General features: G+C 28.3%; 54 protein-coding genes, 1 tRNA gene and 4 pseudogenes (2 of these 59 cut by a window edge). 24 read left to right on the top strand and 35 right to left on the bottom strand.

Features of this window, described 5'->3' with window-relative positions; genetic code table 11:
- From N5A56_RS06115 to N5A56_RS06125, 4 genes and pseudogenes are all read right to left on the bottom strand, one after another.
- Positions 1–716: pseudogene (locus N5A56_RS06115) on the bottom strand (flavin-containing monooxygenase) (it extends 327 nt beyond the left edge of the window).
- Between the two features lie 98 nt (positions 717–814).
- Positions 815–1,339 (bottom strand): thiamine phosphate synthase, encoded by a 525-nt coding sequence (locus tag N5A56_RS06120; RefSeq protein ID WP_337994829.1) that lies wholly within the window; start codon positions 1,337–1,339, stop codon positions 815–817.
- A complete protein-coding gene (locus N5A56_RS17380) occupies positions 1,321–1,455 on the bottom strand; it encodes a hypothetical protein (RefSeq protein ID WP_337994768.1) in 135 nt (44 codons plus the stop codon). The genes N5A56_RS06120 and N5A56_RS17380 overlap by 19 nt, the downstream gene beginning before the upstream one ends.
- A 7-nt stretch (positions 1,456–1,462) precedes the next feature.
- A complete protein-coding gene (locus N5A56_RS06125; protein ID WP_274270272.1) occupies positions 1,463–2,077 on the bottom strand; it encodes a DEAD/DEAH box helicase in 615 nt (204 codons plus the stop codon).
- Between the two features lie 339 nt (positions 2,078–2,416).
- Between N5A56_RS06125 and N5A56_RS06130 the strand changes: the two genes are divergently transcribed.
- Both N5A56_RS06130 and N5A56_RS06135 read left to right on the top strand, forming a co-directional pair.
- Complete coding sequence (locus N5A56_RS06130; RefSeq protein ID WP_265724697.1) at positions 2,417–2,869, top strand: hypothetical protein; 453 nt, start codon at positions 2,417–2,419, stop codon at positions 2,867–2,869.
- 90 nt (positions 2,870–2,959) lie between these two features.
- The gene (locus N5A56_RS06135) at positions 2,960–4,354 is read left to right on the top strand and encodes an alpha/beta hydrolase family protein (protein ID WP_265724698.1); all 1,395 of its coding nucleotides are present in this window, start codon (positions 2,960–2,962) and stop codon (positions 4,352–4,354) included.
- Positions 4,355–4,522: 168 nt separating this feature from the next.
- Here the strand turns inward: N5A56_RS06135 and N5A56_RS06140 are convergent, their stop codons facing one another.
- Positions 4,523–5,230: a LytR/AlgR family response regulator transcription factor gene (locus N5A56_RS06140; RefSeq protein ID WP_265726097.1), complete on the bottom strand. Its 708-nt coding sequence runs from the start codon at positions 5,228–5,230 to the stop codon at positions 4,523–4,525.
- A complete protein-coding gene (locus N5A56_RS06145) occupies positions 5,227–6,018 on the bottom strand; it encodes a sensor histidine kinase (RefSeq protein ID WP_265724699.1) in 792 nt (263 codons plus the stop codon). Before N5A56_RS06145 ends, N5A56_RS06140 begins: the two co-directional genes overlap by 4 nt.
- 232 nt (positions 6,019–6,250) lie before the next feature.
- On the opposite strand from N5A56_RS06145, the gene N5A56_RS06150 reads away from it, so the two are divergent.
- From N5A56_RS06150 to N5A56_RS06165, 4 genes are all read left to right on the top strand, one after another.
- On the top strand, positions 6,251–7,138 hold the full coding sequence (locus N5A56_RS06150) for an ABC transporter ATP-binding protein (protein ID WP_265724700.1): 888 nt from the start codon (positions 6,251–6,253) through the stop codon (positions 7,136–7,138).
- A gap of 2 nt (positions 7,139–7,140) precedes the next feature.
- Positions 7,141–7,296: a hypothetical protein gene (locus tag N5A56_RS06155; RefSeq protein WP_265724701.1), complete on the top strand. Its 156-nt coding sequence runs from the start codon at positions 7,141–7,143 to the stop codon at positions 7,294–7,296.
- A 14-nt stretch (positions 7,297–7,310) separates the two neighbouring features.
- Positions 7,311–10,430 (top strand): ABC transporter permease/M1 family aminopeptidase, encoded by a 3,120-nt coding sequence (locus N5A56_RS06160; RefSeq protein ID WP_265724702.1) that lies wholly within the window; start codon positions 7,311–7,313, stop codon positions 10,428–10,430.
- 296 nt (positions 10,431–10,726) lie between these two features.
- Positions 10,727–10,808 (top strand) — tRNA-Tyr (locus tag N5A56_RS06165).
- Positions 10,809–11,166: 358 nt separating this feature from the next.
- Here the strand turns inward: N5A56_RS06165 and N5A56_RS06170 are convergent.
- The 14 genes from N5A56_RS06170 to N5A56_RS06235 form a co-directional block, all read right to left on the bottom strand.
- A complete protein-coding gene (locus N5A56_RS06170; RefSeq protein WP_265724703.1) occupies positions 11,167–11,856 on the bottom strand; it encodes a LytR/AlgR family response regulator transcription factor in 690 nt (229 codons plus the stop codon).
- Positions 11,853–12,800, bottom strand: a complete 948-nt coding sequence (locus N5A56_RS06175; protein ID WP_265724704.1) for a sensor histidine kinase — start codon at positions 12,798–12,800, stop codon at positions 11,853–11,855. The genes N5A56_RS06170 and N5A56_RS06175 overlap by 4 nt, the downstream gene beginning before the upstream one ends.
- Before the next feature lie 146 nt (positions 12,801–12,946).
- Complete coding sequence (locus N5A56_RS06180; protein ID WP_265724705.1) at positions 12,947–13,594, bottom strand: hypothetical protein; 648 nt, start codon at positions 13,592–13,594, stop codon at positions 12,947–12,949.
- A gap of 48 nt (positions 13,595–13,642) precedes the next feature.
- Positions 13,643–15,991 (bottom strand): outer membrane beta-barrel protein, encoded by a 2,349-nt coding sequence (locus tag N5A56_RS06185; protein ID WP_265724706.1) that lies wholly within the window; start codon positions 15,989–15,991, stop codon positions 13,643–13,645.
- A 1,265-nt stretch (positions 15,992–17,256) separates the two neighbouring features.
- Positions 17,257–18,192, bottom strand: a complete 936-nt coding sequence (locus N5A56_RS06190; protein ID WP_265724707.1) for an L-histidine N(alpha)-methyltransferase — start codon at positions 18,190–18,192, stop codon at positions 17,257–17,259.
- Between the two features lie 2 nt (positions 18,193–18,194).
- On the bottom strand, positions 18,195–19,343 hold the full coding sequence (gene egtB / locus N5A56_RS06195) for an ergothioneine biosynthesis protein EgtB (RefSeq protein WP_265724708.1): 1,149 nt from the start codon (positions 19,341–19,343) through the stop codon (positions 18,195–18,197).
- Between the two features lie 74 nt (positions 19,344–19,417).
- Positions 19,418–20,188, bottom strand: a complete 771-nt coding sequence (locus N5A56_RS06200; protein ID WP_265724709.1) for a nuclear transport factor 2 family protein — start codon at positions 20,186–20,188, stop codon at positions 19,418–19,420.
- 24 nt (positions 20,189–20,212) lie between these two features.
- Positions 20,213–20,623, bottom strand: a complete 411-nt coding sequence (locus N5A56_RS06205) for a MoaF-related domain-containing protein (protein ID WP_265724710.1) — start codon at positions 20,621–20,623, stop codon at positions 20,213–20,215.
- A gap of 11 nt (positions 20,624–20,634) precedes the next feature.
- Positions 20,635–21,507, bottom strand: a complete 873-nt coding sequence (locus N5A56_RS06210) for an SPL family radical SAM protein (RefSeq protein WP_265724711.1) — start codon at positions 21,505–21,507, stop codon at positions 20,635–20,637.
- Positions 21,491–22,360, bottom strand: coding sequence for an NAD(P)H-binding protein (locus N5A56_RS06215; RefSeq protein ID WP_265724712.1), 870 nt, complete (start codon positions 22,358–22,360; stop codon positions 21,491–21,493). Before N5A56_RS06215 ends, N5A56_RS06210 begins: the two co-directional genes overlap by 17 nt.
- Positions 22,360–22,683: a DoxX family protein gene (locus N5A56_RS06220; RefSeq protein ID WP_265724713.1), complete on the bottom strand. Its 324-nt coding sequence runs from the start codon at positions 22,681–22,683 to the stop codon at positions 22,360–22,362. Before N5A56_RS06220 ends, N5A56_RS06215 begins: the two co-directional genes overlap by 1 nt.
- A gap of 120 nt (positions 22,684–22,803) precedes the next feature.
- Positions 22,804–23,682 carry a nuclear transport factor 2 family protein gene (locus N5A56_RS06225; protein ID WP_265724714.1) on the bottom strand — a complete coding sequence of 293 codons (879 nt, stop codon included), beginning with the start codon at positions 23,680–23,682 and terminating at the stop codon, positions 22,804–22,806.
- A 102-nt stretch (positions 23,683–23,784) separates the two neighbouring features.
- Entirely contained in the window at positions 23,785–24,660 is an 876-nt protein-coding gene (locus N5A56_RS06230; protein WP_265724715.1) for a helix-turn-helix transcriptional regulator, read from the bottom strand.
- 1,068 nt (positions 24,661–25,728) lie between these two features.
- The gene (locus tag N5A56_RS06235) at positions 25,729–26,541 is read right to left on the bottom strand and encodes an RDD family protein (RefSeq protein WP_265724716.1); all 813 of its coding nucleotides are present in this window, start codon (positions 26,539–26,541) and stop codon (positions 25,729–25,731) included.
- A gap of 22 nt (positions 26,542–26,563) precedes the next feature.
- Here N5A56_RS06235 and N5A56_RS06240 point away from each other — a divergent pair.
- The 8 genes and pseudogenes from N5A56_RS06240 (at position 26,564) to N5A56_RS06275 (ending at position 33,398) form a co-directional block, all read left to right on the top strand.
- Positions 26,564–27,527 (top strand): annotated as a pseudogene (locus N5A56_RS06240) (stage II sporulation protein M).
- Positions 27,528–28,238, top strand: coding sequence for a hypothetical protein (locus N5A56_RS06245; protein ID WP_265724717.1), 711 nt, complete (start codon positions 27,528–27,530; stop codon positions 28,236–28,238).
- Complete coding sequence (locus N5A56_RS06250) at positions 28,235–29,452, top strand: DUF4350 domain-containing protein (protein ID WP_265724718.1); 1,218 nt, start codon at positions 28,235–28,237, stop codon at positions 29,450–29,452. The genes N5A56_RS06245 and N5A56_RS06250 overlap by 4 nt, the downstream gene beginning before the upstream one ends.
- A gap of 3 nt (positions 29,453–29,455) precedes the next feature.
- Complete coding sequence (locus N5A56_RS06255; protein ID WP_265724719.1) at positions 29,456–30,460, top strand: AAA family ATPase; 1,005 nt, start codon at positions 29,456–29,458, stop codon at positions 30,458–30,460.
- 63 nt (positions 30,461–30,523) lie between these two features.
- A complete protein-coding gene (locus N5A56_RS06260) occupies positions 30,524–31,858 on the top strand; it encodes a DUF58 domain-containing protein (protein WP_265724720.1) in 1,335 nt (444 codons plus the stop codon).
- Between the two features lie 44 nt (positions 31,859–31,902).
- Positions 31,903–32,268 (top strand): DUF805 domain-containing protein, encoded by a 366-nt coding sequence (locus N5A56_RS06265; RefSeq protein WP_265724721.1) that lies wholly within the window; start codon positions 31,903–31,905, stop codon positions 32,266–32,268.
- Positions 32,269–32,291: 23 nt separating this feature from the next.
- Positions 32,292–32,681, top strand: a complete 390-nt coding sequence (locus N5A56_RS06270) for a DUF805 domain-containing protein (RefSeq protein WP_265724722.1) — start codon at positions 32,292–32,294, stop codon at positions 32,679–32,681.
- Between the two features lie 9 nt (positions 32,682–32,690).
- Positions 32,691–33,398, top strand: a complete 708-nt coding sequence (locus N5A56_RS06275) for a pseudouridine synthase (protein ID WP_265724723.1) — start codon at positions 32,691–32,693, stop codon at positions 33,396–33,398.
- 38 nt (positions 33,399–33,436) lie between these two features.
- On the opposite strand, the gene N5A56_RS06280 is transcribed toward N5A56_RS06275, so the two are convergent.
- From N5A56_RS06280 to N5A56_RS06300, 5 genes are all read right to left on the bottom strand, one after another.
- Positions 33,437–33,619, bottom strand: a complete 183-nt coding sequence (locus N5A56_RS06280; RefSeq protein WP_265726098.1) for a zinc ribbon domain-containing protein — start codon at positions 33,617–33,619, stop codon at positions 33,437–33,439.
- Positions 33,616–34,623, bottom strand: a complete 1,008-nt coding sequence (locus N5A56_RS06285; protein ID WP_265724724.1) for an NADP-dependent oxidoreductase — start codon at positions 34,621–34,623, stop codon at positions 33,616–33,618. The genes N5A56_RS06280 and N5A56_RS06285 overlap by 4 nt, the downstream gene beginning before the upstream one ends.
- An 82-nt stretch (positions 34,624–34,705) precedes the next feature.
- Positions 34,706–36,697, bottom strand: a complete 1,992-nt coding sequence (locus N5A56_RS06290) for an alpha-ketoacid dehydrogenase subunit alpha/beta (RefSeq protein ID WP_265724725.1) — start codon at positions 36,695–36,697, stop codon at positions 34,706–34,708.
- A 111-nt stretch (positions 36,698–36,808) separates the two neighbouring features.
- Positions 36,809–37,288 (bottom strand): Lrp/AsnC family transcriptional regulator, encoded by a 480-nt coding sequence (locus N5A56_RS06295; RefSeq protein ID WP_265724726.1) that lies wholly within the window; start codon positions 37,286–37,288, stop codon positions 36,809–36,811.
- A gap of 289 nt (positions 37,289–37,577) precedes the next feature.
- Complete coding sequence (locus tag N5A56_RS06300; RefSeq protein WP_274270273.1) at positions 37,578–38,423, bottom strand: M14 family zinc carboxypeptidase; 846 nt, start codon at positions 38,421–38,423, stop codon at positions 37,578–37,580.
- 345 nt (positions 38,424–38,768) lie between these two features.
- On the opposite strand from N5A56_RS06300, the gene N5A56_RS06305 reads away from it, so the two are divergent.
- From N5A56_RS06305 to N5A56_RS06315, 3 genes are all read left to right on the top strand, one after another.
- Positions 38,769–39,119 (top strand): helix-turn-helix domain-containing protein, encoded by a 351-nt coding sequence (locus tag N5A56_RS06305; protein WP_265724728.1) that lies wholly within the window; start codon positions 38,769–38,771, stop codon positions 39,117–39,119.
- A 72-nt stretch (positions 39,120–39,191) separates the two neighbouring features.
- Entirely contained in the window at positions 39,192–39,971 is a 780-nt protein-coding gene (locus N5A56_RS06310; protein ID WP_265724729.1) for a HipA family kinase, read from the top strand.
- A complete protein-coding gene (locus tag N5A56_RS06315; protein ID WP_265724730.1) occupies positions 39,961–40,344 on the top strand; it encodes a DUF3037 domain-containing protein in 384 nt (127 codons plus the stop codon). Before N5A56_RS06310 ends, N5A56_RS06315 begins: the two co-directional genes overlap by 11 nt.
- Positions 40,345–40,560: 216 nt before the next feature.
- Here N5A56_RS06315 and N5A56_RS06320 read toward each other — a convergent pair whose 3' ends face one another.
- Positions 40,561–42,420, bottom strand: coding sequence for a B12-binding domain-containing radical SAM protein (locus N5A56_RS06320; protein ID WP_265724731.1), 1,860 nt, complete (start codon positions 42,418–42,420; stop codon positions 40,561–40,563).
- A gap of 242 nt (positions 42,421–42,662) precedes the next feature.
- On the opposite strand from N5A56_RS06320, the gene N5A56_RS06325 reads away from it, so the two are divergent.
- Positions 42,663–43,433 carry a hypothetical protein gene (locus tag N5A56_RS06325; RefSeq protein WP_265724732.1) on the top strand — a complete coding sequence of 257 codons (771 nt, stop codon included), beginning with the start codon at positions 42,663–42,665 and terminating at the stop codon, positions 43,431–43,433.
- A 163-nt stretch (positions 43,434–43,596) separates the two neighbouring features.
- Here N5A56_RS06325 and N5A56_RS06330 read toward each other — a convergent pair whose 3' ends face one another.
- The 6 genes from N5A56_RS06330 to N5A56_RS06355 form a co-directional block, all read right to left on the bottom strand.
- On the bottom strand, positions 43,597–44,589 hold the full coding sequence (locus N5A56_RS06330; RefSeq protein WP_265724292.1) for an IS110 family RNA-guided transposase: 993 nt from the start codon (positions 44,587–44,589) through the stop codon (positions 43,597–43,599).
- Between the two features lie 215 nt (positions 44,590–44,804).
- Positions 44,805–47,249 carry a M1 family metallopeptidase gene (locus N5A56_RS06335; RefSeq protein WP_265724733.1) on the bottom strand — a complete coding sequence of 815 codons (2,445 nt, stop codon included), beginning with the start codon at positions 47,247–47,249 and terminating at the stop codon, positions 44,805–44,807.
- Between the two features lie 147 nt (positions 47,250–47,396).
- Positions 47,397–47,936: a DUF4252 domain-containing protein gene (locus N5A56_RS06340; protein WP_265724734.1), complete on the bottom strand. Its 540-nt coding sequence runs from the start codon at positions 47,934–47,936 to the stop codon at positions 47,397–47,399.
- Positions 47,937–47,999: 63 nt separating this feature from the next.
- Positions 48,000–48,518: a DUF4252 domain-containing protein gene (locus tag N5A56_RS06345; protein ID WP_265724735.1), complete on the bottom strand. Its 519-nt coding sequence runs from the start codon at positions 48,516–48,518 to the stop codon at positions 48,000–48,002.
- A 40-nt stretch (positions 48,519–48,558) separates the two neighbouring features.
- Positions 48,559–48,993, bottom strand: coding sequence for a hypothetical protein (locus N5A56_RS06350; protein ID WP_265724736.1), 435 nt, complete (start codon positions 48,991–48,993; stop codon positions 48,559–48,561).
- Positions 48,980–49,489 carry an RNA polymerase sigma factor gene (locus tag N5A56_RS06355; protein ID WP_265724737.1) on the bottom strand — a complete coding sequence of 170 codons (510 nt, stop codon included), beginning with the start codon at positions 49,487–49,489 and terminating at the stop codon, positions 48,980–48,982. Before N5A56_RS06355 ends, N5A56_RS06350 begins: the two co-directional genes overlap by 14 nt.
- Positions 49,490–49,736: 247 nt before the next feature.
- On the opposite strand from N5A56_RS06355, the pseudogene N5A56_RS17700 reads away from it, so the two are divergent.
- Together N5A56_RS17700 and N5A56_RS06360 are read left to right on the top strand one after the other, a co-directional pair.
- Positions 49,737–49,910: pseudogene (locus tag N5A56_RS17700) on the top strand (S41 family peptidase); the annotation flags it as partial.
- Between the two features lie 72 nt (positions 49,911–49,982).
- On the top strand, positions 49,983–51,113 hold the full coding sequence (locus N5A56_RS06360; protein WP_265724738.1) for a S41 family peptidase: 1,131 nt from the start codon (positions 49,983–49,985) through the stop codon (positions 51,111–51,113).
- On the opposite strand, the gene N5A56_RS06365 is transcribed toward N5A56_RS06360, so the two are convergent.
- Positions 51,108–52,076: a patatin-like phospholipase family protein gene (locus tag N5A56_RS06365; RefSeq protein WP_265724739.1), complete on the bottom strand. Its 969-nt coding sequence runs from the start codon at positions 52,074–52,076 to the stop codon at positions 51,108–51,110. The genes N5A56_RS06360 and N5A56_RS06365 overlap by 6 nt on opposite strands.
- 47 nt (positions 52,077–52,123) lie before the next feature.
- Between N5A56_RS06365 and N5A56_RS06370 the strand changes: the two genes are divergently transcribed.
- The 3 genes and pseudogenes from N5A56_RS06370 to pepT all read left to right on the top strand — a co-directional run bounded on the left by N5A56_RS06370 (position 52,124) and on the right by pepT (position 55,006).
- Positions 52,124–53,170: an oxidoreductase gene (locus N5A56_RS06370; RefSeq protein WP_265724740.1), complete on the top strand. Its 1,047-nt coding sequence runs from the start codon at positions 52,124–52,126 to the stop codon at positions 53,168–53,170.
- Positions 53,171–53,197: 27 nt separating this feature from the next.
- Entirely contained in the window at positions 53,198–53,761 is a 564-nt protein-coding gene (locus N5A56_RS06375; RefSeq protein WP_265724741.1) for a hypothetical protein, read from the top strand.
- A gap of 2 nt (positions 53,762–53,763) precedes the next feature.
- A pseudogene (gene pepT / locus N5A56_RS06380) lies at positions 53,764–55,006 on the top strand (peptidase T).
- Between the two features lie 151 nt (positions 55,007–55,157).
- Here the strand turns inward: pepT and N5A56_RS06385 are convergent.
- A complete protein-coding gene (locus tag N5A56_RS06385; protein WP_265724743.1) occupies positions 55,158–55,697 on the bottom strand; it encodes a 1-acyl-sn-glycerol-3-phosphate acyltransferase in 540 nt (179 codons plus the stop codon).
- Between the two features lie 44 nt (positions 55,698–55,741).
- Here N5A56_RS06385 and N5A56_RS06390 point away from each other — a divergent pair, with 44 nt between their 5' ends.
- Positions 55,742–57,082, top strand: coding sequence for a DNA recombination protein RmuC (locus N5A56_RS06390; RefSeq protein ID WP_265726099.1), 1,341 nt, complete (start codon positions 55,742–55,744; stop codon positions 57,080–57,082).
- 104 nt (positions 57,083–57,186) lie between these two features.
- On the opposite strand, the gene glyA is transcribed toward N5A56_RS06390, so the two are convergent.
- A protein-coding gene (gene glyA / locus N5A56_RS06395) for a serine hydroxymethyltransferase (protein ID WP_265724744.1) crosses the window boundary here: on the bottom strand, positions 57,187–57,671 show its final stretch. It continues 790 nt past the right edge of the window; only the last 485 of its 1,275 coding nucleotides appear in the window; the start codon falls outside the window, past its right edge — the gene reads right to left on this strand; it ends in the stop codon at positions 57,187–57,189.

A 57,671-nucleotide genomic window follows, 5' to 3' on the forward strand; every position in this document is an offset into this window, starting at 1 on the left:
AGTTCCAATAATTGGTTGTGGTAACGAACTTATTTTTTTCCAATCCAACTATATTTATTAAAACTTAAAAATCCAACTAAAGTAAACCACCACCAAAGTGTTTTTCCTAGAAATTGTTGCGGTATAGAATTTACTTTGGTTAAACCAGAAAAATAAACTTTTCTTGAAGCATCTTTAGAAATTTCGTTTAAAATTTGATAACCAGAATCTCCACCACCTACAACTAAAGCATCACCGTTTTGTAATTGGTTTACATTTTTATAGTAATTACTGTGCATTTGAAAAATTTCTTCAGAAATTTTAGTATGACAAGGTGGAGTATAGGGAATATGAAATGGACCCGTAGCTATAATAACGTTTAGTGCAAGTATTTCTCCATTCTTATAAGCAACGTTAAAACCTTTTTCTGTTTTTGTAACAGCAGTTACAAGCGTATTTAATTGAACTGGAATCTGAAACTTTTTAACGTAAGATTTAAAATAATTAGCAACCTCTATTTTTGTAGGATAATGCCCTTTTTTAGCTTTAAACTTTAATCCAGGTAAATGATTATATTCAGTTGGAGTAAATAGTTTTAATGAATCCCATCTATTTAACCAAGAAGCTCCTATTTCATTTTCGCTATCTATAATTAAAAATTTTTTATCTAATTTGGTTAAATGATAAGCCATAGATAAACCTGCTTGTGCTCCTCCAATTATAACATATTCTAACATTTGCTGATTTATTAAGAATAATACAAAGGTAGCTACAAAAAAATAGTTTTAATTAAGATATAGTTAATTAATTAAACTTCTCTGTGTATGATTTTAATTTAAAGAGTATAACGTTTCTCTTTCGTAGAAGAAGCATTTAATATAGTGTTAAATTCTTTTATACTATCAAAGTTTCTTGTAATTGAATTAGATACAGCAATACCAGAAATACCAGTCTCTAAAATAGAAGAAAGATTACTTATTGTAATACCTCCAGAGCCTATAATTGTTGTTTTGGTATTTAATACATCAATAATTGTAGTAAAACCATTTAAACCTAATTCAGTAATAGTATTATTACCTTTGTTTTCTTGGTCTTTAAAAGGATTTAAACAAATATAATCTACATTTTTACTTAGTAAGTTTTTACAATCTTGAATATTATTTGCTGATGCTCCAACAATTTGCCAAGAGTATAAGTTTTCAATAACATTTATAGTAGAAAAACCAGAATCTTCTATGTAAACACCATCAGCTTTTATTTCTTTAGCAATTTTAAAATACTCACATATTATTAATCTTGTTTGAAAATGAGCTGTAATTTCTCTGGCTTCTTTTGCAAATTTTAAATATTTTTTTCTGATATGTTTTTAATATTTAATTGAACCAATTCTGCTCCAGACGAACAAGCTTTCTGAATATTTTCTATATGCTCTTTAGGAGAGTTTCCTTGAGAAATATAATGTAGTTTCGGAATCATTTCGCTATTATTTTATAACTATTTTTTTTGCATATTGCATAAAATAAGATTCAAAACGTTTTAATAATGGATCAATTTTTTCTGAATAAATTACATACTGGCATTTATGAATACTTTGTGTAATAGCCATCAATGCAGTGTAAGAAGCGTTATCTGCCAAAAAAGAAGCATCATCTATACTAAATATTTTTAATTGAGTAGTGTTTACACCTTCTAATAAAAGTAACTTATTCATAGTTTTAGGTGTTAGGATAAGAATATCTACACCTTCAAAAATTTCTGATTTTAATAAATCTATATGCTGTTTATCATCACAAGCATAAACTCTTAAAGATGTATGTCTTGTAAATTTAAAAAAAGCGTCATTAAGTTCTGCAGCTCTTTCATTATTGGCAACTAAAACTACTGCTCTAGGGGCTGTACCTACTTCTTCACATTTTAATTTATGCATTGTTGTAAGTATTAAAGATGTAGATTTACCACTACCTAAAGGAGCTGCACAAAAAACATTAGCACCACTTTTTATTACTGGAATACTTTTAGTTTGAAATAGGGTAGGTGTACTTATTTCTAACTCTGCTAATTTTTCTTTTATTTCTGAATGTAATTTCTTAAAAGGCATAAAAAATAAACGTTTTTTAAAATCATAAAATGATGGCAAAGATACAACTAAAATGATGTAAACGTTTACGAAGTGCTTATTTGAATTATTTATTAAATAGTAATTAGGTTATAAATTATGAATAATAAACAACTTTAAATACCTAATAAATATACTAGCATCAAGAATTTGTATACTATTTAGATTAAAAACGATAAGACAAATTTTAATGGAACTTTAAACATCATTTATGAGTTTTTTTACCTCCTTAAATAAAGTACTTAACTTTAAAAATAAAAAAATAGAATTAGGGTGTAATATTTTAATCTTTTAAGCACTAAATAAGAAAGAGTTAAAAATATGACACTAAAAAATACAATCATCTTTTTTGAAAGTTTAAACAGGAAAGCAACAAAAAAATCTGAAATTAAGGTTTATAATAAGTTTATAGACATTCTATCAAAATTAGAAAACAGAACATTTAACGCAAATGAAATTAAATCTATAGAAATGGAATTGGATGATTTAAATTTAAAATCAAATCCTGATAATAAAAATAAATTCTATAAAAAAGCTCTTAGTAAATTTGAGGATTATTTAAAGGAAGTTTTCTCTTTAACAACAAAAGGACATTATATAAACGCAAGTGTAAGTTTAGGAATTTTATTTGGTGTTGTTCTAGGTGTTGTTATCGGTGAGCGTTTTGAAAAAGCAATAGGACTTTCTATTGGGATATCTATAGGAATGTTTATTGGCGTATTTATAGGAAAACGTTTAGACGCAAAAGCCAAAGCAACAGGAAATCTACTATAATTAGCAGTTAAATAAACTCATAAAAAACACTTTATTTATTTTAAAACTAAAATGCTGAATAATTTTCAGCACTAAAAAGAACAACCCAAAATGAAAAAAATATTAGCATTCGTAATTGTATTTACATTATCAAATATTAGTCTGTTTTCTCAAGATATTTCTGGAGATTGGAGCGGAATAGCAAAAAAAGGAAGCAAAGAAATTACCTTTGTTTTTAAAATTAAACATGAAAATTCTAAATACTTAAGTACAATGAGTGTACCAACTTTTAGAGTTTCTGGTATAAAACCAACAACAACAACTTTTGCAAACGGAAAGTTGATAATTGATGGTTCTAATGTTGGAATGAAATATGAAGGAAGTTTTAATAGTAAAGCCAATCAGTTTGAAGGGATTTATAAAGAAGGTGGTGTAGAATTACTATTAAATTTAAAAAAAGGTAGTATAAAAATAGACGAAGCTAAAAGACCACAAGAACCAATAAAGCCTTATCCTTATTATGAAGAAGAAGTGGTTTTTAAAAACAACGAAGCAAACATATCTTTAGCTGGTACTTTAACATTGCCTAATAAAAACGGGAAATTTCCAGTAGTAATTTTAATTAGCGGAAGTGGGCCACAAGATAGAGATGAGACTTTTATGGGACATAAACCATTTTTAGTGCTTTCGGATTATTTAACAAAACAAGGGATAGGAGTATTGCGTTTTGATGATCGTGGTCAAGGAGAATCTACAGGAGATTTTGGAAATGCCACTACAGAAGATTTTTCTAAAGATGTTTTAAGTGCTATTTCTTATTTAAAAACAAGAAAAGAAGTAGATGTAAAAAACATAGGTTTAGTTGGTCATAGTGAAGGTGGTATTATTGCGCCTTTAGTGGCAAACAATTCTAAAGATGTTGCTTTTATAGTGTTGCTTGCTTCTACAGGTATACTTGGTGAAGAATTATCTGTAATACAATCCAAAACATTTAGACAATTTCCTGTAAAAGATGAAGTTGCTTATGAAAAAAACACTAGAAAAGCAATTGCGATTGTAACTTCTAATAAAAGTGACGTTGAGATTGAAAATGAATTAACAGCACATTATAATAATTTTATTAGACCCATTTTAACGTCTTTAAATGTACCAGAAGATAAAATTAACTTATTTATAGAAGGGCAGTTAAAAACAAGTTTAAAACCTTGGTCTCGTTATTTTTTACAATACAATCCTGCAGATGAAATTGAAAAATTAAAAATTCCGGTATTGTCTTTAAATGGAAGTAAAGACACACAAGTAAATGCTAAAATGAATCAAGATGGTATTAGAAATGCATTAATTAAAGGAGGAAATAAAGATTATAAAATAGTAGAATTAGAAAATTTAAATCATTTTTTTCAAGAATGTAAAACAGGTAGAATGGATGAGTATAGAAAAATTGAGCAAACATTTTCGCCAACTGCTTTAAAAGAAATTTCTAGTTGGATTCTTCAAAAAATATAAACGTATTGCAGTTTGTTTTAAGATACTTACAATAGATATAAAACATAAAAAAGGACTAGAAGATGTTATTCTTTTCTTGTCCTTTTTTTTTGTATTTGTAATTACAAAATAACTAAATGTTTATTGTTTAAGTATTTTATCTATTCAATTGTGGTTCTTATCAATCATTTACTTTAAAATTATATTAAGATTCGCTTTAAACAATTTACCAATTGGTATTATGTGGTCGTTTAAATGAATTCGATTGCCTTCTATTTTTTTTATATATTTTATTGCAATCGCAAAAGATTTGTGCACTTGAATAAAATCATTATCTGGCAAAGATTCTAAAATATCAGATACTTTTTCTCGTATCATAATTGTATCTTCTTTAGAAACAATTTTAGTGTAATTTCTTGCAGCTTCTATATATATAATGGCATCTACTTCTAATTGTATATAAGATTTATTTTGGCGTAAAAAAATACGTTTTGAAGTGTTTTTTGTTTCTTCTTGTACAGCATTAGTTATTACTTTAGGTGTTTTTGCTACGTTTGTAACTTTGTTTACCGCTTTTAAAAAGCGTTCTAAACTATATGGTTTTAATAAATAATCTAAAACACTTAACTCAAAACCTTCAAGAGCAAACTCGCTATAAGCAGTAGTTACAATAACTTTTGGAGGAGAAGATAATGTTTTTAAAAAATCGAAGCCTTTTAATTTAGGCATGTTTAAATCTAAAAAAATTAAATCTACTGTATTTGTATTTAAATACTCAATAGCTTCTAAAGCATTATAACAGTTTTTTTGTAGCTTCATATGAGGAAGCATTTCGCAATATTCCATTATAATTTTATGTGCTATATGTTCGTCATCAATAATTAAATATCGCATTATTTTAATTTTAAAGATAGTTTTACTTTATAAATATTTGCATCTGTTTCAAAAGAAAGTGTATGGCTTTTAGGATAAACCAAAGCCAATCTTCTTTTTAAATTTACCAAACCAATACCTTTATTTACAGAGATTTGTGCTGCGTCAAAATTATTTTCTATTACAAAATTTACTTCATAATCATTTTCTATTAAACTCATATGAATATAAGCATTTTCTGCTAAGTTTTCTAAACCATGTTTAAAGGCATTTTCTAAAAGAATAATAAAAAGCAACGGCATAATTTTAGCTTGCGAGTTTACTATTTGATGGTTAAATTGAATATCAGATTTTTTATGGTAACGAATTTCTTGAAGCTCAATATAGTTTTGCAAATAATCTAATTCTTCGTTTATTGTTACCCAATCTTTTTGTCCTTTATAAATACTATATCGCATCATATCAGAAAGCTTTAAAACCATTTGTCTTTCTTTAGAATCTTTTTCCATTAAACCGTATAAATTGTTTAATGTATTAAAGAAAAAATGAGGATTTACCTGACTTTTTAAGTGCAATAATTCTGTTTTTTCTTTCTCGTTTCTTAATAAAATTACAGATTTAATTTGTGTAAATAACCAATGTACAATGGTAATAAATACAACAATAAAGTAAAAGGCAATTAACTCAGAAAACCCTTCAATTTTTCCAAAATAGTCATTAAAGATAATAATTATGACACCTATAATTATAAGTGATATTTTAAATAACCTTATTAAATTTTTCTTTTTATTCTCAGATATTTTCAACTTCATAGATCAATATTAATTAAATATAATGCTCTATACAAATTAGTTTACAAACAACAGTTTGCAGGGGACAAAACAATTTTAAACAAATACAAAGTGCGTTAATACCTTTTAATAATATTTGTGAAGCACTTATAAAGTTGTACATCCCATTTTGTTTTTTAGTACTGTAACACATTATAAGTTTGCTTAAAATTAACCATTCTGAAAATTATATTCAGAACAAAAAACGAATAATATGGAACTCATTATCGACAATTTATCAAAAACCTATGCTAATGGTGTACAAGCACTTCAAAATATTTCGCTAGAAATTCCTACAGGAATGTTTGGCTTATTAGGACCAAATGGCGCCGGAAAATCTACTTTAATGAGAACTATTGCAACTTTACAAGAAGCAGATAAAGGTTCTATTAAACTAGGAGAAATAGATGTTTTAAAACAAAAGAACGAGCTAAGACAAGTATTAGGGTATTTACCACAACAGTTTGGATTGTACCCTAAGTTATCAGCAGAATTTTTATTAAACCATTTTGCAATATTAAAAGGGATAAATAATAAAGGTGAGCGAAACGATTTAGTAAATGCACTTTTAATTAAAACCAATTTATATGAAGTAAGAAAACAAAACTTAAAAGGTTTTTCTGGCGGAATGAAACAACGTTTTGGAATTGCCCAAGCTTTACTTAGTAATCCTAAATTATTAATTGTAGATGAACCAACTGCAGGATTAGATCCTGTAGAGCGTAATCGTTTTTACAATGTATTAAGCGAAATAGGAGAAAAAACCGTAGTTATTTTATCTACTCATATTGTTGATGATGTGAAGGAGCTTTGTACAAACATGGCAATTATTAATAAAGGGCAAGTTTGTTTAAAAGGGAATCCGAAGAAAATAATTGAGGATATGAAAGGTAAAGTTTACAAAAAAACAATTCATAAGCAAGAGTTAAATAGCTACAAGCAAAATTACCAAGTAATTAGTGAAAGATTATTTTTAGGTAAACCAAACATTCATATTTTAAGTGATGTGAATCCTGGAGACGGATTTACGCAAATTAATGCAGAGTTAGAAGATGTGTATTTTTCTGAAATTTTTAATAATACAAACGCTAAATCTCATTAATTATGTGGTACGAAATTTTTAAATTCGAAATACAATATCGTTTAAAACGACCAGACACCTATGTGTTTTTTCTTTTCCTTTTTCTATTTTCAATTGTTGGAGTAGACTTTATTTTTCAAGGACCAGAATTAGGCGTAATGAAAAAAATTCGCCAATAATAATAGCAAAAACAATGGGAGCTATTTCTGGTTTATTCATGATTTTAGCTTCTATGATTATGGGAGTTTCTGTTTTAAGAGATTTTGAATACAATATTGAATCTTTAATGTTTTCTACACCAATTAGTAAAAAAGATTATTTACTAGGCCGGTTTTTAGGTGCTTTTACAGTGCTATTATTTGCTTTCTCAGGAATTTTATTTGGTATGATGTTGGGCGAATTGATGCCTTGGCACAATCCTGATGATTTATTAGCTTTTAATGCATTTGTATATGTAAAGACTTTTTTAATGATTACGTTGCCAACCTTATTTTTTGGAGCTGCGTTATTTTTTGTAACAGGAGCATTAACTAGAAACCTAGTTGTAGTGTACACACAAGGTATTTTCATATTTGTTATTTTTATGTTAACCAAAGCTATAACAAACGATTTTTGGCAAGCCATTTTAGATCCTTTTTCGTTAACAACAACAAGTTTAGCAATATCAACTTGGTCTATTGCAGAAAAAAGCACACAAGCCGTACCGTTTTTTGGAATTATAATGTATAACAAACTGTTTTGGATTTCTTTAGGTCTTTTAGCGTTAATATATGGTTATAAGAAATTCAGTTTTAATATTGTTAAAGAAAAGAAAGCTAAGAAAAATCAAAAACTAGTTCATAAAAATACTAATAAAGCGATTAATGTAGTAATACCTCAAGCTAAAAAAGAGTATGGTTTATTATCTAAATGGAATCAACTTAAACAATTTTCTTGGTTTTATTTTGTAAGTATTTGTAAACAATCATCTTTTTTGGGAATTGTTATTTGTGGTATGATTATCATCTTAATTAATTCTGTAAACTTAGGTACAGTTTATGATGTAGATAGTTTTCCTGCAACGTATTTTATTGTAGAAGAACTAAAAGAAACGTCTATGTTTTTCTTTATTGCCATTTTAGTCTTTTATTCTGGAGAATTGGTTTGGAAAGAACGAGGTGCAAAACTGGATTTAATTTATGATGCAACACCAATGTCTAGTTTTATAAAATTAGTAGGTAAGTATATTGGATTAAACTTAATTTACACAGTTTTAATGCTTGCATTAATAATATCTGGTGTTATTTTTCAAACAGTAAATGGTTATTATAAATACGAATTCAATGTTTATTTTACAGGTTTCTTTGTAGAGATTTTACCATTTTTAGCCTTGTATACTTGTATTGCTTTTTTTATACAATCTGTTGTAAACAATAAGTTTTTAGGTATTATGTTGGTTATTATATACTTCATTGTCAATGTAGCAATGGGTTTATTAGGATATAATCACGATTTATATTTGTTTGGAGGTAGTGCTTTAGGAACGTATTCAGATATGAATGGTTATGGTCATTTATTAACACCTTATTTAATTGTTAAATCCTATTGGTTTCTTTTTGCAATATTATTACTAATTATTGGCTCTTTGGTAATTGTAAGAGGTACAGAAACTAATTTGTTAAAAAGAATAAAAGCAAGCAGATTTAGACTAAGTAAGCCACTTTTTAAATTGGCAAGTATTGTTTTAATCGCATTTTTAACTCTTGGAAGTTTCATTTTTTACAATACAAACATTTTAAATAAATACTGGACAAATACTGAAAAGACAGCGTTTAAAGTTAATTATGAGAAAACATTAAAAAAGTTTGAATATTTGCCACAGCCAAAAATAACAGCTGTAAACTTAAAAGTAGAATTATATCCATCAACTAGAGATTATACTGCTAAAGGTTTTTATTTACTTAAAAATATGCACGATTCTCCTATTAGAGAAATTCATGTTCAAAAAAGGTTAGAAGAAAATATAGCAATTGAGGCAGTTACTTTCGATAGTGAAGTAACAATTGATAATCAATATGCAAAATTTGATTATCATATATACAAACTAAAACAGCCATTAGAGGTTGGAGATTCTATAAAAATGAGCTTTAGCCAAACCTTTACAACAAAAGGTTTTAAACAAGGTGGCTCTAATTCTAATATTGTATATAATGGTACATTTTTTAACGAAAAAACATTTCCATCTTTAGGATATAATAGAAGGTACGAACTACGAAATAATAAAGAACGTGCAGATTTTAATTTACCAAGCAGACAAGGTAAAGCTAAAAGAGAAGATACAAAAGAGTTGCTTTACACTAGAGACGGAGGTGATTCTGCAGGAATTCAGTTTGAAATGGTTGTAGGTACAGCTATAGATCAAACCGCAATTGCTCCTGGTAATTTATTAAAGAATTGGCAAGAAAACAACCGTAATTATTTTCATTATAAAATGGATACTCAAATGAATAATTTTTACGCCATTGTTTCTGCAAAATATGAAGTTAAAAAGGAAACTTGGTTGCAAACAATAGATTCTGTTAAAAAGCCTATAGATTTAGAAATTTTTTATCATAAAGAACACGATTATAACATAGACAGAATGATGAAATCTATGAAGGCTTCGTTTGATTATTACAGTACAAATTTTAGTCCTTATCAATTTAAACAAATGCGTATTTTAGAGTTTCCTCGTTATGTAGAATTTGCCCAATCTTTTCCAGGAACAGTTCCTTTTTCTGAAGCAATTGGTTTTGTGTTAGATATTGATGATGAAAAAGATGTAGACATGGCATTTTATGTAACTGCACACGAATTGGCACATCAATGGTTTTTAATGCAAGTAGAAGCGGCAAATGTACAAGGTCAGCATTTAATTTTAGAAAGCTTATCGCAATACGCTGCAATAATGGTTTTAAAAAAGCATTATTCAGAAGAAAAAGTGCAACAGTTTTTAAACACTCATAAAGGCAAATACTTAGCGGAAAAAAGTAGAGAAAGTGAGAAAGAACCTTCTTTAGCTTTAGTAGAAAATCAAAAATATATCTATTATTCTAAAGGTGTAATTAATATGTATGAGTTTCAAAAACAGATAGGAGAAGCAAATGTTAATCTTGCTATTAAAAACTTTATTAGAGATTGGAATACACAAGATGGTAAACTAAAAATAAACACAAATAGATATGCAACCTCTAAAGATTTATTGGGCTATTTTAGAGAAGTTGCACCAATAAATAAACAGTCTTTAGTTACAGATTTGTTTGAGAAAGTAATGCCAACAGCAAAAGAACAATAAATAAAAATAGCATTTAAAAGTTATCTAAAACTCATATGTAATTGAGTCTTAGGTAAAATGAATCTCCATATTCATAGTTTTTTCAAATGCAATTATCCGTTGGGTAATTGCATTTGTTTTTTTACAACTTTCGTTTTGTAAGAGTATTTGTTTCACATAAAATTTATTGAAATTTTCTTTAATAAAAAAAATACTTTTTTTTAGGACATTTATCAAAACTTTGTATATTCGCAACCTTTAAAAAAAACATTGCATTACAAATGTAATTAGCAAGTTCTTTAAAATAGTAAATAAAAGGGGAGATACTCAAGCGGCCAACGAGGACGGACTGTAACTCCGTTGACTACGTCTTCGCAGGTTCGAATCCTGCTCTCCCCACAATTTACTTTTTTCATTCTCCATAAGAACAACAACACAAAAAGCATAAAAGTGTCATTCGAGGCTTTTCGCCGAAGCAAACTCATGCAAATAATAGCCGGAAAAACGGCTATATTAAAAAAGAAGTTTTTAATTATGAATCATCCACTGGATAATCCCTAATTAAAAATGTACTATAATGTTCTGCGTTATGTTACTTTGCTTTGGTAAAAAGCGAAAGTTGTTACTTCAGTTTCTTTAAAAAAAATATTCTCAAAAGTTTCTTCTACAATGTTAATGGAACACTTTTTATTCGACGACGTAGGAGTGAAGCATAATGTGTGTGGAATGGATAGTTATATATGAAATTGTAAAAAGATTAGAAGTGATTATTCATTTTCTTATAAATTTCTCTACTTAACGGAATAGAAAAATCATTTTGTAATTGCAGACTGTATTTTCCACTTCCATGTTTTATAATTTTTTGTATTTTATTTGTGTCTAAAACAAAAGATCTATGCACTCTTTCATATTTTTCAGGTAAAATAGCAAGAAGCTTTTCTAGATTTTTATCATGTAAAAAACATTGCTTGTCTTTGGTGTAAATTTCTGAATAATTACCTGAAGCCTTTATATAAAATATTTTCTCTAAGGGGATTAATTGAATTGCACCTTTTGTTTTTACCGCCAATTGTTTTAATTGTTCTCTATAAGATGCGGTGTTATTTTGTAAACGATCAATAGCTACTTTAAATCGAGTTTCTAAAATTGGTTTGCTAATAAAATCAAAAACACCATAATCAAATGCATTGGCTGCTTGATCTCTATTTGCAGTAATAATAATTGTTTGAAAAGAGCTAGCCGCTGCTGTTTGTAATAGTTCAAAACCATCTTTTCCATTTAAATTTAAATCTAAAAGTAACAAGTCAAATGCTTTTTCTTGAATGTGTAGTTTTGCATCTTCTAAGGTATGAGAAATGGTAATTTTAGCTCCAGATACATAGGCTGTTGTTAAATCTGCAATGCGTTCTGCAATTAATGTGATGTCTTCTACAATTAAGGTATTCATATGCTTGTATGTATTTGAATAATCGCTTCCCAGCCATTTTCTACTGCTTTTGATGTCAATGTCCATTTCTTTGGATAACATTCTTCTAAACGAGCTTCTATGTATTTGATACCGCTACCTGTAGTTGGTTTTTTAGGCATTGACTGCTTTTTACTATCATTAAATAAGCGATATTGAATTCCGGTTACTATCTTTGTTTTTGTCAACTCAAAATGGGCATTGTCATTTCCAGAATAACCATGTGTAATTCCGTTTTCTACCAAGGTATGAATTACAGCTGGAGGAATGGTTTCATCACCGACAATTCCGTTTACTATTAATTGATAAGATGCTCTTTGCTGAATACTCATTATTTGTAAATGTGTTTTGCACATGTTGATTTCATCAGTAATTGGCACCAATTTTTTCTTTGTCATGGTGGTTAATAAGTGAAACTCTTCAGACAAAGCTTCAATCATTTCACTAGCGTTCTCAGTGTCTGTTGTAACCAATTGTTGTAAAGACATTAAGGAGTTCATTAAAAAATGAGGCTGAATATGTTTTTGTAAAAATTGATATTCTAGTTGTTCTAATTGTAATTTGGTAGCATTTAATTTTTGCGTCTCTATAAAGATCCCTTTAGCAGAGGTATAAATCATCATCACAGCAAACAATACCATTCCTAAAAGGTCAATCTTAAAAACGATAGAAGTAATGATGTAGTTTCTATATACAAAATCAAAATCTTCAATTAAATCATAATCATCTAAAAAGGTGAAAAAGAAAATCACGAATAACGAAAAGCGAATCAAGTTTTTAGTATCAATATCATTTTTAGATGGTAAACAACTAAACACAAAAGGAATTAAGCTTAAAGAAATTGCCATAGGCAACGAAAAGACATCGCCAAATAGTACAATCAAACCAAAAACAATAATTGCTAAAAAGAATTTCTTACGTTCCAATCCAAATTCGAAATAAACGATGCAAAGCAAGGTAAAGGAGCTAATATATTCTAGGCCCGCTTTCAGTGTTTTGCTATGTATAAATGAAATGCTTTCGGTCAACCCATTCCAATACAGGGTTTCATACATGCTCAATACAAAATTCATTAAAAACAAAAAACCCAATAACAGAAACGTTTTTTTCTATTGAGAGAAAAATACAAGGCGATATTAATTAAAATAGCAAATAGAAAGATTCCCGAAAATAATAAAGAAGCAGTATGAATTGTTCTTGCATGGTCTGTGAAACTTGTTAAGGAACCAATAGCTAGGTCTCTAAAAATAACACCTTCTTTGTTTTTATAGTTAGAAAAACGGACTTTCAATTCATTAACACCAACAACTAATACATTTCTAGAAATGTGTTTTCGAATCAAATTTAGTCCATTTTTCTCAGTGCTTATAGACATTCCAACCAGACCATTATTTAATAACAACTGTCCGTTAAAATAGACTTCTGCAGCATTGACATTGCTTCGTAATTGAAGCCAAATATCTTCTGCTTTTATAATGGAATCTTTTAATTCAAACTGATAGGTAAGTGTCCAAAGATTATGCTCTGTACTTGCAACAGCATGAATGTCTATAATATTCAAATATTGCCCAACCAATTTCTGGTCCACTCCTTTGTAAAGTGTGCCCGCTTTTAAGGTTCCAAAATCTATTTCAGTTCCCGAATACTCTACTACTTTCTGCTGTGCATTAGAAAATAATACACAGCAGGTTAAAGCAGTTAAAAACAAGACTTTTTTCAATTCTTTTTGTTTTAGTTGGATTCTATTTTTTAACAAAACTACAAAATATTACAGCCTTCTTCTGGCATCATTTTTAGAACGATTTCTTTTACTTGCGGTTTTGGCTTTCGAAGTAAAATTATAGGTCAATCCAACATACATTTTTTGAGTCATTGGCTTGTCTGCTTTTCTAGTTGTGTAATTTTCAAAGGTATTTACACTATTGTACTTTATGGTATTAAAAACATCGTCTATGGTAACTCTCAATTGCAATTTCTTCTGTAAAAACGATTTCTTAAAAACAAAGATAAAACTATGATACGCTTCATTCTCGTTAAAAGGAGCCGTAGTTGGTGAAATATATCTACCAATTACATCAAAATGTGTGGTATTATTTAATGTAAAATTTGTTGAGAAATTAGTATATAAACTAGTTTTTTCAAAGTTAGATTGTTGATTCCCATCTAAGAATTTTGAATGAAATAATGTTGCCGAATATTGTAAACTCCACCAATTGGTTAGTTTTTTAGAACTTCCATATTCTACACCATACTCAACATGTGTTCCAATATTTTGATTCTTTAAATAGGCAATGTCATTTTCTACAAAATACACCGCATTGATATTATCAATGGTTCTGTTGTAATATAGAGAAATCACATTCTTTTTTTGTTGATAGGTAATTTCAAAAGCATTTTTAAATTCGGGTGTTAAATCTGGATTACCCACAATAAAATTAAAATCATTGATCTTTTGTATTTCATTGTTCAACAACTGAAAAGAAGGTCTTTGAATACTTCTAGAATAACTGGCAGATATAGATTTTGTAGAAGCTAATTTTTTGGAGTAAAAAATAGAAGGAAACCAATTGGTATAGTTTTGAGTAACTTTTGCACCTGTATAGTTATTAATTCTATTTAGGCTGGTGTTTTCTACACGCAATCCTAACTTTAAAAAATTTGTAGCTGTAAAATTGCTACTAACAGACATATAAGCTGCACTAATTTGTTCTTTATAGTCTAATGAGGTTGTACGGTTTGGATCAATAATAAAAGTATTCTGCACTTCATATTCCGTTAATAAATCATTTCCTTTATCTATAAAACCATATTTAAAACCAGTCTCTAGTTTTGTTTTTTTAGATACTTGAGCTGCATAGTCAGTTTGCAATGCATAACTGATTGCAGAAGCATCAGCATCGTATTTTTCAAAAGTATCTTCAAAGTTCCCCATAGAATAAACTGACTTTGTAGTTCTTTTTGCAGCATTGTTTTGATTTAAATAATCTGCAAAAACTTTTAGTGCTTGGTTCTTGTCAATTTTCCAAGAATAGTTGACTACCGCTGTAAACAAGTTATTTTTAGGAGTGTTAGTTGTAGATATTTGCCCTTTATCTTCTAATACTTGATTTTTATAGAAACTCAAATCGGCAAGAATAGGGGAGTTTTTATTTACGATAGCACTAAAAACTTCAATTCCTAACTCGTGGTTTGTACCAAAACTACTTACAAAACCAAGTTGAGAATAATGTCGCTGATCATTGTAGTTTTCTGTGTTCAACGTTTCAATTTGACTTTGTTGCTGGCTAAAGTTAGAAAGGATGTTGATACGTCGTAAGCCAGTGTATTTAACATTGTTATAGTTTCCATACAGGTTCCAAGTTTCTGCACCATAATTAAAATTTGAAGAGGCATAGGTTTGATAATAGCCTTCTCTAGCAAATTTATAGGCAGTATGCACGCTTCCATTAAAGCCCAATCGTTTTTTTAACAATATAATATTAATGCTACCGCCTTTACTATTGGCATCTAACTTAGCAGATTTACTTGTCGTAATTTCTATACTTTTTATGTTTTCTGATTTTATTGTGCGAACATAATTCGTTAATTGGTCTCCAGATAAGTTTATTTTTTTGCCATTCACAAAAACAACAACTGCTTCGTTACGCATGCTAATACTGTTTTCTTCAACCCAAAGCAATGGCGTTTGCCTTAATACTTCCATTCCGTTAGCATTTATTTTTAACGGACTGTTCTGTACATTAAACACCAACTTGTCTTCGCGTCTGCTTAACATAGGTTTTGTAGCGGTGATAGTCACACTTTCTAATAAATTGCTATCTTCTTTTAAAATAAAAACACCTAAGTTGCTGTTTTTAGTAATGTGTAATTGTTTGGAAACGGAAGTATAACCAATAAAACTCAACTCCATAATAACCTTTTGTGAAGTTTTTAAAGAGATTTCAAATTCCCCTTGTGAATTGGTAATTACACCAGTAATTAATTGGTTTGTAGTAGCGTTTTTAAGAACAACATTTGCATATTCTAACGGATTTTTTTCTACGTCTGTAATGATGCCTGTTATGCGGTGTTGTGCGTTTAGGTTTGTTATAAAAAACAAAGCTAAAAAAAGCAACAATTGTAATACGATTTTATAAAATTCATGGTTTGTGTTTTTTAATTTGATACAAGTGTACAGCAGTTGTTGAATTTTATGAAAGACAAACATTTGAAATGCACAAGCGAAGGATGAAATGCATGTTTGCTGTAGAAACTCTAATGATAAAATAGTATTATGTAAAATAGAAACTCAATATTAACCTTGTCCTCATAAAATTTTGGTTAAACAATAGGAGAAAAGAGCGTGCGTATTTTAGGGTTTTAGTAATACAATATCTTAATAGTTTCAATTATACAAGGGATTTCAAAGCAATGTTAATCAGTTCCAATGTTTCCTAAAATATAGCGAATGAACCGTTAATTGTTTCCAAAATTATATGCAGCCTTGAATTTTTGTTTCAAGAAAAAAGATAATGAAAGATGAAAAAGAAGATTAATTGAAGTTCTAAATATAACAAGTTCATAGAATTTTATTTTTACTCACATATTTAATTATTTGCAGAAACTTCAAATGTGTTCGTGAATCTCCTAAAAAGTCGATTTCATAAAATTTATGCTCTTGTGGCAAGCTTACGAGAATCGTCTAAAATTTTTTATTACGTACATTTTATCGAATACGCGATTTTTAATAATAGCAAAAGGTTAGCTTTTATTTTGGCGCTGGCAAGCGTTGGATAATTGTGTTATAAATAAATTGCAATAAGCAATTTGATTTTATAAAAGCAATCGAGCGTTTGGTAGTGGCAATTTTACATAACGACTAATTATAGTATCAAATTTATAGTTCTGAAGTTTCTTGAGAATCGCGTATTTAAAAAAACTTGAACAATTGTACAGAATATTAAATTTATCGAAAAGCAAAAACGATAATGTTTAATGACCCAAGTACAAACGTTTATTATGAAAACTAAATACTGTGGGATATTTTACATAATATAGAATTATAGCTATCAAATAAACCTAGAAGTTAATTAGCCGTAATTTCTTTTAACATAATATCTATCGATATAAACCTAAAGGTGTTATATCTGATATTATTTGTAAATAGCCGGAAAAACGGCTATATTAAAAAAGAAGTTTTTAATTATGAATCATCCACTGGATAATCCCTAATTAAAAATGTACTATAATGTTCTGCGTTATGTTACTTTAATTTGGTAAAAAGCTTTTACCAGTTCTATTCTTCTTTGATTTTTTTCTTTCTAAAAGTTTCTTTAAAAATGTAATGGAACACGCTTTTTACGAAACGACGATAGGAGAGTAGTGGAATGTGTGTGGAATGGATTAAACACTCCATAGACTATCTATAAAGTAATGTTTGCAATCTAAAAAATTATGAGTCAATTTAAATTTTGAAGCTGTACAAAAACTCTCAATTTCAGTAAAAGAATACTTCTTTGATAGTTCTGTCCAAATGAGTTCATTGTAATCAAAAGAATAGCTCTTATCTAATGATTTAATATAAACATCTTGTTGCTTTAAACTCACTAAATAACTTCTAACTTCGCCATTAACAGGATTATAATGACAATAAAAATCAAATTTATCCAATCTGAAATCTGCTCCTAATTCATTATTAATACGATGCAATAAATTCATGTTAAATGCTTTTGTAATTCCATGAGGATCGTCATAAGCATTTTTTATAGTAATTGGATTTTTCTGCAAATCGAAACCAATTAATAATTTGTCATTAGGCTTTAGATGGTTTTGAATACTCTTTAAAAAATATTGTGCATCGTCTTTTTTGAAATTACCAATATTACTTCCTAAAAACAATACCAAACTAGGTATATCATTTGGCATCGTACTCAACAATTTAAAATAATCACCAACAAATGGCTTTACTTTTAAATCTGGAATTTCCTTTGCTACTTTTTCTAATAAAATATCAATTGCTTTTTTAGAAATATCAACTGGAATATAAGTGAATTCTAAACCAAGTTCGATGAAGTTCTTTAAAAGTTTGATTGTTTTATAGCCATCTCCTGCACCAAGTTCAATGATATTAAAAGTACCATAGAAATTTAATTTTTCAGCTATTTGTTTTGCTTGAAGCGATAGTATTTCAAATTCAGAATCGGTTAAATAATATTCTGGCATTGCCATAATTTTCTGAAAGATTTGACTACCAATATCATCATAAAAATATTTTGATGATAGATGCTTTGGTTGCGCAGATAATCCAGTATCTACGTCTTTTTTAAATTGTTCTATCATAATTATTTAACAAGTCTAATTCCTGTGAATTGCCATCTTTCTTGGGCATGAAAAAAGTTTCGATATGTATTTCGGCTGTGATTTTTTGAAGTTGCAACCGAAGCTCCACGTAGTACCATTTGATTCATCATAAATTTGCCATTGTATTCTCCAATTGCGCCTTCGGCTTTTTTAAAATTAGGATAAGGTAAATATGCACTATAAGTCCATTCCCAACGTTTTCCCCAATTTAATTTTTCCGAAGCAATTTCCCATTCAAATTCGGTTGTTAATCGCATTTGTTTCCATTCGGCAAATGCATTAGCTTCATAAAAATTGATATGACTTAAAATGGCTTTAGGATTCACTTTTTGTAATCCAGAAAGTGTAAAATAATGCCATTTGTTATTGATATTATGCCAATACATTGGTGCTTTAATGTTATTCTCTTGAACCCAAGACCAGCCTTCATCTAACCAAAGATTAAAGTTAGAATAACCTTCATCTTCTATGAACGCAATAAACTCTTCATTTGTTACCAAAGCTTTGCTTATTTCAAAATCATTGACATATACTTTATGCTTTCCTAATTCATTATCATAACAAAATCCATCTTCGTTATAACCAATTTCATAAACACCTTCATTTATTTTTACAAACCCGTTTTCAGTATTTGAATCATCAACAAAATTTGCTTCTTCTTTATAAACAGGAAAAATGGGATTGTTACCTAAAAGGCATTTAATATCTGTAGTTAATAATTCTTGGTGCTGTTGTTCGTGATTCATACCAAGAACTATTAAATCTTTTAATTCTTGAGATGAATTTTGCTTTATTAGTGCTTTAATATGCTCATCCACATACGTACGATATAAATACACTTCGTTTACATCAGGACGCGTAATATTACCTCTGTCTGCGCGAAAAATTCTATCTCCAGCATTATTATAATAACTATTAAAAAGAAAACTAAAATCCTTATCATAAACAGAATAATCTTCAATATACTTTTCAAGAATAAAGGCTTCAAAAAACCAAGTTGTATGTGCTAAATGCCATTTTGCTGGACTTGCAAAAATAGAAGGTTGTACTACATAGTCTTCAATTTTTAAAGGCTTGCAAATAGATTCTGTTTTAGCTCTAACAGTATTAAATAATTTAAGAATATTCATTTATTCATATTGATTTTAAAAGATTCCACAAGATATTAATCTCATGGAATCTTTTCTGCTATTAATCGGGGAATTTAAAATTTTCCAGTATTAGCCCATTCCGAACGTGGTGGAATAGGTTCCATATTATCCCAATGCTCAACGATTTTACCGTCTTCAATTCTAAAAATATCAAATACCGCTAATTCTGTTCCGTTAAAAGTTGCTTTAGAGTAAGTAACAACATGGTTTCCTTGTCCAAGTACTTTAAAGATAAAGTCGTAATTAAAATCTTGTGTTGTTAAAAATTGCTTAACAGTATCAATACCATTTGGTACATTTGGATTTCTGTTAATATATTCTTCAGTAGAAATATAATCTGCAATTTTATCATGCTTACCATTTTGAAAAACTTCTGTAATAAAACTTCTTACTAATGCTTTATTTTCTTGTGTTTTATCTAAATCTTTTATTTCAAAATCACCTAAAACTTGATCCGTTCCACCCACGTTTTTTTCTGGCTCTTGATAGGCTGCAATAACATCCCAATGTTCTACTAATTTATCGTTTTCATCTGTGTCAAACATATCAGTAGTAATCCATTTTGCGGCTCCGTTATCAATGTCTTGATATACGTGAACAAACACGAAACTGCCATCTTCAATAGTTCTAACTACACGAATATCTCTATCTTTTGTACGTTCTAAAAATCCTTTAAAAAAGTCTTTAAAACCTTGTGCTCCATCTGCAACACCAGTACTGTGTTGTGTATATCTATCTCCTGAATATTGTTCTACAACATCCATGTTTCCATCTTTAATTCCTTCTAAATAAAGGTTTTTTGCATTTTCTAATTTTTGACTCATAATTGTAATTTTTAATTGATTAGTTTATTTTTCTACTAAAGTTAAATCTTCGATAATTCCTCCATCAAAAACTGTAAATTGTTTATCTGATCCAAATCGCAATATGCCTGAAGAATACATTACATTTTCATTAAAATTAAATATTAATGTCATATAATCTGGATGCGATTCTTCTAACCAGCTTATCATATACATTTTGTTTCCAATTTTTCTTGACTTATATGCTAAATCTTTATTCCCTTTGCCTTTTCTTGGGCCAACAATCCATTCATACTTCAATTTTCCTTCATACAGCTCTAAGTGTATTGCCATTCCGGTTTGATAGTAATACTTCATTGAAGTACCATCTAATAAATGTTCTGCTTGTTTTTCTTGCGCTACTAATGAACCTAATGAGGTTATAAGTAATACTAAAAGAATCGTTAGTTTTTTCATTGTTTAGTGTTTTAATTTTCTACTAATTTTTGTTTACCAACATGATGAACAATTTCATCAAATTTTAATTTCAATCCATATTTTTCAAGTGAATCTCTTAAAATTGGTTCTATTTCTTCTCTGTATTTTTTTAATTGAGAAGTAGAATATATTTCTTGAATTTCTTCTGACTCTTCCTTTAGCAACTTATTCATTCTCGGTTTTACATGCTTCGGAAGATTCAAATATTCTATCTTAATATCTGTTGTTCCAGCTTTACGTATTTCAGAAAATAACTTATCGATTAATTCTGGTTTCAACTTCATATGAGGCAAAAAAGGACCAACAAACACATAGGTTTTTATTCCAGCATCATTCAATTTTTTTAAAGTCCTTAATCTCGCACTTGCCAATGGTGCTTGTACCTCTAAAAAACGACTTAATTTATCGTCTGTCGTTGTGATTGACATACCAACTTCAAGATTTGTAATTGTTTTTAAAAGCTCTAAATCATCGAGAATCATTGGCGATTTTGTTAATATACCAACACGTCCTTGATAATTATTTTTTGCAAAAGTCTCTAAAATACCTCTTGTAAGTCTATACTTTTTTTCAACACCTTGATAAGGATCAGTTACAGTACTTAACACCACTCTTGGATGTGGATTTTTCTTCATCAATCGAAGAATATCCTTTTCCATTAGTTCCACAGCATTGGTTTTTACATACACATAATTTCCCCAATTATTATTGGTTTCGCCAACAAAACGTCCCATAAAACTTGCAAAGCAATACATGCATGCAAATTGACATCCAGTATAAGGATTAATTACATAATCTGCCGAAGGAACTTGTGTGCTTCCAATAATAGATTTTGCTTGTATTTCTTTAATTTTTAACGCCATTAGTTTCTCTTTTATAGGTTTGAATTAATTCTAAAAGATTCTTGTGTTTTCTTCCTGTTACAGTTTCAAAATCAGACTTTAAATTAAAAGATCCGTTTTTAATATTCTCATAAATACTGCTAATTATTATTCCTAAAAATTCTCCTAAAGCCTTTGATCTATCATTTAAGAATTCTACAACTGAAATTGTTTGATAAGATATATTAGTTCCATATTCCTTATTTATAGAGTCTGCTAATTGTTGTTGCGTAACTGGTTCTCCTAATAGATTATAGATCTTGTTATTATATTTTTTATTAAGTAACATATTAGTGTAAGCAATAGCTAATTCATTTCTACTTGTGTAACCACATTTACCATTAGCAGCACTATTTACAATTACTCCTAATTTTTTATACGTTTCAACATACTCTAAATCTGGCTCTATATAAAGACTATTTCTGCCTATAGACCAATCCATTTTAGAGTTGATAATATCGGTTTCTGTTTGTCGATTACTTTGTAAAATAGGTTTAAAAGATGTGTTTTCTAGGTTTCCAATTACACTAGTAAAAACAATTTTTTTAACGTTATTTTTCTGAGCAGCTTTTATTATGTTTTGATGTTGCTTTGTTCTAGTATCTGGTTTATCAACTCCTGAAATAAGCAAAAGTGTATCTATATTTTGCAATACATTGCTAAAATCATCGAAGCTATTATAATCAGCCTTTCTGATTTCGACACCTAAATGTTCTGCTTTTTTAGGATTCCTTGCTATACCAACAACATTTTCTTTACCTATTTCTTTTATAAGCTGTTGTATAACTTTACTTCCTAATTGCCCACTAGCTAATGTAATCGCAACTTTTTTCATTAGTTTATCATTAGAAAAAGTAATATTGATGATAAAATTCCTAAAATAAGAGCTGGTGCTAATGTTTTAAAAGGATGTTTTGTTTTTAAATGATTAAATACTGCTCCAATCATTAAAATTATTAGACCAATTGTAGCATATAATGATAATGAAGGTACAAATAAACCTATAGCACCTAATACTTCTAAAGTACCAACTAATTGAACTCCAAAATTAGGCAAGCCAAATTCTTTAAACTGATCTACCATTGGTTTTGCTCTAAATATTTTAAAGCCACCTGCAACTACAAACGCAACTGCCAATACTATTTTTAATACAAACATTTTATATTTTTTTAAAAGTTAATTTTAATCAAGGGCTGAATTGGAAGTGATAATCAATTATTGTAAGGGGTTCACTGATTTACTATTAATCCAACCTTTGATTTATGAAATCAGTAAGTATTACCACTTACCGTTTGAATTTGCCCAATCTGCCTGTGCAGGAATTTCTTGAACAACGTCCCAATGTTCAACAATTTTCCCATCTTCTATTCGGAATAAATCATAATAAGCAGAAGCTAATCCTGATGTTGCATCAGGAAAACCTTGTGATTGCATTAATGCAAAATTACCTTCAACATGAATAAATTCAATAGACTGATAGAAAGGCGTTCCTTCTCCTAAAACATTTTGTACAAAACCTTTTAATCCAGTTATATCTGTTCCAGCATTTACACTATGTTGTACAAAATCAGTTTCGTTAAAAAACGTAGCAAAACTTGCATCACTATATTCTCCATTTAAGAAGAAGTTTTGCCCAAACAATGTAATCAATGCTCTGTTAGCTGATGTTTGACTTAAATCTGTTGTTGGTGTAAGTGTTCCATTTAATTGTGTTGTGCTATCACCATCATCTTGCACATTGTCTAAATTATCCCAATGTTCTACGATAAGCCCATTTTCAAAACGGAATACATCAAATACAGCTTGTGGTGTTCCACCATTCCAAGTTCCACCGTATTCAGAATGTAAAACAACAATATCATCATCTTCAAAAGAACGAACTGTATTAATTGTTGTTCCGCTAAAAGCACCAGATTGTGTTGCACCAATTACTGCTGCTGCTCCGTCTGGATACGATAAATTGTGTTGAATATAAGTTGTAGCACTTATATAGTCTTGCATTGCAGTTACATCACCACTTTGTATAGCTTGTAAAACAGCTATAGATTTTTCGGTATTTGTTGGTTGTACTGTTCCGTTATCATCATCATCGCTACAAGCAATAAATAGCATTGAAAAAATGATTATACCTGTTAAAATTAATTTTGATTGTTTCATTATTATTAAGTTTTTTATTTGATACAAATGTCCAATCAAATGGGTTTATACAAAAGGTGAATCCTTTTAAAAAAACTAATAATGGTAAATCTTTTAATTTAGCTATTTAATTAACCTGTCAGAAAATAATTTTGGCGGAATTCCTGTATGCTTTTTAAAGAATTTAGAAAAGTTTGTAGATTCTTCAAAACCAAGAGCATAAGACACTTCGTTAGCATTATTTGTAGGATCTGCCAACAAACGTTTTGCCTGTAGAATAACAAAATCATCAATAAATGCTTTTATTGTTTTGTTGGTTAATGTTTTAATTGTCTTGTTGAGTTGGTGATAAGACACATTAAGCATATTACAGTAATCTATAGCATTTCTTGTTAGCGATATGTTTTGGTCTAACTGTTTTTGAAATTCAACAAATAATGCTTCAGTTTCTTTTGAAGCATTATTTATAAGGGAAGGAGTGGAGTCTTGAATTTTAAGAATTAAAACACGAAGTAAACATTGTAATAATTCTTCTTGAATATTCTTAAATGAATGATTGTATTCATTGTACAAAAGTTTAATTAATTGTGTAAACACTTTAGTAATAATACCTTTTGTTTGAAGAACTGGACTGTATAAATTATAATTGTAAGGATAAGAATACGATAAGTCATTAAATTGAATTTGATTTTTATACAAAAATGCTTCTGTAAAAAAAATGATATAACCTCCAATTTTGTTCTTTTTTCCCCAAGCATGCACTTGGTTTTTACTCACAAATATTAAACTACCTTCTTTATATGAATGTGACGTAAAATCTATTATATGTGTATCTCTTCCTTTTGTTATGTATATAAGTGCATAAAATTTTAATCTATGAGGATTTGTTCTTTCTTCTATAGAATGCAGGCTGTAAAAGTATTCCAGTTTAATAATTTCGAAACCCAATTGTTCATATTCTTCTCTAAAATTGTATTCAGGAATTTCTTCACGACTCATGTTGTAAATATATTAGTTTATTTTTTACTCGACCTCATAAAACTTTGGCTAAAACAATAGGTGAGTAGAGCGTGTATATTTTAGGGGTTTAGTAACTAATATTCTTGGTTTTCTAAATATTAAAGTAAGTTATTTATAGTCTTGGTTTGTTATAATGTTTCCTAAAATATAGCGTAACGAGCCGTAATTGTTTCCAAAGTTTTGTGCAGTCTTGATTTTTTTGTTTCTTTTTTTATTAAGAAAAAAAGATAAGAATGAAAAGATTGAGAGTTTAAAAGTTCAAATTCTATTTTACATTATATTAATAGTTACAATTTAAAAAAGGTTTAAATAAAAGACGAAACGAGCAAGTGTATAGAAATTTTAAAGCATGGAAAATGTGGCTGGAAAATTTTATACTGTTGCGTGAAGCTAGCGAAATGTTAATAAGATTTTTTTACAACGAGAACTTGAATACAATTTCTGAATTTAATTAGAATCTAAAAGGTTTTGCTTTTTTTTGGCGTTGGCAAGCGATGGATAATTGTGTTTAAAAAAATTACTGCGACAGCATAATTATTTTTAAAAAGCAATCGAGCGTTTGCGAGCGGCAATTTTACATAACGTCTAATTATAGCTACAAATGACTTCCTTGTAAATCTAAAGTTCTAAATCCACGAGAATCGATTATTTGAAAAATGTTGAACCATTCTACAGAATATTCAATTTAAGCGAGAATTAAAAGCCAAATGTTTAATGACCCAAGTTCTACAGTTTACTGTGTGTACAGGACTTTATGGGATATTTAACATAATAGAGAATTATAGCTACACAACTAAATTATTCTAATGAACCCACAATTAGCTTAACATAATTACCATCGATATAAGTCTAAAGACATTACATCTGTAATTATGTTAAATATCGCACAAAAGCGCTATTTCGCCAATTGTTATAAATTGTACTATAATTTATATTATGTTAAATAGGTTTTTTATTCTTTAGAAATACCTCCTTAAAAAAATAGATATTCTCTTCTATTTAATTAATAAGAAGAATTAAATCGTTTTAAAACAAAGAAAAGGTTATTTACATTTTTTGTGTGTAAAAATTATAATCCTTTAAAACAATGTCTATAAATTCTTTATCACTTTTATGAATCGATTTAATCTCTGTAACTTCAAGAATTTTAGATCTAAGTTTTATTAAGGTTTTATAATCGTTAAACTTAATTGCTGTTTTATAGGTTTCTTTAATAATACGAGCATCATTATCAGATAATTTTATAACATTAGCATATGTTGGTTTATATCCTTCAGAAAGATTTTCTAAAATTGTATGAGAAAATTTAACATCATCTTTTAAATAAATTACAATGGTATTTGCAATAATATCTCCAAAACGTTGATTCTTATTTGTAAATAAAATTAGAAAAAAGCCAATCATTTTACCAAATATAAAAATAGCAACTACTAAAAAATATTGATCTTTTAAACCCAAAGAAGCTACATAAATATACAATAACATGAAAAGGTTAAAGTCTATAATACGCAATAACCAACGTATTATATAGTCTGTTATAGAAGGTTTAAAACCATCTACATTAATAACTTTTAATTTTAAAAGCTTTTTACCCAAAGTTTGTCCGTTCATTAAAATTTCTGAATACAATGAATAAAATGTAATTGGTAATAGAAATAGTACTTCTACCGCTTTAATAGTCCAACCATCTCCATTTAAAGTTTCATTTAATAAATTAAAATCGAATACTTTATTGGCAAAATAGAGATAAGAAAATTTTAAAACGTTGTCTACTAAAAAAGCTAAAAGCCTCTGAAATACAGTAGCCACAGTAAATTTTATATTTACATTTTGTGCCGTTTTTATTTGGAGTGTTTTCATGCAATGATTAAATTCGCTCTTAATGAGAGAGGTCGCTTTTATTAAGCAAAATAAAGAAAAATGGCTCGAATTTGAACAAGGATTTTCAAATAAAGAAAAAAAGTCCAGATGAAATAGCCAATTTGCATATTAAAATCATGAACGATTTGGTATATGCACAAACTTATTACCCAAAAAGCAAAGTTACTTCTTATCTTAATAAACTTGCAAAAACAAGTTTTGATAAGGTTTATGATTCTAAAAGAAGTGATAAAAATGCTTTTTTATATTTCTTTTTAGATAAAGTACCACTACTCGCCTACCAATATAGAAAATACTTATACTTATCTTTTATTTTCTTTTTTATCTGTTTTTTTATAGGCTTACTTTCAACTTTTAATGATGAATCTTTTGCGCGTCAAATATTAGGAAACTCTTATGTAGATCAAACTATAGAGAATATAGAAAGTGGCGATGCAATGGCAATTTATAAAAGTGGTAGTAATTGGGGTACTTTTATTGGTATTTACGATAACAACCAAAGAGTTGGTTTAAATATGTTTTTATCGGGTTTGTTTTTAGGAATTGGAACCGGTTTTTATATTGTTTACAATGCAATTATGGTAGCTGTTTTTCAAGCATTTTTTTATCAATATAATAGTTTTTTTGATAGTTTAAAAGGTATTTGGATTCATGGAACTTATGAGATATTTGGTATAATTATACAAGCTGCGGCTGGTTATATTATAGGAGCAAGTATTTTATTTCCTGGTACATTAAAACGTTTTGAATCTTTTAAAATTGGTATTAGAGATGCTTTTTATATATTTATAAGCACCATTCCGTTTACTATTACCGCTGCTTTTTTAGAAGGTTATGTAACGCGTTATTCTAATGTTATGCCAACATTTTTTTGTTTTGCAATTATTTTTTTTAGTTTAATTTCTATTAGTTACTATTATTTGGTTTTCCCTTTTTTTGTTGCTAAAAAACATGGTTTAAGGTAAATGAGAAATAGATTAACTTCCCTCCTTTTATTGGTTTGTTTTTTTGTGTACTCACAAGAGGATTTAAATATTGATTTAGAAACTGAAAAAGATACTATTGAATATATTAAAAACACTGAAATTAGTGAAGTAAGAAATTTTTCATCAGATTTACAGGAAAAATATGCTGGTAAAGATTTTGTTTACAAAGAAGACACTTCTAATAAAGAAGAAGACTCCGCTCCTATTAGTTCTGGTTTTATACAGTTTTTAGTTTTTTTTATGAGTAAGATATTTCCTTTTCTTTTAGGCGGATTTATCATTTTTGTAATTCTAAAAGCTTTAGTAGGTTTTGATATTCGTTTTTGGAAATCTCAAAAATCAACAAATAAAACTACAGAAAAACTGATTTATGAAGATGAAGATATACACGAAGTAGATTTAGATACTTTATTACAAAAAGCAATTGTTAACAAAAATTATAGACTAGCAATAAGATATTATTATCTAACATCTTTAAAAGGTTTATCAAACAAAAAAATTATTGAATATCATAAAGATAAAACCAATTCTGAATATATAAATGAAATTGAAAATTCTGAATTGAAAACCAATTTTTCTTACCTTTCATATATTTACAGCTATGTTTGGTATGGAGATTTCCCAATAAATGAAGATAACTTTAGTTCTGTACAGAATAAATATCAAACTTTTTTAAATAGTATGCTGTGAAATTAACTACAAACTTATTTAAATTTCCTGTTTTTATTTTGATGGTTTTTCAGCTAACAAGTTGTAAAAAAACCAACTGGAATGAAAATTATAGAGAAAAAGAAAAAAGTCCGTTTGGTACTTATATTGTTTATAATGAAGCTAAAACATTATTTAAAAACCAGGAAATTGTATATTTAAAACAAAACATTTACGATTATCTATTTGACAATTACAATACTACTTCTGCAAATTTTGGCACGTATATTTGTATTAAAAACAATGCATTTAGGCTTAGTAAAGATGGTGTAAAAGACTTGTTATCTTTTGTAAATGATGGTAATAACGCATTTATATCGCTAAACGAATTTAATGATGATTTAAAAGAACAGTTAGAATTTACAACCAATAATTTAGATAAGAATATAAATAATGTTAAGGCTTTAAAAACACTAAAAGGTGAATATACACTAACACATAAAGATTTTGATAATGAGGTTTTTACATTAGATAGAAACAGTAAAAGACATTACTTTATTTCTTACAATAAAAACAAAACAATTGTTTTAGGTACCACAAAAATTGATGAAGAGAAATTACCAAATTTCTTAAAAATCTATCATGGTAAAGGTGCTATTTATGTACATTCAAATCCAATTGCTTTTACCAATTATTACTTGTTAAAAAATAAAGAAAGCTATACAGAAAAAGTGTTTTCTTACTTGCCTAATAAAACAGTTTTTTGGGATCCGCATATAAAAAAGAGTCTATATTCTAACAAAAAAGACGAAGACAATACTTCTGTTTTTAATTACTTTTTACAGCACAAAACCTTAACCTGGTTTTTAATTGTTTCTTCTGCAGGTATTTTGTTATTTATGTTGTTTAATGCTAGAAGGAAACAACGTGCAATTCCTATAATAAAACCCCTAGAGAATACAACAGTTGCATTTACACAAACAATATCTAGTTTGTATTTAAAGGAAGAAGATCATAAGAATTTAGCTGATAAAAAAATAGCTTACTTTTTAGAAAAAACAAGAACAAAGTACTTATTAAATACAAGCAATTTAAACCAAAAATTTATACAGGTTTTAGCTTCTAAATCTGGTAATAAAATACAGAATACAAAGTATTTAATAAATACAATTATTACTTTAAATAACAAGTCAGAATGTTCTAAAGAAGAGCTACTTGTATTACATAAAATGATTGAAAAATTCTTTAATAAATAAGATATGGAAACGCCAAATAACGAAACAAATAAAGAGCAATTAGAATTTGAAAATAGAATTGATTTATCTGAATTGCAAACCTCTGTTTTTAATATAAAAAATCAATTGCAAAAGATAATTGTTGGTCAAAAAGAAATGCTTAATTTACTACTAGTTTCTTTACTTGCAGATGGTCATGTTTTAATAGAAGGAGTTCCTGGAGTTGCAAAAACGATTACCGCAAAACTACTTTCTAAGACTATAAATGTACCTTTTAGTAGAATTCAATTTACACCAGATTTAATGCCTTCAGATATTTTAGGAACCTCTGTTTTTAATGTAAAAACTTCTGAATTTGAATTTAAAAAAGGTCCTATTTTTTCTAGTATGATTTTAATTGATGAAATAAATAGAGCACCAGCAAAAACACAAGCTGCTTTGTTTGAAGTAATGGAAGAAAAACAAGTAACGATGGATGGTAAAACCTATAAAATGGAAGAGCCTTTTATTGTTTTAGCAACTCAAAACCCAATAGAACAAGAAGGAACTTATAGATTACCCGAAGCGCAATTTGATCGTTTTTTATTTAAAGTAATTGTAGAATATCCTAATGCAGATGAAGAATTAGAAATTATTATAAGAGAACAAGCTTTATTAAATACTACAAAATCAAGTAAAATTGAAACGATTATTGAAGGGAGTAAAATTGTAGCTTTTAGAAGTTTGGTAAAACAGATTAAAATTGAAGAAAATTTATTAAAATACATTGCAGATATTGTTGTTAACACACGTTCTAATTCTTATTTGTATTTAGGTGCATCGCCAAGAGCAAGTATAGCAATATTAGCGGCTTCAAAAGCATTTGCAGCTATCGAAGGACGAGATTTTGTAACTCCAGAAGATATTAAAAGAGCTACAACACCAGTTTTACAACACCGAGTTATTGTAACCCCAGAAAGAGAAATGGAAGGTTTAACAAGTAAACAAATTATAGAGCAAATTATAGAATCTGTAGAAATTCCTAGATAAAAATAAATTTTAGAGAATAATTTAAAAACAGAATATACTAATAAGTAATTAGACAAAAACATAGTGAAGAAACTGTATAACACTTTATTTTTAAATAATAGATTTTTCTATTCATTAGCAGCAATATCATTATTGCTTGTTGTAGGTTTCTTTGCTCCTATATTTTTTGAAATTTCAAAAGTGTTACTATTTATTCTATCTACGTTAACAATTATAGATGTAATTATTCTTTATAAGACAAATGATGCTATTAAAGTTAAACGATTTTTACCAGAAAGATTATCAAATGGAGATGAAAATAAAATTAGCTTAGAATTAAGTAACCGTTTTCCTTTTGTGGCATATTTATCTTTAATTGAAGAATTACCTTTTCAATTTCAAAAAAGAGATTTTTTCTTTAATCAAATATTGCAAAAAAATGAGGTAAAAACAATTCATTACAACTTAACACCAAAACAAAGAGGTGTTTATCTTTTTGGTCGTATTAATGTTTATGCGAATTCAGGTTTAAAATTGGCAACCAAGAAGTTTATTTTAGGAGCAGAAAAAGAATTAAAATGTTACCCTTCTTTTTTAAAACTAAAAGAATTTAATATTAAGGTATTTAATAATTCAACTACATCATACGGAACAAAGAAAGTAAGAAGAATTGGGCATTCTTTAGAGTTTGAACAAATTAAAGAATATGTTTCTGGCGATGATATTAGAACCCTAAACTGGAAAGCAACTGCAAAGCGAAATCAATTAATGGTAAATCAATATATAGAAGAAAAATCACAATCGGTTTATACCATTATTGATAAAGGTAGAGCAATGCAAATGCAGTTTAATGGATTAAGTTTATTAGATTATGCTATAAATGCAACTTTGGCTATAAGTAATATCATCTTAACAAAACAAGATAAAGCTGGTATGTTGTCTTTTTCAACAAAATTAGAAGATATAGTTGTTGCAGAAAGAAGACACTCTCAAATTAGTCTTATTTCTGAAGCTTTACATAATATTAAAACCGATTTTTCAGAATCGGATTTTAGCACATTATATTCAGTAGTAAAAAGAAAAATTACACAAAGAAGTTTATTAATTTTATTTACAAATTTCGAAACTATAGATGGATTAAATAGACAACTACCCTATTTACGTGCTTTAGCAAAAAATCATCTTGTATTAGTTGTGTTTTTTAAAAATACTGAACTTAATACTTTAATTAATTCTAAAGCGATAACTATACAAGAAGTCTATGACTCTGTAATAGCCGAAAAATTTATGTATGAAAAAAAACAAATTGTAAATGAGTTAAAAAAATACGGTATTCATACTGTATTAACATCACCAAAAAGTTTGACAGGAGAAAGCATAAATAAATATTTACAGTTAAAATCTAGAGGACTTTTTTAAATTTTTCTTATTTTTATAAAAAAAGAAATCTCCCCCAAGAAAATATGAAATGGTACTTTAAAGTTATTTGGCAGTATTTTGATTTTACCGGAAGAGCTAGACGTAAGGAATTCTGGGTTTTTACCTTGTGCAATATATTTATTTTATGGGCACTCTCTTCTATAGATACTTATACTGAAAATGAATATTTTTCCATAGCTGCCTATATTTTCTTTGCACTAATTTTTATACCTAGTATAACAGTTTCTCTTAGAAGACTTCACGATGTTGGTAAAACTGGCTGGAACTTATTATTAATTTTAATTCCCATAATTGGTTGGTTATGGTTATTAATGTTGTTATGGTTTGTAGGAGAACCTAGAGCTAACAAATGGGGAGCTTACCCAAAAGGAATTGAAGTTTCAGAATAATTTGTTAAAAAGAGAATATATTTATGAGTTGGTATTTAAAGGTTTTAAATCAATATTTTGATTTTACAGGTAGAGCTAGAAGAAAAGAATATTGGATGTTTACACTTTTTAGTTTATTTATTTCGTGGGCACTTGCTGTTTTAGATTTAATTTTTCAAACATATATTTTTACAATTATCTCTTCTGTGTATTCACTTTTAGTAATTATACCTACTGTTGCGGTTTTAATAAGAAGGTTACATGATATTGGAAAAAGTGGATGGCATATATTTCTTATTTTTTTACCTTTTATTGGTTGGATTTGGTTACTAGTTTTACTTTGTATGGAAGGAGAAACTAAACCTAATAAATGGGGAGAAAACCCTAAAGGAAAAGGTAATGATTTGTTAATAAGCCAGATAGGGGTAGAATAATTATAATTAATGAGTTTAGAAATCATTTTTGAAGACGATTATCTTTTATGCGTAAACAAACCAAATAATGTTTTGGTACATCACGCATTTCATTCTAGAAATGTTTCTGAAGAAGCCTCTTTATTACAAATTATTAAAAATGAAACTGGCTTAAAAGTATATCCAATTCATCGGTTAGACAGAAAAACTTCAGGAATTATTTTACTTGCAAAAGAAACTAATTTTGTGTCAAAATTTCAAGAATTATTTACTAACAACGAAATTCAGAAAACCTATTTTGGAATTGTAAGAGGTTATTCACCAGATGAAAAGAAAATAGATTCCCCTGTAAAAGGAAGAGATGCAAACGTACACAAAGAAGCATTAACCTATCTAAAAACATTAGAAAAGATAACATTAGAAATCCCTGTAAAACCTTATGATTCTTCTCGATATAGCTTAGTGGAATTATTACCAAAAACAGGAAGAATGCATCAGTTAAGAGTGCATACCAATAAAATAAGTCATCCCTTAATTGGAGATCCTAAATATGGTGATAAAAACCATAATATTATGTTTGAAATAAATTTTGGCTGTAGTAAAATGTTTCTGCATGCTGGAAAATTAAATCTCAAACACCCTTTTACATTTGAAGAACTTATTTTAAATGCAAAATTTCCTATAGATTGGCTTAACAGGTTTGAGGAATTTAATTGGAAAAACCCACTTACTAAATAATGCAAATATAAAAACCTGTTAAGAAACAGGTTTTTTATTTATTGTTCTAATGAATTAGTTTCAAAAAATATTAATTCACCATTATCAAATTTTAAAGAAATTTCTAGAGGGTTACAACAGACTTCACAATCTTCTATATAAGTTTCATTAGTAATACTAGTATCTAAAATCATAGATATTTCTTCCCAACAATAAGAACATTGAAAAAAATGCTCCACTATTCCTCTATTACCTTTAAAACAAGCTTTCCTTTTTTATCTCCAGAAAATAATCTGTTATACGTTTCATGAAAATTTTCGATACCTTCATAAATATCTTCTTTAGATTTCAATTTACCTTCTTGTAACCAAATTCCCATTTGTTTTGCTGCTTCACCAAACTTTTTAGTATAATCCATCACTACCATTCCCTGCATAGTAGAACGTGTAACTAAAAGAGATAAATAATTACTTGGACCATCTATTTTTGATTTATTATTATATTGAGAAATTGCACCACAGATAACAACTCTAGCATGCATTCTTAATTTACTTAAAGCAGCATCTAAAATTAAACCACCAACGTTATCGAAAAATACGTCAACTCCTTTTGGACATTTTTCTTTTAATGCAGTATATATATTTTCAGATTTATAATCTATAGCTGCATCAAAACCAAGTTCATTAACCACATAATCACATTTCTCTTTTCCTCCTGCAATACCAATTACCTTACAACCTTTAATTTTAGCTATTTGGCCAACAATACTTCCAACTGCACCAGCTGCACCAGAAACCAATACAATATCCCCTTCTTTAATTTTACCTACTTCAGTAATTCCAAAATAAGCTGTCATTCCAGGCATACCTAAAGTACCTATATACATTGGCATTGGTGCTAAACGTGTATCTACTTTATACCAACTCTCACCAGTTGTAATTGCATATTGTTGCACTCCGCCCCAACTTGTAACTACATCTCCAATTTCAAATTTAGGGTTTCCGTTATTTTTAATAACTACCCCAATAGAACCAGATCTCATAACATCATCAATTGCAACTGGAGGTATATAGGATTTAGAATCATTCATCCAACCGCGCATTGCTGGGTCTAAAGAAATATAATGCTGTTGCACTAAAATTTCTCCTTCTTGTAATTCTGGAATTGGGTTAGATTCTAATTGCCAAGTATCTGCAGTTGGCACTCCTATTGGTCGTTTTTTAAAGATGATTTGTTTGTTATTCATTGAATACTATTTTTTTTCGATGCTAAATATAATTAAAAATAATTTGAATAAATATTTTAAAAAATATAGAGAGCACATTTTTTTAATAATGATGTAAATTAACTATGGCTTCACTTAATTTATCTTTACCAAGATACTGCTGTTCTAAATCTGATTGAAATGGAATTGGAGTTTCTAAACTTGCTACTCGTTTTACTGGAGCATCTAAGAATTTGAAACAATTTTCAGTAATCAAAGCAGAAACATCACTTGCTATTCCTCCAAACAAAGAATCTTCTTGTACAATTATTGCTTTACCTGTTTTCTTTACTGATTGATAAATAGTTGCTGTGTCTAATGGCTGTAAAGTTCTTAAATCAATTACATCTGCTTTAATTTCTGGTAAGTTTTCTAAAGCATCTAAAACCCAATGCACTGCAGCTCCATAACTAATAATCGTTAAATGAATTCCATCTTTTAATAAAGTAGCTTTACCAATTTCTGTAGTAAAATACCCTTCAGAAACATCTTGATAAACAGACCTATACAAACCTTTATGCTCAAAAAACAAAACAGGGTTTGGATCTTCAATAGCACTTGCTAAAAGACCTTTTGCATCTTGTGGAAATGCTGGGTAAACTACTTTTAAACCCGGTGTTTTGGTAAACCAAGCTTCGTTAGTTTGGCTATGAAAAGGACCAGCACCAACACCAGCTCCACAAGGCATTCTTACAACAATATCTGCATTTTGACCCCATCTATAATGAGATTTTGCCAATAAGTTTACTATTGGGTTAAAACCAGAAGAAACAAAATCTGCAAACTGCATTTCCATAACAGATTTTACACCATTAATAGATAAACCATAAGCTGCAGAAACTATAGCAGATTCACAAATAGGTGTGTTCCTAACACGATCTTTACCAAAACCCTCAACAAAACCATCTGTTATTTTAAAAACACCTCCATATTCAGCAACATCTTGCCCCATAATAACTAAATCATTATGTTTTTCCATAGATAATTTTAATCCATCGGAAATAGCATCTACAAAACGAATTTTATTTTTATTAATTGATGGATTTACTGCCTCGTATTCGAAATCTTTATAAACATCTTTTAATTCAGTTTCTAAATTAGGTGTAATTTTTTCCTCATCAAAAGCTAGTTTTAGGTGTTCATTAATTTCTTTTATAATTTCTTTTCTGTAAGTAGTTTCAATATCATTCGTTAAAATTTTTTCTTTGATTAAATACTCTTTAAAATTCTCTAAAGGGTCTTTAGCTCCCCAATATTCCATTAAGTCTTCTGGAACATATTTTGTTCCACTTGCTTCTTCATGACCGCGCATTCTAAAGGTTTTAAACTCTAAAAGTATAGGTCTAGGTTTTTTACGAACACTTTTAGCTAATTCATCTATTTTAGTATAAACTTCAAGAATATTATTCCCATCAACTATATGGCTTTCCATTCCGTAGCCAATTCCTTTATCAGCAATATTTTTACAATTAAACTGTTCTGTTGTTGGTGTAGATAAACCATAACCATTATTCTCAACACAAAACAAAACGGGTAAACTCCATACAGATGCTACGTTTAGAGCTTCATGAAAATCTCCTTCACTAGTTCCTCCTTCTCCTGTAAAAACAGCGCAAACTTTATGGTTTCCTTTTATCTTATTTGCTAATGCAATTCCGTCTGCTATACCTAATTGTGGTCCAAGATGAGAAATCATACCAACAATATTAAACTCTTGTGTTCCAAAATGAAAACTACGATCTCTCCCTTTAGTAAACCCATTCATTTTACCTTGCCATTGAGAAAACAATCTATATAAAGGAATTTCTCTAGTGGTAAAAACACCTAAATTTCTATGCATTGGTAAAATGTATTCGTCATCCTCTAAAGCAGAAGCAACTCCAACTGAAATAGCCTCTTGTCCAATACCAGAAAACCACTTCGAAATTTTACCTTGTCTAAGTAAAATCAACATTTTTTCCTCAACTAATCGAGGTTTTAACATTTTTCTATATAAACTAAGTAATACTTTACTACTTAGTGCAGATTTTAAATTATATTCAATTTTAGTACTCATAAAATATGTATATCATAATTATAACAAACATAATGATAAAGAATATCATTGCATAAAAAAAACCTTATCAATTCTGATAAGGTTTTTTTTATAATTCAAATTATTTAAACACTACAATTCTTTAAAAATTGCATGCATCATTCTTTTCTTGTCATTAATACTTTCTTCTAAAGCAATCATAGTTTCTGTTCTATTTACTCCAGGTATATCATCTATCTGATAAATAATATCTTTTGCATCATTTGTTCCTTTTGCTCTTACTTTACAAAATATATTATATTTACCTGCTGTAACATAAGCTACTGTTACGTTTGGTATTCTTCTTAGGTTCTCAATAACAGATTGAGTCATAGAAGTTTTTTCTAAATAAACACCAACATGCGCTATAAAAGAATAGCCCATTTTTTCGTAATTTAAAGTTAGAGTTGATCCCTGAATAATACCTTCATCTTCCATTTTTTTAACACGAACATGAATTGTTCCTGCAGATACTAAAAGCTGTTTTGCAATATCTGTAAATGGAGTTCTAGCGTTTTCTATTAAGATGTCTAAGATTTGATGATCTATTTCGTCTAAGATAAATTTTTTCATTTTTTTATGTATTATTCAAATTATACGGCAAATTTATGAATTTAATTTAACTAAACGTCATTTAAAGTGAGAAATATTTAAGATTTTTACTCTTCGAAAACGATTTCGTTGTGTCCAATTTGGTTTTTAAAGTCAATTTTATCCACAATATTTAATTTTGAAACCAATTGATTGTTTAAAATTAAGTCGCTATATTGATAAGCAATATCTTTCTCAGAATTTTTATATCTATGTATTACATCATAGAAAGTTTTTGCATTGTTAGGAATATTAAAATAAGGTTCATATTCTAAAAAAGAGCTTGATATAGCAATATGATAAATTCCTTGTAAGATCGAAAAAAAGTATATTCTCTAGAAATTTCTCTTTGATAATCATTTGTATAATGACCAGATTCAATTAAAATTGTATTGTAGCCTAATTTTTGAAAATTGTCTCCAGTTGCAGTTGGATAAAACTCATCTGTATACCTACCAACAAAATTCGGAATCATATTTTGTAGCATAGCATTCATAACTACAATTACATTCATGGTTTCTTTTCGTCCTTTAGTTAATGCTCTTGTAATTTCTTCTGAGGGCGCTAAAAAAGAAATCGTAGCAGGATTTTTAGTACCTTCTACACCAAAAATAGTTCTTTGATCATGTAAGTTAAAACAAAATTTCGGGTTAAATTCTTCTAGAACATCTCTTAAAAGGTTACTTTCTTTAGCCACTCTATCTACAGCATCTCTATTTAAATCAATTTTATTTGCGTTTACTCTAGTGTACGCCTGTGAACCATCAGGATTTAACATCGGGATAAAAACCAATGTACATTCATTTAAAATGGTTTTAAAGACTTCGTTATTTGAATTAGAAAAACAATTAAATAAGTCGAAAAGAGCTTTTGTTCCCGTACTTTCATTACCATGCATTTGAGACCAAAGTAAAATTTTCTTTTTTCCAGTTCCTATTTTAAGTTTATAGATAGGTCTTTGCTCTTCTGAAAATCCAAGTTGATTAATTTCAAAAACATCATTGTGTTTTTGAAATAAAATTTCAATATCCTCAAGGGTAATCCACTTACCATTTAAACTAGTTTCTTTTTGATTTTTAAAATACTCTCTTAATAATTCTGATGATAAAATATTCACGGTTCTAACTTTATTGAAATACAAATTTACAGTATTGAAAATAAGCATCCTATTAAAATGTTACAATTGTAAATTAATAAAATGTTACAAATGTAAAGTTAAATTAGGGACAATATATTTACTTTTGTAAACCGCAATATTAAAAAATAGTTCTGTGGAATGTAAATGTAAAATTAAAATCAAAAATGGTTTATATTTAAAATTTAATTATTTAATAACCAAGTTAATACAAGCATCAATTAAAGCTTTAGTTTATGCTTGAATTTTGATTTAAAAAATCTAAAACCATATTACTTTGTAATAACAAAAGAATAATTTACATTTGTAATTAAGCAAAACGTTACAATGATAAACAGTTTAGAATTTACAAATCGTATTAAAAATATCATGGATCATCATCAATTATCAGCCTCTTTATTTGCTGATAAAATTGGTGTACAGCGCTCTAGTATTTCACATATCTTATCAGGAAGAAACAAACCTAGTTTAGATTTTATTCTAAAAATTACAACAGTTTTTAATGACGTAGATATACATTGGTTATTAAACGGAAAAGGAGCTTTTCCTAAAAATACAGTACCAAATTTAACTTCTTCTACTCCATCATTTTTAGAAGCAAACCCTAATGATGGAAAGAGAATTCAACGAATAGTAGTTTTTTATGCAGATGGAACTTTTGATGAATATCAGAAATAATATAAATTTACTTTAGTTCTCGAATTAATATACTTTAGAAAATCTTAATCAACTAAATAATCTCTACATAAATTGAATAAAATTGATATTAGAACTGTAAATGTTGTTCAATATTTACAACCTTTAAGAGAAGGTGGCTCTTTACCTGCAATTGTTAAAGCAGATGATGGTTTTTTATATGTGATAAAATTTAGAGGTGCAGGCCAAGGTAAGAAAGCATTAATCTCTGAGTTTATTGGAGGTGAGCTTGCGAGAGCAATAGGTTTGAATGTTCCTGAATTGGTTTTTATGAATTTAGACGATTCCTTTAGTAAAACTGAACCCGATGAAGAAATTCAAGATTTATTAAAATTTAGTGTTGGTTTAAATTTAGGATTGCATTTTTTATCTAGCGTAATTACGTATGACCCTTTGGTTTCTAATGTTGATGCTTTAACAGCTTCTAAAGTGGTAATTTTAGATAGTTTGATAAGCAATATAGATAGAACTGCTAAAAACACAAATCTATTAAATTGGAATAACGAGTTATGGATTATTGATAATGGTGCTAGTTTTTATTTTCATCATAATTGGAAAACTTGGAAAAACCACATAACAAAGACTTTTCCGTTAATTAAAGACCATGTTTTGCTCCCTCAAGCTACAGTACTGCAAGAAGCTAAAGAGGAAGTTATAAAAAGAATTGATAAAAATGTAATTACAGAAATTGTAAATAGTATTCCTGAAGACTGGTTGCTAAACGAAGGTGATTTTCTATCTCCAAACCAAATGAGAGCTGCATATATTGAGTTTCTATGCGCAAATATATCTATGATTGATAAACTTGTAAAAGAAGCTGAAGATGCAAGATAGAGTTACATTTGAATATGCAATTATAAGATTAGTACCAAAAGTTGAACGAGAAGAGTTTTTTAATGTTGGTGTTATTTTGTTTTCGAAGCGTAAAAAATATTTAGGAATAAAATATGAGATCAATACTAGTAAACTAAAAGCATTTGCTCCAGAAATAGAAATACAACTTTTAAATGATTATTTAAATGCATGGAAACTAATTTGCGAAGGAAATGCTGCTGGCGGTAAAATTGGTGAATTTGAAATTTCTGATCGTTTTAGATGGTTAGCTGCTTGCAGAAGTACAATTATTCAGAGTTCTAAAACGCATCCTGGTTTATGTATAAATCCCGAAAAAGAATTACAAGACATTTTTGATAAATATGTTTTGTAAAGTTATTTTGAAGTAACAAATTTCTTAACTTATAAACCTTAATTAAATATTAGTTTTTTAAATAAAACATTTGCCAGCAAACAAGTTTAGCCCAGATTGAAATGACATCCTTTTTTCTGGCAGTTCGAGTGAATTTGCTTTTTAGCAAATTTGTATCGAGAACAGAAGAAAAAAGATATAGTGGAAAGCTGGAAATAGCTTTAAAAAAATAAAAGTTTAAACGTTTAAATAATCAGCAATTAGATTATTTTTTAATGTTTTTCTTGGCACTTTAAAATTAAAATAGTCTTCTAAAGGAATCTCAAAACCTTTGTAGTTTAAATAATTATTTAGCGCAATATTTAAACCTTCGCTAAATAAATGATGTTCTGCTCCTATTGGATCTTCATGATACAAATCGTTTTCTGCAAAGCCTTTAAATTCTGGTCCAATTATGTTAATTTGAAATTCATCCGGATTTTTACCTACAGGACTATGACTTGTGCATGCAAATTGATGCCAAAAAGCAGATTGAATACAGTTATTTTGGAATAATTGACGTACAACTTCTAAAGAATCAATGGTTTCTTGCTCAGTTTCTGTAGGAAAACCAAACATTAAATAAGCGTGTACCATAATGTTTTGATCAGAAAAAGCTTTGGTAACTCTAGCAACCTGACCAATATCTACTCCTTTTTTCATTTTTTCTAATAACCTATCAGAAGCAACTTCCAAACCTCCAGTTACAGCAATACAACCAGATTTAGATAACAGAGCACATAATTCTGGTGTAAATGTTTTTTCGAAACGAATGTTTGTCCACCAAGTGATATACACTTTACGTTCTAAGAGTTTGTTTGCTAATGCTCTTAACATTTTTGGCGGTGCAGCTTCATCAACAAAATGAAAACCTGTAATACCCGTTTCTGAAATTATTTTCTCAATTTTATCAACTAAATCGTCTGCAGTTGTATTTTGATAATTACCAATATAATCTAATGTAACATCGCAAAAAGAGCACTTTTTCCAATAACAACCATGAGAAATGGTGAGTTTATTCCATTTACCATCAGACCACATTCTGTGCATTGGATTCATCACATCTAAAAAAGACAAATACTTTTCTGTTGGCAAACCAATATAACTTGGCGCAGGTAAGTTTTTATGATGAAAAATTGTATTTGGTAATTTATCCTTATAAATAACAGTATTATTTTTACAGATATATGTTCTTTCTAAAGACTCCTCTCCTATTTTTTCGTCTAAAAATTCGGTAATTCTTAGTAAAGGTCCTTCTCCATCATCTAAGGTTATAAAGTCTACAAAATCAAAAATTCTTGGATCTGATAATCGCCTTAATTCCGTGTTGCAATAACCACCACCAAAACCAATTTTAATATCTGAGTAGTTTTGTTTTATAAATTGTGCACATCTTAAAGCAGAGAAAAGATTACCTGGAAACGGAATTGTAAAACAAACTAAATCAAAACTTTCTTTTTTTAATTTCTCATCTAACAAGTATAACATTTCATCTTCAATCAATGTGGTTTCGAATTGCAAACACTTGTCTAATTCATCAAAACTAGAAGCTGCTCTGGCAATTTGCTCTGCATAACGTGTAAAAGAGAAAAATTCATCTACGTTTGTATTGATGAAATCGCCTAATTCTTCTACAAATAGGGTTGCAATATGTTTTGCTTTGTCTAAAATACCTAATTTACCAAATTCGGTAGTTAAATCTTTTTCTAATTTTATACGTCTATGACCAAATGGTAAAAAATCTTTATGTACTATTTGATATGCAGCAGTAACTTCTTGCACGCGTAAATAGTTCATTACAGAATCTACTTTATTAATATAATCTTCTCTTTGTTCCCAAACCAAAGGCAGCTCTTTATTTCCAAGCATTGCTGCTTGCTTAAAAATTGCATCTATAAATTCTTTGGTAAACACAGCTGTAAACAACTCTATACTTAGATCCATTTGAGTTGTTTTTACATTTTTAGACTCTAAAAAACCTTTAATGTATGCAGTTGCAGGATACGAAGTGTTTAACTGTGTAAATGGAGGTGTTATTAAAAGCGTGTTTACAGACATCTATTTTAAGTAAAGTGCAAAGATACTATCTGAATTAAGAATAACTTTAAAAACTTTGGTTGGTTTTTTAAAGCTTAATTTTAAATGTCTTTATTTTTTACAAAAAGAGGGTTTTCCCTCTTGATTTTTTTCTCTAAAAAATATAACTTCGCTAACTACGTTTATAAAACATTAAAACGTTACATAAACGTGTTAACGTTGGCAATAATTAAAGAAAAACCGAAACTACATTTAAAAATTTGATGACTAAAAGCAAAGCAAAAAAAGAAATTGAAAGACAATATAGCTTATTTTGGAATGGTTCTTTCAATGCTTTTTCATTAAATAGTGATTTAGAAGGTTCTCTGAAATATCTTAAATTAGAAAATGAAATTGCTATCAAAAGACATATTTCTAATTCAGGTTTGACAGAAAAACAAATTATTGCAAGTGAAGGTTATTTGAGAGATGAATTAAAAAAAATTGACCAATATCCGAAAACCATTACACCAATGATTTTAGTTTATTTAACGTCAACTTTTGAAATTTTTCTGAAAAGTATAATTAGAATATTATTAAAATTCAATCCTGAACCGATTAAGAATAACGACAAAAAAATTCCTCTTCAAACGATATTAGCAAGTTCTGATTTAGATGAATTATTGGATTTAATTTTGGAGCAAATTACTCACGATTTAGGATACAAGAATATTTCTGAACAAATATCATATCTGAATACCAAAATAAATATAAATCTATCTTTTAAAAAACTGAAAGGTTTAATAGCAAATCGAAGATTTATCAACATCGAAGAAATTCAAGAGATTTTTTTAATTAGAAATTTAGTTCTTCATAATGGAGGAATAGTAAACAAACAGTATCTAAATCTCACGAATAGACAAGAATATAAAGAAGGAGAAAAAATTGAAGTTACGAAAGACGATATACAAAATTATTTTACGACTATTTTTCACGGAACTTCAGCAATTTCTAGACAAAGTAAATTATATATAAAGGAATTTAAAACAAAATAACTATTGCCAACAACGTGTATAATTCATTGCTAGTTATAGCCTACTTACGAAAGTCCTCGCGGACTTTCTATCTGTGATTTATTTGCTAACTTTAGTGCTGAAACACGCAACGAAATCATACACGTATTCCAAGATCAAATCCTAATAAAATTTAGTTTTTATTTTAAGCAGCATAATTTTGAAGAACAACATACGGTGTTCCTCTTTTAACTACTGCAAAAGCTCTCGCTATTAGTTTGTTTCTAACATTATTTATTGCTAACATTTTATCTTTTCCTTCTGCTAACTTTTTTTGATAATACAATTTTAGTTCGCTATCATGTTGTATTGCAGAAACACTTGCCATACTTAGTAAACTTTTCATCTTTCTATCTCCTAAATAATGACATTGTTTTCGTCTATGAATACTTGTACCAGAGCGATGCTCAAAAGGTGCAGTTCCACAATAACTGGAGAAAGCACGCCAACTTTTAAAACGTGTAAAGTTACCTGTATGATAAATTAATTGACAAGCAACCACAAGACCAATCCCTTTCATACTTTTTAATAATTCGTAGTTTTTACTCATAGAAATATCATCAAAAATTATTTCTTCAATTCTAATTTCTATTGCCTTTACTTGCTTAGATAAATAGTCAATACTTCGCTTTAAACTGATACAACCTAAATCTGTTGTAGAGCTTGTTAAAAGCTCTTTCATCTCTTTTAAAGTACCTTTTAAACCCGCGTTATTTCTAACTAACTGATCTCTTAAAGCTAACAATCTACCTAACTCTAAATGAGAGCTACTTTTAACAGTACTTGGAGTTAACTCTTCTCTGTAAAGCCAACCATATCTTGCTATTACTTGAGCATCTAGTTTATCTGTTTTCTCTTTTACAATCCCTGAAGAACGCTTAATTTTTAACGGACTTTCCTCAACATAAACTACTTTCTTACTATGCAAATAAAGCGCAAGTTTTAAGGAATAATAACCTGTATTCTCAAAACAATAAAAAACAGCACTTTCTTTTGTTGCTTGTAAAACCCATTTTAAGAGGCTTTTGTAACCAACTAAATCGTTCTTAAACTCTTTATGAACTTGGGCATGATAACAATAAGCATCAATCGTCTTTTTTGATACATCAATTCCTACTACTTCTCTGTAATTTTTCATATTTTTACAATTAGAGTGAATAAATATGTTGCAAAAACTACTTCCTTTATCGGGATTTTTTAAACCTGGTATTCCAAATGGTTCTTTGCAACTTTATAACAACAGAGGACTCGTACGTGTAAGGGAACTACAATTCTAAAACACGTTATAGTTCTCCTCTGTTATTACATAAAGATATTTATTACAAACTAAAGAAACACGTTAGCGAAAAATAACTACAACAACTTCGCCATTGCAGTTTTAATAATTTCTATATTTTTTTCTCTGTTAGGTTGTTCAGCTTTCTTTTGATCTTGAATCATGTTTCTCATTAAGTTGATAACAACTTTATCAAAATTAAAACCTTTAAACTGCTTACCCTTTACAACCATATCGTCCACAACATTTTGTATAGCTACAGAGTTATTACTTTCAGAAATTTGTTTAAATGCTTTTTGAAATAAGACCTTATTTACATCATCTCCTGTTAAAAACATACCTTCTAAAACATTTTTTGCAATAAATGGCAACTCTGTTGTATCTTTTTCTTCAATAAATATTCTTGTTAAAGGTGTTGCTAAAATTTTTCTAACTTCATCTGGTAATTCTTTAGATTTAACAAAAGCTGCTTGCTTATCTACATAATACAAAGAAACCAAAGATTTGCCTAGAACAGAATAGGATTTACTTTGTAAGCCTTTTTCAAAAATAGGTTTTAATTCGGGGTCTGTTAATTTACCAAGTGTATGTATTGCTTCTGCTTGCACAAGTGTTTTTACATCAGAATTTGCCATTTTCATAATTTTTCTAATCGCATTTTTTTTAGAAGACTTATTTATTAAATCAATTTTTTGTAAAGCTAAAATTCTAATTTTATAAGAAACATCATCTAGCGCATTTACGACTGCTTCAAAAGCAACTTTATCTGTTTGCCTTATTGCAACTTCCAACAAAGCTTCTCTTCTATGCGCATAGTTATCTGCATTTTCTAATTGAAAAATATAATCACTTAAAACCTTATTTTCATTAATTTCACAAATTAAAGATCCGTCTGCATTTACTTGAATTAAAGTTGGTTGTTTTGTGTACGAAAAGGTAAAAGAAGTATCACTTGCATCTACAAAAACTTGATGCCTTGTTCTTTTTTTACCCTCAAAAACATCTATTGCAAAAGGAAATTTAAAAGTTTTTGATTGTAACTGAATAACATTTACAGTAACAGTTTTACGTAAAGTATTATAATCATAAGAGATTTCTATATTTGGATGCCCGTTATTAAAATACCATTGATTAAAAAACCAATTTAAATCCTTACCAGTTACCTCTTCAAAAACTAATCTTAATTGGTGTACTTCTGCCGTTTTATATTTATACTTAGTTAAATATTCTTTTAAACCTAAGAAAAAAGCATCGTCTCCCAAATAGATTCTTAGCATGTGTAAAATTGCACCTCCTTTATTATAACTTACTAAATCGAACATTTCTTCCTTGTCGTCATAATTATAACGAACTAAATGTTTATCACTATCATTTTCACCATTTAAATACGCTTTAACTTCATCATATAAATGCATTTCTGCATTTACTTTTCCGTATTTATGTTCTCTCCATAAGAACTCACTATAATTAGCAAAAGACTCATTTAAAGTTAGGTTAGACCAACTTTCTGAAGTTACTAAATTCCCAAACCAATGATGAAAAATTTCGTGGGCAATTGTGTTTTCTTGTACATTTTCATCTATTAATTGCCCTGGTTTTTGATATGCTTTTTCTCCATGAATTACAGCAGTAGTATTTTCCATTGCTCCAGAAACATAGTCTCTACCAACAATTTGGCTGTATTTATTCCAAGGATATTCTACACCCAATTTATCAGAAAAAAAACCAATTATTTCTGGAGTTAAACCAAAAATAGCTTTTGCATAAGGGGCAAATTCTTTTTCTACATAATAATTAACAGGAATGTTTTTATAGGAGTCTTTGATAATTTCATATTCACCAATTCCCATAAAAAATAAATATGGAGCGTGTTTTTTATCAAACTTCCAATAATCTGTTCTATTAGTACCATTTTTGGTTTTACTAACCAATTCTCCATTAGAGAGCGTTGTATATTTATTTGGAACAGTTATATAAATTTCTTGTGAAGTTTTTTGGTTTGGAGCATCTATGGTAGGAAACCAACAACTACTAGCCTCTGTTTCTCCTTGTGTCCAAATTTGTGTTGGTTTATTTTTATCAGATCCATCTGCATTTATAAAATACAATCCTTTAGCTTCTTTAATTGCAACACTACCTTTTTGATACACTTTTTCTGGTTGCGCAGTATATTTTATATAAATAGTAAACTCTTCGTCTTTTTTATATGTTTTAGGTAAGTCGATAATCAATTTTACTTTGTCATCATAAAAATAATTTAAAGCAATATTGTTTATAGAAATTTGATGGATCAACATTGCTTTAGCATCTAAAGTAATAGCGTTTGAACTGTAAAAATGTGGTTTTGCAGTTACCCAAGCTTCACCATTCATCGTTTTGTTTTCAAAATTAAAATCAACCTTTAATTTTGTATGTACTAAATCATGTGTTTTTTCTCTTTCAGGCTGATAAGTTGTACTCTGTGCAAAACTAATTAAACTTACACATATAAAACAAAACACTATTATTTTCTGAAACTTCATAAACATCATTATCTTCTAAAATCAAAAATACTAAATATGAAGATAGAAGCTGTTAATGAGCAGTTAAAAATAATATTCCTTTAAAAAAAGAAAACCTATAATCTCTTTAGAAATTATAGGTTTATTAATTTAATGGAATTTAAATTTTTATTTTCCTTGAAAAATACCGCTAAAGCCTTTTAAATTTTCAGCATCCATTTTTACACTATTCATCATTTCAATTACTTTGGCTGGGTTCATATTCTCTCCCAGTAACCTTGCTACTCCAACTCCAGCTTCTTTACTGTAACCAAACGCAATTACTTCATCTATAGAATCTGTATCGCCAGTATAATAAACTTTTACATTCATCCCTTTTGCCTTCATAGACATTAGGTTTTTGTAATCATCATTATCAGTAAATATTTTTTTTAACTTTGTTTTTTCTGCCTCATAAGCCGTAGAATTATCTGCTGTTTTTGGTAAAAAGGCAATATTAATTTTCTTAATACTTTTAATTGTTTCTTTTACATCATCAGAAACATTTGCTTTTGCACTTAAAACAGAACTAACAGGTAAATCTCCTGTGTAAAAACCTTCTTTTCCGCTTGTGTCTACTAAATAACTCTGTAAAGATTTTTCGTTTTTACAAGAACTTGCAAAAAGCACTAAAAACACTAAAGAGCAAATGGTGGTTAATTTTTTCATTATATAAGTTTTAATGATTAATAGAGAGGTTTATTATCTAAACCTCTCTGTTTAATCTTGGTTTTACTTTTTATCACTTTTCTTCACAAAAGTATCAGCTAAATCAGACATTCTATTAATATCTATATTACCAGTTAAAGAAACTATAACAGATTCTGATATCTTATTTGTTTTTTTACTTATCCCTTTTATAAACATTAAAACTTCACTAACATAATCTTTATTCTTGGTTGCTTTAACATAAATTTTAACTTTAGAATCTCCTTCTTTAACACGCATTAACTCTGTTAAGTTATGCTTTTTAATAGCTGAATTAGCCATTACTTCCATTTTATTAGCAACATTCATATTTTCTGTAGAAAATACTTTTAAACTTTTAAGATCTTGAATCATCTCAAAAACTTGCATTGCTTCATTATCTTTAATTTTTTCTGGTTTAAACTTAGATAAAAGGTCGAACATATCTTTGGTAACTACTACCATATCTACGCCATCTGTATCTTCTAAAGTATCAAAAAACGATTGTGCATTGGTTACCATTGGTGTAACTACTAACGCTATTAATAATATTATTTTTTTCATAATTTCTGTGTTTACTTGGTTTAATAATTTTTACTTGGTTTTATTTTAATATCTTATTAACTGAATTCTCATAAGTATATAAAGTTGCTACTGCCTCTTCTCCTTTTCTTAAATTGGTAGATAATAACATTAATCCTTTACTTACTTGTGCATAAATTTCTTCTGCTTGTTTTTTCTGCTGATAATTATCATACTGATTTTTACCAATGAAAACACTAAACAAAAGCATTACCGATGCTGCAACAGATAACCATTTAAAGTTTCTTGTTTTAGATTTCTTAGGTTCTAACTCAATGGTTTTTGTATACGTTACATCTTTAGCAGTAGTAAAATAAGTAAACATGTAAGCATACTGTTCTAAATGCGGTGCAACAATACCTTCTGTAAAATAGTTTTTTAAGGTTGCTTCTTCTTGCAAAGTAGTTTCTGCGTCTAAATATTTTTCTACTAATTTTTCTATGTTAGCTAACTCCATAGTTATGTTTTTTAATTAATTCTTCTCTTATTGTTTTTCTTGCTCTAGATAAAGCTACTCTTACTGCTGTTGGTTTCATATCAACCATTTTACAGATCTCATCAAAATCATATTGTTCAATATCTCTTAATTGAATTATAATTTTTTGTTGTTCTGGTAATTTTTCAATCAATTGGTGTACTTGGTTTACACTGTCTTGATATTCTAATTTCTTATCTAAAGACGTTTCTTTCTCTTTATAATTACTATGAACTAATGTTAAATTACTTGCTTGTTTACTTTTTAAACGATCATAACAATAATTTTTAGTCATTGTCATTGCAAATGCTTCAACATTTTTATAATCAGCAATTTTTTCTTTACTTCTCCATAATTTAAAGAACAATTCTTGGGTAGCATCTTCAGCTTCTTCTGTAGAAACTAAAAGTCTTTTTGCTAGCCTAAAAACTTTGTCTTTAAAGGGTAAAACAACTTTTAAAAAGTCTGATTGATTCATTTTTATTTTATTTGTTTTCTAATATTTTTAGATCTCTAATATCAGGTTACATAATTACGACGACACATAATATGTTTTGTTACATTAGAATGTAAAAAAAACACTATTTATGTTTATTTTGCGTTAAACTTACTACATAATCAGTTTATAATATGAAGTTTCATTTTTGGTCTAAACTATTTTTTATTCTATTTATATTAAGTTTTTTTCTTATTGTACTTCAAAATCTGAAGATATCCCTGTAGATATTGAAGTTAATGATTTTGTTTGGAAAGGCTTAAATGCGTATTATTTATGGCAAAGTGATATTCCTGAATTAGCAGACCTTCGTTTTAGTAATCAAACTGATTTAAATGCTTTTTTATACGGTTTTGCTTCTCCAAAAATTTTATTTGAAGATTTATTAAACAAACCTACAGACCGTTTTTCTAGAATTTTTGATGATTATATAGCTTTAGAAAACTCAAAACAAGGTATTACTCTTAATAATGGAATGGAGTTTGGGTTAGTTGAAAATGCAGATAATTCTGGAAATGTTTTTGGTTATGTAAGATATATAGTTCCAAACTCAGATGCTGCCATTAAAGGAATTAAAAGAGGTCAACTTTTTAATACTGTTGATGGCACTCAACTAAATACCAATAATTATATCAATTTATTATTTAGCAATAACACTACATATACTATTGGTTTTGCTAACTACAATAATGGAGATCCAATAACTAACAGAAACAGCGAAACTTTAGTAAAAACAGAAATTCAAGAAAACCCTGTTGCCATTTCTAAAGTTATTACAGATGGTAGTCAAAAAATTGGTTATTTAATGTACAATCAGTTTTCATCTACTTTTGATGGTGAATTAAATGAAGCTTTCGCGGGTTTTAAATCAGAAAACATCAATGATTTAATCATAGATTTAAGATACAATAGCGGCGGTTCTGTTAAATCTGCTACTTATTTAGGAAGCATGGTAACCGGACAATTTTATAACGAGTTATTCTCTAAAGAATCTTGGAATGAGAAGGTAAAAGCTGCCTTTAACCCTACTTCTTTTATTAATAATTTCACAAATCAACTTTTAAATACTAATAGTAATGGCAATATTATTTTAAACGAAGCTATACATAGTTTAAGTTTAAATCGAGTTTATTTTATAGTAACTAAAAGCACCGCTTCTGCATCTGAATTAGTTATAAATTCTTTAAGTTCTTATATAAATGTACATTTAATTGGCACAAGAACAACTGGAAAGCAAGTTGGTTCTATTACGCTATATGATTCAGATAATTACAGAAGAAACGGTATAAATTTAAACCAAAATCATACGTTTGCATTACAGCCTTTAGTTTTTGAAATTTTTAATAATGATAATGAAAATCAACCAAATGGTTTTTTACCAGGCACCACTTTACCAGGCATTGAGTTAAGTGAAGATTATAATAATTTAGGTATTTTAGGAGAGCGCTCAGACCCATTACTAGACAGAACTTTAATTTATATATCAACAGGATCAAAAACCAACCGTAAAACATTTAAAAATAAATTATTAAATGAATTTTACAATTCCAATTTAGCGAAGCCAATTAAAGATAATATGTTTGTAGATTTAAAGAAAAAATTATAAGTTTAATTTTTCTACATCTTCAATACCCTCTTCAATTTCTTTATCAGTTAAAACGTCTGGTCTAAACTCACTCATTAATTCTTCTCTTTTAGATTTTGCATATCTAAAACCAGATTTCCACCATTTACGCATTAACTTTTGGTCGAAAACCAAAGAATTTGTAGTCAATACTGTTGGAGTATAATATAAATTTAGCTTAACGTTTTTATTGTTAGCTGCCAATTTACCGATAGTAATATTATGTCTTTCTACATGAGTTAGCATAAAATCAAAAACAGTAAATAACAACGAAAAAGGGTTTTTAGAAGGTACTTTATTTATTTGTGAAACTTCTGTTTCTAAAATTATTGCATCAATTTCTGTTGCTCCTCTTAAAATTGCTTCTCTAATTGGCACTAAAGAACCGAAACCACCATCTGCGTATTGGCAATGGTCTTTTTCTAACAAACTCATAAAAGGAATATAATTACAAGAACCCCAAATCCAATCTGTAAAATCTTCATATGTACAATCATTACTAGATTTGTACTCAATTTGATTAGCCGTTAAATTAGATACAGTTACAACAACCTCCTTATTGTTTTCTCTAATTTTATTATACATTTCTTTGGTAACATTATTTTTAATTAAACTTTTTAAATTTTTACTTTCTCCAAAAGTTTTTCTTCCTAAAATTAAATTCCAAAGAGTATTAAAATGACTAATACTTATTACTTTTTCGCCAGCAACTTTTTTAATATTAAAAGGATTATTACTAAAAATAGTATCTTGATTTACGTTTGTGTATAAAACTTTTAACTCATCTAACATTCCTAAAGCTAAATGTGAAACCATTAAACTACCCGTAGAAGTACCAACAAATAAATCATAATCTCTATTTTCTTTCTTCATTAAGTACTGTGCAACACCACCAGCAAATGCACCTTTACTACCACCTCCAGAAATTACTAACGCTTTTTTCATTATCTATAAATGATTTGTTTAATTTAGTCGCATAAAAATATGAAAAAATGAAAAGAATATCAGTACTAATTTTTGCTTATCTTCTTATTACGTCTTGTAATAATGAATACAAACCTAGAAACATAGAATCTGTTGATGTAATAAAATTTAAAAAAGATAAATCTAGTATTAGAACAATTGTTTCTGTTGATAAAAATACAGTGTATTATGCAGGTTCAAAAGGTGATTATGGTTATACTAAAGATGGTGGAAAATCTTGGAGTACAGAATACATAAAACATCAAGACACTATAATACCACATTTTAGAAGTTTAACAAAAAATGGTAATGATTTTTTTGCGCTTTCAATTGCTCATCCAGCATTGTTATATAAATTATCTAACAATAACACCGAGCTAGTTTATAAAGAAGAAAATGAAAAAGTATTTTATGATGCTATTAAGTTTTTTGATGATGGGCTTCATGGTATAGCTGTTGGTGACCCAACCGAAGATTGCCCATCTATAATTGTAACATTTGATGGAGGCAATTCTTGGGGAAAAATCGAATGTTCTTCATTGCCAAAATTCGATGATGGTGAAGCTTTTTTTGCTGCAAGTAATACAAACATTAAAACAATAGGTAGTACAGTTTGGATTGCTTCTGGAGGTAATAAAGCAAGAATTTTAAAGTCTAATGATTACGGCAAAACATGGCAAACATTTAATACTCCAGTTATTCAAGGTGATGGTCCACAAGGAATTTACTCAATTGATTTTTTTGATAAAAACATGGGCATTGTAATTGGTGGAGATTATTCTAAACCAAAAGAAAACAAAGCGAATAAAGCAATTACAATAGATGGAGGAAAAACTTGGTCTTTAGTTTCTAATAACCAAAACCCAAGTTATAAAAGTTGCGTTCAATATGTACCAAATACACAAGGAAAAGAAATTTTTGCTGTTGGAATAACTGGTATTTCATACTCTAATGATAGTGGTAAATCTTGGAAAGAAGTTTCTAAAGATAAATATTATGCTATTGAGTTTGTAGATAGAAATACTGCTTGGTTAAGCGGAAATAAAAAAATAGGAAAACTCATTTTAACAAATTAACTTATAAATATCTTAACTGTGAAATTGATGTTTAAAGTTTTCTATACCATCTTTTTATTAGGCTCTCTACTACTCTTTTCTTGTAATAATAGATCAGAAATTAGTAGTGAGTTCAATTGTTCTTCTTCAAAACTTAAAAACCTTGAAAAAGTAACTGATGTTAAAGAACTATTTAGTATTCATCTTCCAAAAAATTGGAAAATTAATTTATATCAAGATAAATCACAATCGTCTATTTTTGCTGCAGACACTATTAAGGAATTAACAGAAACGACATTATTAGATATTACTTTTATTAAAAATAAAATAAATTTTAACGATGATTTTTTATTAAAACAAGAGCAAGAAAATTTATTAAAAAAATTAATTAGAATAAAACATAAAGAAATTACGTTTTTAAAACAGCCTTCAATTTACATTCATTATAAGGGCAAAAAAAGCAAGTTGAACTATCAAACTTATCATATTTTTATAAAAATAAATAAAGAGAATTTTATTTTTGCTAAAATAGAAATTTATGGAAATTCACTTGTAAATCAAAGAGTATGCAGTGCAATACAATTAATTGAAAACATTAAAATACATCAGTAAAAATGATTAACAAACAACATATTACAAATCGTTTTATAAAATACGTAACAATAGACACAGAATCTGATCCTAATAACCCTGATTTTCCAAGCACAGAAAAACAATGGAATTTGGCAAAAATTCTAGAAAAAGAATTAATTGAAATTGGTTTACAAGATGTAGAATTAGACAATAATTGTTATATAATGGCTACTTTACCTAGTAATTTAGACTACGAAGTACCAACAATTGGTTTTGTAGCACATATAGAACACAAGTCCAGATTTTACAGGAAAAGATGTAAAACCTCAAATTATAGAAAACTATAACGGAAAAGATATTGTATTAAATAAAGAAAAAAACATTGTTTTATCTCCAAATTACTTTGAAGATTTATTACAATACAAGGGGCAAACTATTATAACAACAGACGGTACAACACTTTTAGGCGCAGATGATAAAGCTGGTGTTACAGAAATAGTAACCGCAATGGAATATCTAATTAACAATCCAGAAATTAAACATGGTAAAATTAGAATTTGTTTTACACCAGATGAAGAAGTTGGTAAAGGAGCTCATTTATTTGATGTAGAGAAATTTGGAGCCAAATGGGCTTACACAATGGATGGAAGTCAAATTGGAGAATTAGAATACGAAAATTTTAATGCAGCAAGTGCTAAAATTACAATTACTGGTAAAATTGTGCATCCAGGTTATGCGAAAGGCAAAATGATAAATTCTATGCTAATTGCTAATGAATTTTTATCTGCTGTTCCTGCAGAAGAAGTACCCGAAAAGACTTCTGGATACGAAGGTTTCTTTCATTTACATGATATGAATGGAAATGTTGAAGAAACAACTTTAGAATATATTATTAGAGATCATGATTTAGATTTGTTTGAAAAGCGAAAATATTTAATGCAAAAAATTGCATTTGATTTTAATGAACGTTTAGAGCAAGAACTAATTAAAGTTGAAATAAAAAATCAATATTTTAATATGAAAGAAAAAGTTACACCGGTTATGCATATTGTTGATATTGTTGAAGAAGTTATGAAAGAAATTGGTATTACTCCTTTAATTAAACCTATTAGAGGTGGAACAGATGGATCTCAACTTTCTTTTAAAGGTTTACCATGTCCAAATATTTTTGCCGGTGGTCATAATTTTCATGGTCGGTTTGAATACGTTCCAATAGAATCTATGATAAAAGCAACTGAGGTAATTGTAGGTATAGCTAATAAAGTTTCAAAAAAATATAAATAAAAAACTCCAGGAATAAAATCCTGGAGTAAATAATTATATTAAAACTTTTTTAAATAAAATCCCTACATTCTAAATCAAAAAGCAATATGGTGCAATTTTAATTAAAATATTTAATTAAAGAAAGCAACAATAACTCTTTAGGTGTTTTTCTTTAAGATAAATGAGGGTTTTTCCCTTTTATATTTTCATAGTATGCATAGAAAAATTTAAAATCTTTTTCTTTATCATCTGTCGTAAAATAAGGTTTAGAAATTTTTATTATTTTATTTTCAAAATCTAATGTTGCCATAACTATCGGAACATTAGCTCCTTTTGCAATATAATAAAATCCGGTTTTCCATTTTTCTACTTTTTTACGTGTTCCTTCTGGAGATAAACCTAATTTAAATTCTTCTTTTGAGTTAAAAATATCTACAATTGCATCTACTAAATTGTTGTTTTTTGTTCTATCTACTGGCGTACCTCCTAACCCTCTAAAGAAAAAACCAAAAGGTCCTTTAAATAAAGAGTTTTTTCCAATAAAATTAACCATAGTTCCAGAAGACATTCTTGCTAGAATTGCAATCGGAAAATCTTGCCAACTTGTATGTGGAGCAGCTATAACAACATATTTTTTATGTTCTTTAGGAAAATCATTTTCCATTTTCCATCCTAAAATTGTATATAATATAAATCTTGCAATTCCTTTCATCTTCTGTTTTAAAAACGATAAATTTAAGGACTTAATTTGATATGATGAACGATTTAATTATTTACTTCATAATTGCACTGATTTTTAGCTTTGTAGGGCTTTTTATTGGTAGAATTTTAACAAAATTAAACTTCGAAAAAGAAAAAGTAAACCTAGAAAAAGAGAAATCAGTATTAAAATTTGAAGTTTCCAAGCTTAATGAAATACTAAAAAGTACAGAAATTACAATATACGATTTACAAGGTGAATTAAGACACATTCAAAAAGAAAAAGAATACTTAATTTCAGATAAAACTCGCTTAGAAATAGAATTTAAAAACGCTACAGAGAAACTAGTAACTAATAAAAGTGAAATTGAAAAACTACAAGAAAAGTTTACCAATAATTTTGAAGTTTTAGCAAATAAGATTTTAGAAGAAAAATCTAATAAATTCACTATTCAAAATAAAGAAAATCTAAAGATCATATTGAATCCGCTTCAAGAAAAAATTAAAGTTTTTGAAGATAAAGTAGATAGAACACATAAAGAAAGTATCGATTATCATGCCGCTTTACGACAGCAAATTTTAGGGTTAAAAGAGATGAATTTACAAATGAGTAAAGAAACGGTTAATCTTACAAAAGCTTTAAAAGGCGATAGCAAAACACAAGGAAATTGGGGGGAATTAGTTTTAGAACGTGTTTTAGAAAAGTCTGGTTTAGAGAAAGATAGAGAATACTACATACAGCAAAGCTTTACCAATGAAAATGGCAAAAAAATTCTACCAGATGTTGTTATTCATTTGCCAGATAATAAGAAAATGATTGTAGATTCTAAAGTTTCTTTAACTGCATACGAACAATTTGTTAATGAAGATAATGAAACTTTAAAAGAGCAATTTCTAAAAGAACATGTTAACTCTTTAAAAAGGCATGTTGAGCAATTATCAGAAAAAAAATATGAAGATATTTATAAAATTGAATCCCCAGACTTTGTGCTACTATTTGTACCTATAGAACCCGCTTTTGCAGTTGCAATAAATTCTGACAATCATTTATACAATAAAGCTTTTGAAAAAAATATTGTTATTGTAACCCCTTCTACTCTTTTAGCAACTTTACGAACTATCGATTCTATGTGGAATAACGAAAAACAACAGAAAAATGCTGTAGAAATTGCAAGACAAGCTGGTGCTTTATATGATAAATTTCAAGGATTATTAAGTGATTTGACGAGTATAGGAAAACGAATTGATGACAGTAAAAAAGAATATTCCAACGCTATGAACAAACTTTTTGAAGGAAGAGGTAATTTAATAACTTCTGTAGAAAAGCTAAAGAAAATGGGAGCCAAAGCAAAAAAAGAAATTCCACAAAATATTATTGATAGAGCAAAAGAGGATTAAACTATATTTTATTTATTTAAAATTTACATAGTAATTTTTTTACTAAAAAAGCATCAAGAATAAACTTGATGCTTTTTTATTTTATTTATGCGGAATTATTTTCCTTACATTACAAATAATCTTTTAGAACTCATCATATCAGAAACTCTTTCTCCAATTGATTCTAAAGCAGTTTCATTAGCTGCGTTTGTAATAGCTTCATCAATAAAATTAACAACAGCAACCATATCTTCTTCTTTTAAACCACGAGTTGTAACTGCAGCAGTTCCTACACGAATACCAGAAGTTATAAACGGGCTTTTATCATCAAAAGGCACCATGTTTTTGTTTACAGTAATATCTGCCTTACCAAGCGCTATTTCAGCATCTTTTCCAGAAATGTTTTTGTTACGTAAATCTATTAACATACAGTGGTTATCTGTACCTCCAGAAATAATATCATATCCTTTAGTAACAAATTCTTTTGCCATTGCAGCAGCATTTTCTTTTACTTGTATTTGATACTCTAAAAACTCATCTGTTAATGCTTCTCCAAATGCAATAGCTTTTGCAGCAATAACATGTTCTAATGGTCCACCTTGATTTCCAG

It is taken from the genome of Polaribacter ponticola (genome assembly GCF_026191475.2).
GTDB classification, from domain to species: Bacteria; Bacteroidota; Bacteroidia; order Flavobacteriales; family Flavobacteriaceae; genus Polaribacter; species Polaribacter ponticola.

Bases quoted from the DNA above. Each gene is read 5' to 3' on its own strand.
- N5A56_RS17380 (WP_337994768.1), bottom strand. From the start codon at position 1,455: ATGATTCCGAAACTACATTATATTTCTCAAGGAAACTCTCCTAAAGAG.
- N5A56_RS06125 (WP_274270272.1), bottom strand. From the start codon at position 2,077: ATGCCTTTTAAGAAATTACATTCAGAAATAAAAGAAAAATTAGCAGAG.
- N5A56_RS06130 (WP_265724697.1), top strand. From the start codon at position 2,417: ATGACACTAAAAAATACAATCATCTTTTTTGAAAGTTTAAACAGGAAA.
- N5A56_RS06135 (WP_265724698.1), top strand. From the start codon at position 2,960: ATGAAAAAAATATTAGCATTCGTAATTGTATTTACATTATCAAATATT.
- N5A56_RS06145 (WP_265724699.1), bottom strand. From the start codon at position 6,018: ATGAAGTTGAAAATATCTGAGAATAAAAAGAAAAATTTAATAAGGTTA.
- N5A56_RS06150 (WP_265724700.1), top strand. From the start codon at position 6,251: ATGGAACTCATTATCGACAATTTATCAAAAACCTATGCTAATGGTGTA.
- N5A56_RS06155 (WP_265724701.1), top strand. From the start codon at position 7,141: ATGTGGTACGAAATTTTTAAATTCGAAATACAATATCGTTTAAAACGA.
- N5A56_RS06160 (WP_265724702.1), top strand. From the start codon at position 7,311: ATGGGAGCTATTTCTGGTTTATTCATGATTTTAGCTTCTATGATTATG.
- N5A56_RS06170 (WP_265724703.1), bottom strand. From the start codon at position 11,856: ATGAATACCTTAATTGTAGAAGACATCACATTAATTGCAGAACGCATT.
- N5A56_RS06190 (WP_265724707.1), bottom strand. From the start codon at position 18,192: ATGATAGAACAATTTAAAAAAGACGTAGATACTGGATTATCTGCGCAA.
- egtB (WP_265724708.1), bottom strand. From the start codon at position 19,343: ATGAATATTCTTAAATTATTTAATACTGTTAGAGCTAAAACAGAATCT.
- N5A56_RS06200 (WP_265724709.1), bottom strand. From the start codon at position 20,188: ATGAGTCAAAAATTAGAAAATGCAAAAAACCTTTATTTAGAAGGAATT.
- N5A56_RS06205 (WP_265724710.1), bottom strand. From the start codon at position 20,623: ATGAAAAAACTAACGATTCTTTTAGTATTACTTATAACCTCATTAGGT.
- N5A56_RS06210 (WP_265724711.1), bottom strand. From the start codon at position 21,507: ATGGCGTTAAAAATTAAAGAAATACAAGCAAAATCTATTATTGGAAGC.
- N5A56_RS06215 (WP_265724712.1), bottom strand. From the start codon at position 22,360: ATGAAAAAAGTTGCGATTACATTAGCTAGTGGGCAATTAGGAAGTAAA.
- N5A56_RS06220 (WP_265724713.1), bottom strand. From the start codon at position 22,683: ATGTTTGTATTAAAAATAGTATTGGCAGTTGCGTTTGTAGTTGCAGGT.
- N5A56_RS06225 (WP_265724714.1), bottom strand. From the start codon at position 23,682: ATGAAACAATCAAAATTAATTTTAACAGGTATAATCATTTTTTCAATG.
- N5A56_RS06230 (WP_265724715.1), bottom strand. From the start codon at position 24,660: ATGAGTCGTGAAGAAATTCCTGAATACAATTTTAGAGAAGAATATGAA.
- N5A56_RS06235 (WP_265724716.1), bottom strand. From the start codon at position 26,541: ATGAAAACACTCCAAATAAAAACGGCACAAAATGTAAATATAAAATTT.
- N5A56_RS06245 (WP_265724717.1), top strand. From the start codon at position 27,528: ATGAGAAATAGATTAACTTCCCTCCTTTTATTGGTTTGTTTTTTTGTG.
- N5A56_RS06255 (WP_265724719.1), top strand. From the start codon at position 29,456: ATGGAAACGCCAAATAACGAAACAAATAAAGAGCAATTAGAATTTGAA.
- N5A56_RS06265 (WP_265724721.1), top strand. From the start codon at position 31,903: ATGAAATGGTACTTTAAAGTTATTTGGCAGTATTTTGATTTTACCGGA.
- N5A56_RS06270 (WP_265724722.1), top strand. From the start codon at position 32,292: ATGAGTTGGTATTTAAAGGTTTTAAATCAATATTTTGATTTTACAGGT.
- N5A56_RS06275 (WP_265724723.1), top strand. From the start codon at position 32,691: ATGAGTTTAGAAATCATTTTTGAAGACGATTATCTTTTATGCGTAAAC.
- N5A56_RS06285 (WP_265724724.1), bottom strand. From the start codon at position 34,623: ATGAATAACAAACAAATCATCTTTAAAAAACGACCAATAGGAGTGCCA.
- N5A56_RS06290 (WP_265724725.1), bottom strand. From the start codon at position 36,697: ATGAGTACTAAAATTGAATATAATTTAAAATCTGCACTAAGTAGTAAA.
- N5A56_RS06295 (WP_265724726.1), bottom strand. From the start codon at position 37,288: ATGAAAAAATTTATCTTAGACGAAATAGATCATCAAATCTTAGACATC.
- N5A56_RS06305 (WP_265724728.1), top strand. From the start codon at position 38,769: ATGATAAACAGTTTAGAATTTACAAATCGTATTAAAAATATCATGGAT.
- N5A56_RS06315 (WP_265724730.1), top strand. From the start codon at position 39,961: ATGCAAGATAGAGTTACATTTGAATATGCAATTATAAGATTAGTACCA.
- N5A56_RS06320 (WP_265724731.1), bottom strand. From the start codon at position 42,420: ATGTCTGTAAACACGCTTTTAATAACACCTCCATTTACACAGTTAAAC.
- N5A56_RS06325 (WP_265724732.1), top strand. From the start codon at position 42,663: ATGACTAAAAGCAAAGCAAAAAAAGAAATTGAAAGACAATATAGCTTA.
- N5A56_RS06330 (WP_265724292.1), bottom strand. From the start codon at position 44,589: ATGAAAAATTACAGAGAAGTAGTAGGAATTGATGTATCAAAAAAGACG.
- N5A56_RS06335 (WP_265724733.1), bottom strand. From the start codon at position 47,249: ATGAAGTTTCAGAAAATAATAGTGTTTTGTTTTATATGTGTAAGTTTA.
- N5A56_RS06340 (WP_265724734.1), bottom strand. From the start codon at position 47,936: ATGAAAAAATTAACCACCATTTGCTCTTTAGTGTTTTTAGTGCTTTTT.
- N5A56_RS06345 (WP_265724735.1), bottom strand. From the start codon at position 48,518: ATGAAAAAAATAATATTATTAATAGCGTTAGTAGTTACACCAATGGTA.
- N5A56_RS06350 (WP_265724736.1), bottom strand. From the start codon at position 48,993: ATGGAGTTAGCTAACATAGAAAAATTAGTAGAAAAATATTTAGACGCA.
- N5A56_RS06355 (WP_265724737.1), bottom strand. From the start codon at position 49,489: ATGAATCAATCAGACTTTTTAAAAGTTGTTTTACCCTTTAAAGACAAA.
- N5A56_RS06360 (WP_265724738.1), top strand. From the start codon at position 49,983: ATGGAGTTTGGGTTAGTTGAAAATGCAGATAATTCTGGAAATGTTTTT.
- N5A56_RS06365 (WP_265724739.1), bottom strand. From the start codon at position 52,076: ATGAAAAAAGCGTTAGTAATTTCTGGAGGTGGTAGTAAAGGTGCATTT.
- N5A56_RS06370 (WP_265724740.1), top strand. From the start codon at position 52,124: ATGAAAAGAATATCAGTACTAATTTTTGCTTATCTTCTTATTACGTCT.
- N5A56_RS06375 (WP_265724741.1), top strand. From the start codon at position 53,198: ATGTTTAAAGTTTTCTATACCATCTTTTTATTAGGCTCTCTACTACTC.
- N5A56_RS06385 (WP_265724743.1), bottom strand. From the start codon at position 55,697: ATGAAAGGAATTGCAAGATTTATATTATATACAATTTTAGGATGGAAA.
- N5A56_RS06390 (WP_265726099.1), top strand. From the start codon at position 55,742: ATGAACGATTTAATTATTTACTTCATAATTGCACTGATTTTTAGCTTT.